48 protein-coding genes (2 of these 48 running past the window's edge) are annotated in these 56,141 nt (G+C 73.3%); 19 read left to right on the top strand and 29 right to left on the bottom strand.

The window, feature by feature from the left end:
* On the top strand, window positions 1-739 hold the end of the coding sequence (locus ACIQI7_RS13950; RefSeq protein ID WP_401108802.1) for an MFS transporter. Its footprint begins 779 nt before the window's first position; only the last 739 of its 1,518 coding nucleotides appear in the window; the start codon falls outside the window, past its left edge; its stop codon occupies window positions 737-739.
* 69 nt (window positions 740-808) lie between these two features.
* Here the strand turns inward: ACIQI7_RS13950 and ACIQI7_RS13945 are convergent, their stop codons facing one another.
* The 5 genes from ACIQI7_RS13945 to ACIQI7_RS13925 form a co-directional block, all read right to left on the bottom strand.
* A complete protein-coding gene (locus ACIQI7_RS13945) occupies window positions 809-1,006 on the bottom strand; it encodes a ferredoxin (RefSeq protein WP_401108799.1) in 198 nt (65 codons plus the stop codon).
* A gap of 11 nt (window positions 1,007-1,017) precedes the next feature.
* On the bottom strand, window positions 1,018-2,232 hold the full coding sequence (locus tag ACIQI7_RS13940; RefSeq protein ID WP_401108796.1) for a cytochrome P450: 1,215 nt from the start codon (window positions 2,230-2,232) through the stop codon (window positions 1,018-1,020).
* Between the two features lie 30 nt (window positions 2,233-2,262).
* Window positions 2,263-3,426: an acyltransferase family protein gene (locus ACIQI7_RS13935; protein WP_401108793.1), complete on the bottom strand. Its 1,164-nt coding sequence runs from the start codon at window positions 3,424-3,426 to the stop codon at window positions 2,263-2,265.
* Window positions 3,427-3,731: 305 nt separating this feature from the next.
* Window positions 3,732-4,376: a dihydrofolate reductase family protein gene (locus ACIQI7_RS13930; protein ID WP_401108790.1), complete on the bottom strand. Its 645-nt coding sequence runs from the start codon at window positions 4,374-4,376 to the stop codon at window positions 3,732-3,734.
* A 145-nt stretch (window positions 4,377-4,521) separates the two neighbouring features.
* Window positions 4,522-6,114: an MFS transporter gene (locus tag ACIQI7_RS13925; protein WP_401108787.1), complete on the bottom strand. Its 1,593-nt coding sequence runs from the start codon at window positions 6,112-6,114 to the stop codon at window positions 4,522-4,524.
* Window positions 6,115-6,325: 211 nt separating this feature from the next.
* Between ACIQI7_RS13925 and ACIQI7_RS13920 the strand changes: the two genes are divergently transcribed.
* Complete coding sequence (locus tag ACIQI7_RS13920; RefSeq protein ID WP_401108784.1) at window positions 6,326-6,688, top strand: YciI family protein; 363 nt, start codon at window positions 6,326-6,328, stop codon at window positions 6,686-6,688.
* A 4-nt stretch (window positions 6,689-6,692) separates the two neighbouring features.
* Window positions 6,693-7,943, top strand: coding sequence for an RNA polymerase sigma factor (locus tag ACIQI7_RS13915; RefSeq protein WP_401108781.1), 1,251 nt, complete (start codon window positions 6,693-6,695; stop codon window positions 7,941-7,943).
* A 6-nt stretch (window positions 7,944-7,949) separates the two neighbouring features.
* On the opposite strand, the gene ACIQI7_RS13910 is transcribed toward ACIQI7_RS13915, so the two are convergent.
* The 11 genes from ACIQI7_RS13910 to ACIQI7_RS13860 form a co-directional block, all read right to left on the bottom strand.
* Window positions 7,950-9,281: an alkaline phosphatase family protein gene (locus ACIQI7_RS13910; RefSeq protein WP_401108877.1), complete on the bottom strand. Its 1,332-nt coding sequence runs from the start codon at window positions 9,279-9,281 to the stop codon at window positions 7,950-7,952.
* Between the two features lie 53 nt (window positions 9,282-9,334).
* Window positions 9,335-10,453, bottom strand: a complete 1,119-nt coding sequence (gene eboE / locus ACIQI7_RS13905) for a metabolite traffic protein EboE (protein ID WP_401108778.1) — start codon at window positions 10,451-10,453, stop codon at window positions 9,335-9,337.
* On the bottom strand, window positions 10,450-11,310 hold the full coding sequence (locus ACIQI7_RS13900) for a TatD family hydrolase (RefSeq protein WP_401108775.1): 861 nt from the start codon (window positions 11,308-11,310) through the stop codon (window positions 10,450-10,452). The genes eboE and ACIQI7_RS13900 overlap by 4 nt, the downstream gene beginning before the upstream one ends.
* Window positions 11,307-12,014, bottom strand: a complete 708-nt coding sequence (locus ACIQI7_RS13895; RefSeq protein WP_401108772.1) for an EboA domain-containing protein — start codon at window positions 12,012-12,014, stop codon at window positions 11,307-11,309. The genes ACIQI7_RS13900 and ACIQI7_RS13895 overlap by 4 nt, the downstream gene beginning before the upstream one ends.
* Window positions 12,011-12,910 (bottom strand): sugar phosphate isomerase/epimerase family protein, encoded by a 900-nt coding sequence (locus ACIQI7_RS13890; RefSeq protein WP_401108769.1) that lies wholly within the window; start codon window positions 12,908-12,910, stop codon window positions 12,011-12,013. Before ACIQI7_RS13890 ends, ACIQI7_RS13895 begins: the two co-directional genes overlap by 4 nt.
* Window positions 12,907-13,818, bottom strand: a complete 912-nt coding sequence (locus ACIQI7_RS13885) for an SCO3242 family prenyltransferase (protein WP_401108766.1) — start codon at window positions 13,816-13,818, stop codon at window positions 12,907-12,909. The genes ACIQI7_RS13890 and ACIQI7_RS13885 overlap by 4 nt, the downstream gene beginning before the upstream one ends.
* On the bottom strand, window positions 13,815-14,981 hold the full coding sequence (locus ACIQI7_RS13880) for an inositol-3-phosphate synthase (RefSeq protein ID WP_401108764.1): 1,167 nt from the start codon (window positions 14,979-14,981) through the stop codon (window positions 13,815-13,817). The genes ACIQI7_RS13885 and ACIQI7_RS13880 overlap by 4 nt, the downstream gene beginning before the upstream one ends.
* A gap of 93 nt (window positions 14,982-15,074) precedes the next feature.
* Window positions 15,075-16,358 carry a PQQ-dependent sugar dehydrogenase gene (locus tag ACIQI7_RS13875; RefSeq protein WP_401108761.1) on the bottom strand — a complete coding sequence of 428 codons (1,284 nt, stop codon included), beginning with the start codon at window positions 16,356-16,358 and terminating at the stop codon, window positions 15,075-15,077.
* A gap of 736 nt (window positions 16,359-17,094) precedes the next feature.
* Complete coding sequence (locus ACIQI7_RS13870) at window positions 17,095-18,684, bottom strand: PQQ-binding-like beta-propeller repeat protein (protein ID WP_401108758.1); 1,590 nt, start codon at window positions 18,682-18,684, stop codon at window positions 17,095-17,097.
* An 82-nt stretch (window positions 18,685-18,766) separates the two neighbouring features.
* Window positions 18,767-19,924 (bottom strand): epoxide hydrolase family protein, encoded by a 1,158-nt coding sequence (locus ACIQI7_RS13865; protein ID WP_401108755.1) that lies wholly within the window; start codon window positions 19,922-19,924, stop codon window positions 18,767-18,769.
* Window positions 19,925-20,004: 80 nt separating this feature from the next.
* Complete coding sequence (locus tag ACIQI7_RS13860; protein ID WP_401108752.1) at window positions 20,005-20,418, bottom strand: SgcJ/EcaC family oxidoreductase; 414 nt, start codon at window positions 20,416-20,418, stop codon at window positions 20,005-20,007.
* 262 nt (window positions 20,419-20,680) lie between these two features.
* On the opposite strand from ACIQI7_RS13860, the gene ACIQI7_RS13855 reads away from it, so the two are divergent.
* From ACIQI7_RS13855 to ACIQI7_RS13840, 4 genes are all read left to right on the top strand, one after another.
* The gene (locus ACIQI7_RS13855) at window positions 20,681-21,859 is read left to right on the top strand and encodes an acyl-CoA dehydrogenase family protein (RefSeq protein WP_387747416.1); all 1,179 of its coding nucleotides are present in this window, start codon (window positions 20,681-20,683) and stop codon (window positions 21,857-21,859) included.
* A 115-nt stretch (window positions 21,860-21,974) separates the two neighbouring features.
* Window positions 21,975-23,207, top strand: coding sequence for a cytochrome P450 (locus ACIQI7_RS13850; protein WP_401108749.1), 1,233 nt, complete (start codon window positions 21,975-21,977; stop codon window positions 23,205-23,207).
* Between the two features lie 21 nt (window positions 23,208-23,228).
* Window positions 23,229-24,248, top strand: a complete 1,020-nt coding sequence (locus tag ACIQI7_RS13845; protein WP_387747420.1) for an alcohol dehydrogenase catalytic domain-containing protein — start codon at window positions 23,229-23,231, stop codon at window positions 24,246-24,248.
* Window positions 24,249-24,365: 117 nt separating this feature from the next.
* Window positions 24,366-25,760, top strand: a complete 1,395-nt coding sequence (locus ACIQI7_RS13840; RefSeq protein WP_401108745.1) for a multicopper oxidase family protein — start codon at window positions 24,366-24,368, stop codon at window positions 25,758-25,760.
* A 184-nt stretch (window positions 25,761-25,944) separates the two neighbouring features.
* Here ACIQI7_RS13840 and ACIQI7_RS13835 read toward each other — a convergent pair whose 3' ends face one another.
* The 10 genes from ACIQI7_RS13835 to ACIQI7_RS13790 all read right to left on the bottom strand — a co-directional run bounded on the left by ACIQI7_RS13835 (window position 25,945) and on the right by ACIQI7_RS13790 (window position 36,538).
* A complete protein-coding gene (locus ACIQI7_RS13835; RefSeq protein ID WP_401108743.1) occupies window positions 25,945-26,307 on the bottom strand; it encodes a YciI family protein in 363 nt (120 codons plus the stop codon).
* Between the two features lie 238 nt (window positions 26,308-26,545).
* Entirely contained in the window at window positions 26,546-27,262 is a 717-nt protein-coding gene (locus ACIQI7_RS13830) for a DUF2306 domain-containing protein (RefSeq protein WP_401108740.1), read from the bottom strand.
* Window positions 27,263-27,296: 34 nt separating this feature from the next.
* Window positions 27,297-28,070, bottom strand: coding sequence for an SDR family oxidoreductase (locus ACIQI7_RS13825; protein WP_387747428.1), 774 nt, complete (start codon window positions 28,068-28,070; stop codon window positions 27,297-27,299).
* Window positions 28,063-29,616: an FAD-binding oxidoreductase gene (locus ACIQI7_RS13820; RefSeq protein WP_401108737.1), complete on the bottom strand. Its 1,554-nt coding sequence runs from the start codon at window positions 29,614-29,616 to the stop codon at window positions 28,063-28,065. The genes ACIQI7_RS13825 and ACIQI7_RS13820 overlap by 8 nt, the downstream gene beginning before the upstream one ends.
* A gap of 152 nt (window positions 29,617-29,768) precedes the next feature.
* The gene (locus ACIQI7_RS13815; protein ID WP_401108735.1) at window positions 29,769-30,917 is read right to left on the bottom strand and encodes an LLM class flavin-dependent oxidoreductase; all 1,149 of its coding nucleotides are present in this window, start codon (window positions 30,915-30,917) and stop codon (window positions 29,769-29,771) included.
* Between the two features lie 107 nt (window positions 30,918-31,024).
* Window positions 31,025-31,867, bottom strand: coding sequence for a hypothetical protein (locus ACIQI7_RS13810; RefSeq protein WP_387747434.1), 843 nt, complete (start codon window positions 31,865-31,867; stop codon window positions 31,025-31,027).
* A complete protein-coding gene (gene hppD, locus ACIQI7_RS13805; protein ID WP_401108732.1) occupies window positions 31,857-32,939 on the bottom strand; it encodes a 4-hydroxyphenylpyruvate dioxygenase in 1,083 nt (360 codons plus the stop codon). Before hppD ends, ACIQI7_RS13810 begins: the two co-directional genes overlap by 11 nt.
* A 13-nt stretch (window positions 32,940-32,952) precedes the next feature.
* Window positions 32,953-33,174, bottom strand: coding sequence for an MbtH family protein (locus ACIQI7_RS13800; protein WP_401108730.1), 222 nt, complete (start codon window positions 33,172-33,174; stop codon window positions 32,953-32,955).
* Complete coding sequence (locus ACIQI7_RS13795; protein WP_401108727.1) at window positions 33,171-34,925, bottom strand: amino acid adenylation domain-containing protein; 1,755 nt, start codon at window positions 34,923-34,925, stop codon at window positions 33,171-33,173. The genes ACIQI7_RS13800 and ACIQI7_RS13795 overlap by 4 nt, the downstream gene beginning before the upstream one ends.
* Before the next feature lie 38 nt (window positions 34,926-34,963).
* Window positions 34,964-36,538, bottom strand: a complete 1,575-nt coding sequence (locus ACIQI7_RS13790) for a 4-hydroxyphenylacetate 3-hydroxylase family protein (RefSeq protein ID WP_387747442.1) — start codon at window positions 36,536-36,538, stop codon at window positions 34,964-34,966.
* A 203-nt stretch (window positions 36,539-36,741) separates the two neighbouring features.
* On the opposite strand from ACIQI7_RS13790, the gene ACIQI7_RS13785 reads away from it, so the two are divergent.
* Window positions 36,742-38,079, top strand: a complete 1,338-nt coding sequence (locus tag ACIQI7_RS13785; protein WP_387747444.1) for an extracellular solute-binding protein — start codon at window positions 36,742-36,744, stop codon at window positions 38,077-38,079.
* Between the two features lie 60 nt (window positions 38,080-38,139).
* Here the strand turns inward: ACIQI7_RS13785 and ACIQI7_RS13780 are convergent, their stop codons facing one another.
* The gene (locus tag ACIQI7_RS13780) at window positions 38,140-39,528 is read right to left on the bottom strand and encodes a condensation domain-containing protein (protein WP_401108723.1); all 1,389 of its coding nucleotides are present in this window, start codon (window positions 39,526-39,528) and stop codon (window positions 38,140-38,142) included.
* Window positions 39,529-39,709: 181 nt separating this feature from the next.
* Between ACIQI7_RS13780 and ACIQI7_RS13775 the strand changes: the two genes are divergently transcribed.
* The 4 genes from ACIQI7_RS13775 to ACIQI7_RS13760 all read left to right on the top strand — a co-directional run bounded on the left by ACIQI7_RS13775 (window position 39,710) and on the right by ACIQI7_RS13760 (window position 45,782).
* On the top strand, window positions 39,710-40,951 hold the full coding sequence (locus ACIQI7_RS13775; RefSeq protein ID WP_401108720.1) for an acyl-CoA dehydrogenase family protein: 1,242 nt from the start codon (window positions 39,710-39,712) through the stop codon (window positions 40,949-40,951).
* A gap of 120 nt (window positions 40,952-41,071) precedes the next feature.
* Window positions 41,072-42,448, top strand: coding sequence for an FAD-binding oxidoreductase (locus ACIQI7_RS13770; RefSeq protein WP_401108717.1), 1,377 nt, complete (start codon window positions 41,072-41,074; stop codon window positions 42,446-42,448).
* A gap of 401 nt (window positions 42,449-42,849) precedes the next feature.
* A complete protein-coding gene (locus tag ACIQI7_RS13765) occupies window positions 42,850-44,778 on the top strand; it encodes a CRTAC1 family protein (RefSeq protein WP_401108874.1) in 1,929 nt (642 codons plus the stop codon).
* Window positions 44,775-45,782: an enediyne biosynthesis protein gene (locus tag ACIQI7_RS13760; RefSeq protein WP_401108714.1), complete on the top strand. Its 1,008-nt coding sequence runs from the start codon at window positions 44,775-44,777 to the stop codon at window positions 45,780-45,782. Before ACIQI7_RS13765 ends, ACIQI7_RS13760 begins: the two co-directional genes overlap by 4 nt.
* A gap of 120 nt (window positions 45,783-45,902) precedes the next feature.
* Here the strand turns inward: ACIQI7_RS13760 and ACIQI7_RS13755 are convergent, their stop codons facing one another.
* Window positions 45,903-46,628, bottom strand: coding sequence for a maleylpyruvate isomerase family mycothiol-dependent enzyme (locus ACIQI7_RS13755; RefSeq protein ID WP_401108711.1), 726 nt, complete (start codon window positions 46,626-46,628; stop codon window positions 45,903-45,905).
* Window positions 46,629-46,876: 248 nt separating this feature from the next.
* Between ACIQI7_RS13755 and ACIQI7_RS13750 the strand changes: the two genes are divergently transcribed.
* The 3 genes from ACIQI7_RS13750 (at window position 46,877) to ACIQI7_RS13740 (ending at window position 50,316) form a co-directional block, all read left to right on the top strand.
* Window positions 46,877-47,890: a DUF1702 family protein gene (locus ACIQI7_RS13750; RefSeq protein WP_401108708.1), complete on the top strand. Its 1,014-nt coding sequence runs from the start codon at window positions 46,877-46,879 to the stop codon at window positions 47,888-47,890.
* A 90-nt stretch (window positions 47,891-47,980) separates the two neighbouring features.
* Complete coding sequence (locus tag ACIQI7_RS13745) at window positions 47,981-48,955, top strand: DUF1702 family protein (RefSeq protein WP_401108706.1); 975 nt, start codon at window positions 47,981-47,983, stop codon at window positions 48,953-48,955.
* Between the two features lie 2 nt (window positions 48,956-48,957).
* Window positions 48,958-50,316: a cytochrome P450 gene (locus ACIQI7_RS13740; protein WP_401108703.1), complete on the top strand. Its 1,359-nt coding sequence runs from the start codon at window positions 48,958-48,960 to the stop codon at window positions 50,314-50,316.
* A 108-nt stretch (window positions 50,317-50,424) separates the two neighbouring features.
* On the opposite strand, the gene ACIQI7_RS13735 is transcribed toward ACIQI7_RS13740, so the two are convergent.
* The gene (locus ACIQI7_RS13735) at window positions 50,425-51,204 is read right to left on the bottom strand and encodes a helix-turn-helix transcriptional regulator (protein ID WP_401108700.1); all 780 of its coding nucleotides are present in this window, start codon (window positions 51,202-51,204) and stop codon (window positions 50,425-50,427) included.
* 447 nt (window positions 51,205-51,651) lie between these two features.
* Here ACIQI7_RS13735 and ACIQI7_RS13730 point away from each other — a divergent pair, with 447 nt between their 5' ends.
* From ACIQI7_RS13730 to ACIQI7_RS13715, 4 genes are all read left to right on the top strand, one after another.
* Window positions 51,652-52,182, top strand: a complete 531-nt coding sequence (locus ACIQI7_RS13730; protein ID WP_401108697.1) for a DUF5987 family protein — start codon at window positions 51,652-51,654, stop codon at window positions 52,180-52,182.
* Window positions 52,179-53,834 carry a GMC family oxidoreductase N-terminal domain-containing protein gene (locus ACIQI7_RS13725; RefSeq protein ID WP_401108694.1) on the top strand — a complete coding sequence of 552 codons (1,656 nt, stop codon included), beginning with the start codon at window positions 52,179-52,181 and terminating at the stop codon, window positions 53,832-53,834. Before ACIQI7_RS13730 ends, ACIQI7_RS13725 begins: the two co-directional genes overlap by 4 nt.
* A gap of 39 nt (window positions 53,835-53,873) precedes the next feature.
* Window positions 53,874-54,935, top strand: a complete 1,062-nt coding sequence (locus ACIQI7_RS13720; protein WP_401108692.1) for a carboxymuconolactone decarboxylase family protein — start codon at window positions 53,874-53,876, stop codon at window positions 54,933-54,935.
* A gap of 275 nt (window positions 54,936-55,210) precedes the next feature.
* Window positions 55,211-56,141, top strand: the beginning of a protein-coding gene (locus ACIQI7_RS13715; RefSeq protein WP_401108689.1) for an SDR family NAD(P)-dependent oxidoreductase. It continues 4,970 nt past the right edge of the window; the window shows 931 of its 5,901 coding nt (coding positions 1-931); the start codon lies at window positions 55,211-55,213; its stop codon lies beyond the right edge, outside the window.

Genomic DNA, 56,141 nt, shown 5'->3' with positions numbered 1-56,141 from the left:
CGACCCGCTGCTCGACCTGCGGCTCTTCGCGAACAGCTCGTTCACCGTCATGCTGACCGCGCTGGCGCTGGCCGGGATGGTCCTGGCGGGCACCGCCCTGAACGTCACCCAGCTGCTGCAGACGGTGCTCGGCTACACCCCGCTCGCCTCGGCCCTGTGGTTCGTCCCGATGGGCCTGTGCATGGCGGTGGGCACGATGTCCACGCCGGCCCTGATCCGTTCGATCCAGCCGCGGACCGCGATCATCGGCGGCATGTTCCTCTCCGCGATCGGCGCCGCGGTGCTGATCCTGGTGAACGGCGACCGCGGCCCCTGGCCGATCGTGCTCGGTACCGCCGTCATCGGCCTGGGCGCAGGCCCGATGTTCGCGCTGGGCATCGGCCTGGTGGTCGGCTCGGTGCCGCCGGAGCGCGCCGGTTCGGCCGCCTCGATGGCGGAGACCGCGAACTACCTCGGTGGCGCGCTCGGCCTGGCCGTGCTCGGCACGATCGGCTCCGCGGTCTACACCAGCGAGATGAGCGGCGTCGGCTCCGAGCAGGCCCGGGAGACCGTGGCCGGCGCCGCCGCCGAGGCCACGAAGCTCGGGGCGGACGCCTCCGCGGCGCTGCTGAAGACGGCGCACGCGGCCTTCGTGAGCGGCCTGAACGCCGTCGCAGCGGTGTCCTCCGCGGTCTTCGTCGTGCTGGCGGTGCTGGCGGGGATCTACTTCCAGCGGGCCGCCCGCAACAGCGGCCAGTGAGCTGACCGGCCGACCCGACGAGGCCGGCGCGGGACCCGGGGGTCCCGCGCCGGCCTCGGCCGTTGCGCCCTACTCCTCGATCAGGGAGAGGGTGCGGGTCGGGCACTCGTCGACCGCCGTCCGCGCGCCCGCCAGCTGGGCGCCCGTGACCCGTTCGGTCAGCACCACCACCGTCCCGTCCTGGTCGCTCTGGTCGAACAGGTCGGGCGCCGCGAGGTAGCACCGGCCCGCGCCGATGCAGCGGTCCTCGTCCGTACGGATCCGCATGGCTTCCTCCCTCACCAGGTGACCGGCAGCGCGTGCAGGCCGTAGTTGACGTGCTCCTCCTTGAACCGCAGCGACTCCACCGGCTCGGCCAGCCGCAGCTCGGGGATGCGCTCGAACAGGGTGCTCAGGACGACCTCCAGTTCGGTCCGCGCCAGGTGCTGGCCGATGCACTGGTGCGCGCCGAAGCCGAAGGCCAGGCTGCGGTCGACGCGGTCGAGGTCGAAGGCGTCCGGGTCCTGGAACCGCCGCGGGTCCCGGTCGGCCGCCACCGTCAGACCGAGCACGCCCTCGCCGGCGGCTATCCGGACCCCGCCGATCTCGACGTCCTCCAGGGCCACCCGGGAGTTGGCGATCTCCGCGATGGTGAAGTACCGCACCAGCTCGTCGATCGCCGCCGGCCAGCGCGACGGGTCGGTGGCCAGCGACTTGCGCAGCAACGGGCGGTCCAGCAGCAGCATGGCGCCCAGCCCGATGACGTTCGCGATGGTCTCGTGGCCCGCCATCAGCAGCATGAAGGCCATGCCGACGAGGTCGCGGTGGTCGGGGACGCCCGGCTCGCCCCGCCGCGCCGCCAGCCGGCCGATCAGGTCGTCGGTCGGCGTTCGCTCCTTCTCGGTGACCATCCCGTCCATGTAGCCCATGAGTTCGGCCATCGCCGCCGTGCCGGCCTCGGGCGTGGTGGCGTTCATCACCGTGAAGGAGATCCGCAGGAAGAACTCGCGGTCGGCGAACGGGACACCGAGCAGCTCGCAGATCACGAGCAGCGGGACCGGGTTGGCGAAGGCGTCGATCAGGTCGACGGGACGTGGGCCGGCCAGCAGCCGCTCGACGTACTCGTCGGTGATCTCCTGGATCCGGGGCCGCAACCGGTTGACGCTGCGGGGGGTGAAGTCCGCGGCCACCGCGCGCCGGGCCAGGGTGTGTTCGGGCGGGTCCATCCCGACCAGGGAGGTGGAGAACTCGGGCGGGGGGACTTGGTGGTCCATCATCAGCGGGTATCCCGGGCGGCGCAGGTCGGAGCTGAACCGGTTGTCGCCCAGCATCGCCTTGACGTCCTCGTAGCGGGCCGCCGCCCAGGCGAGCCTGCCGCTGGGCAGTCGGACCTTGCCGAGGGTCGGCCGGTCGAGGAGCTCCTGGTAGCCGGCCGGCAGGGTGTACGGGCAGGTCCGGCGCATCGGGTAGTCCGGGTGCTCGGCGTGGTCGGTCGGGTGGGCCGCTTCGGCCATGGCTGTCTCCGATCGTGGGGTGATCGTCGGTCAGGTCTGTGGCTGGGGTTCCGGGTTCGGTCGCCGGGGCGCGCGCTGGGCCGCAGGCCGGCTCCACCGGCGGATGGCCGGCATCTCGACGGTGACGTGCAGGACCCAGGAGACCGCGACGCACAGGACGTAGAGGGCGACGACGAACGCGACGGCGGCGGGAGTGTCGAACGCCGTGGGGGTGTATGAGTGGGCGTAGCCCACCAGTTCGCCCGCGAACGCCGCGTGCACCGCGAACATCACGGTGAGGTGGGTGATGTAGATGGCGAAGGAGAGGTCCCCGAGCCACACCATGAAGGGCGCGCTCAGGGCGGTGCGCCGGCCCGCCACGTCCTGGGCGGCGAGGGCGCCGATCAGCAGCGCGGCCGGTACGGGGTAGAGCGCCGCGATCCCGAAGGGGACGGGCAGGTGGTACAGCAGGAGGAAGACGGCGAGGTTGAGCAGGGCGGCCGGCAGGATCCGGATCCTCGGCCAGCTGCCGGAGGCGACGATCCGGGCGAGGAACATGCCGATGAGGAAGTCGATGCACCGGACGGGCGGGAAGAAGTACAGCGCCCACAGCTGGGGCCAGGACCCCGCGGGGTAGAACTGGCTCGGCGGGAACCCCGAGAGCAGCGGGTAGCTGATCGCCGGGATCAGGACGGCGGTCGCGCCGAGACCGATGATCCAGGACCACAGCGCCCGGGTGCCGAGCCGCCGGACGAACCGGATCAGCAGCGGGAACATCGCGTAGCAGAGCATCTCCACCGCGAGCGTCCACGTCGCGCCGTTGAACTGGTACATGATCAGGTCCTGGGAGGGCCACCAGTTCTGCACCAGGAAGAGGTTGGCGACGGCCGGCCCCCACCTGATCGTCTCGCCCGCGGCGGCGAACTGGGTCAGAGCGAGGACGGCGAGCAGGACGTGGGACGGGCCGATGCGCATCACCCTGCGCCGCCAGAAGCCGGTCGCGCTCTGGCCGGGCTTGGCCGACCAGGTGAGGACGAACCCGCTGATGACGAGGAAGAACGACACCGCGAGGAACGCGAGCCGCCCGTCGCCCGTGAGGGTGTTGAAGACGGAGAGGGCGTTCGGGTCCTTGAAGGCGCCGAGGACGAGTGCGTGGCTCGCGAAGACGAAGACGACGCCGACGGCCCGCAGGCCCTCCAGTGACGGCAGCTTCATCGTTCTCGCCGGTAGTGGTGAGTTCACGGGTAACCCCTTTCTCCGAGGCGGAACGCCGGAGCGGCACCATCCGGATGTCGGTGGGCGCGCGGCGCTACTCGCGTGTTAGTCGTAACCGGGGGGCCGGATTCGACAACGTGATTTCTTCCAACGTGCTGCCCGTGGATCTCCGGTCGGCGGCTCGGCCCGGGCCCGGACACGACGGTGGCCGGGGCGAAGGCCCCGGCCACGGCCGCACGGTGACGGTGCGTCACGCGTGGTGTCGAGTTGTCATGCGGAGGGTGCGCGGTCGTGCGCGCCGGCCGTCACCGCCGCCAGAACAGCAGGTGGGTGACGCCGCTGGGGCTGGGCACGGTGTCCAGGTGGTAGCGGTCGAGCAGCTCGGTGTGGCTCTCCCAGAGCCGCTCCCCCCGGCCGAGGTCGACCGGCGCGACGGCGAAGTGCATGGTGTCGACCAGGTCGGCGTCGATGAACTCGCGGACGGTGGCGACCCCGCCGCTGATCCGCACGTTCCGGCCCTCGGCGACCTCCTTCGCGTGCTTCAGCGCCTCGGCCGGCGTCGCGTTGAGGAAGTGGAAGGTGGTGTCGGACAGCGTGAAGGACGGGCGCTCGTAGTGGGTGAGCACGAAGACCGGCGCGTGGAACGGCGGGTTCGGCCCCCACCAGCCCTTCCACTCGTGGTTCTCCCACGGGCCGCGCTGGGGGCCGAACTTGTTGCGTCCCATGATCACCGCGCCCGGCGGGCGGGCGTGGTCGCGGGTCAGGTAGTCGTCCAGACCGCGGGTGCCGCCGGGGTCCGTGCGGTTCACCCAGCTCGCGGTGGCACCCGCCCAGGAGAAGAAGGGGGAGGGGTCCGCGTGGCCGAAGGGCCGCTCCAGGGACTGTCCCTCGCCGGCCCCGAACCCGTCGCGCGACAGGTTGAAGCACTGCACCGACACCAGCTGCGACATGCGTTCCGCACCTTTCCTCGTGGGGCGATCCGGGCGTCCGTACGACCGGGCGCCCGCGCCCCCAAACGACCGGAGCGGAGGCGGGGGCACGGTGCGGTACGCCGTACGGGTGATCGCCGCGTCGGGCGGGCGGTGCGGAGGGCGGTCAGCCGGCCGCGGGGGCGGTGCCGGAGTCCGCCGGGTGCCCGTCGGCGGCGGCACCCGGCGGCCGGCCGGTGGGCGGCAGATGGCGCAGCAGCGCCGTCACCAGGGCGGCGGTGGCGAGCAGCAGGACGCCGGCGACGGTGACCACGGTGTGGAGCTCGTCGGCGAAGGCGGCCCGGGCGGGGGTCAGGACGGCGTCGGCGAGTTGGCCGGAGAGCGAACGGGCGGCCTCCTGGGCGCCGTTGAGGGAGTCCCGGGCGGCCCGGACGGTGTCGGCGGGCAGGCCGTCCGGCAGGTGGAGCGCGCCGCGGTAGACGGCGGCGCCGACGCTGCCGAGGGCCGCGATGCCGAGGGCGAAGCCGAGTTGGCCGCTGGTCTCGTTGAGCGCGGCCGCCGAGCCGGCCTTCTCCACCGGGGCGGAGCCCATCACCAGGCCCATGCCGAGGGTGACCATCGGGCCGGAGCCGAGGAAGACCACGGCGAAGCCGGTGATCAGCACCGCGGGGCTGGAGCCGGGCTCCGCCCTGGTGATCACCAGCATGCCGAGCGTGCAGAGGACCAGGCCGCCGCCGATGAGGTACGCCGGGCGGAAGCGCTGGCCGAGCCGGGGGGACAGGGTGAAGGAGACCGTGTTGGCGGCGATCGCCGGCAGCATCCACAGGCCCGCGTGGAACGGGTCGCGCCCGTACAGCAGTTGGAGGGTCTGGGTGACGAAGAACATCACCGCGCCGGTGAGCATGGTGCCCAGGAACAGGCTGAGCAGCGCCGCGGTGAAGGCGCGGTGGCCGAACAGGCCCAGGTCCAGCAGCGGGTGCGGCAGGTGGCGCTGACGGTGGACGAAGAGGATGCCGAACCCGATGCCGGCCAGCACGGCCGCGATCGGCATCGGCTGCCAGCCGTCCTTGGCGATCTCCTTGAGGCCCCAGATGGCGGGGAGGACGGCGGCCAGCGACTCCAGCACGCTGACCAGGTCCGGGCGCCCGGCGTCGGGGTCGCGGAACTCGGGCAGCAGGACCGGGCCGAGCACGAGCAGCAGCACCATCGCGGGGACGCCGAGCAGGAAGGCCGAGCCCCACCAGAAGTGGTCGAGCATGGTGCCGCCGATGATCGGTCCGGCGACGGCGCCGACCGAGAAGCAGGCGCCCCAGATGCCGAAGGCGGCGCCGCGCTGCCGGGCGTCCTGGAACATGGTGGTGATCAGCGAGAGGGTGCTCGGCGCGAGGGTGGCGCCGGCGACGCCGAGCAGGGCGCGCGCCGCGATCAGCATGCCGGGGCTGACGGCGTAGGCGGAGGCGACGGAGGCGACACCGAACGCCGCGGCGCCGATCAGCAGCAGCCGGCGCCGGCCGATGCGGTCGCCGAGCGACCCCATGGTGACGAGCAGGCCGGCGAGCAGGAACGAGTAGATGTCGGTGATCCACAACTGCTGCACGCCGTCGGCACCGAGGGCGTCCGCCACGCTGGGCAGGGCCAGCAGCATGACGAAGACGTCGATCGAGACCAGCAGGGCGGGCAGGGCGAGGACGGCCAGCCCGATCCACTCCCGCCGTCCGGCCCGGGGCGCGGGCGCGCTGGGGGGTGTGGTGTCGCTCATCGCGGGGTCCTTCCGGATTCTCGGGGCACGTGGCACCCGCGGGTGCCGTCACACCCGGTACGTCGGACCAGGCGACACGGTCTCGACGTCCGCACCGGAAACCCGGGCGGAGCGCCGTGGTCCCGGCTTGGATGTCGAGGGCGCCCCTCCGGCGGCGACGTCTCAGGTGCATGGCACCAGTCCGCCGTACGAGGGACCAAGGAATGATGAGATGAAGTACATGCTGTTGATCCACATGAACCCGGTAGTCTGGGACGGCTTGTCCGAGAGAGAGCGCAACGAGGTCTTCGCCGGACACGCCACGTTCCAGCAGAAGATCCTCGACTCCGGTGAGATGGTGGTGACCCAAGCCCTCGCCGACCCGTCCGGCAGTGCCACGGTCCGCGTCCGCGCCGGCCGGCCCGCGGTCTCCGACGGTCCCTACCTGGCCGGCAAGGAGTTCCTGGCCGGGTACTACCTGGTCGAGTGCGCGTCCAGGGAACGCGCGATCGAATTGGCGGGTCTGATCCCCGACGCCCGGTACACGGGCATCGAGGTCCGCCAGGTCGTCTTCGAAGCCGATACGGAGAGCTGAGCCGATGAACCGTGACGTCCGGGTCGAGGACCTGCTCCGATCGCTCGCACCGCAGGTCCTCGGCGCGGTCGTCCGCCGCTACGGGCACTTCGACGCCTGCGAGGACGCCGTCCAGGACGCCCTGCTGGCCGCCGCCGTCCAGTGGCCCGAACAGGGCGTGCCCGGCAACCCGCGGGCCTGGCTGATCACCGTGGCCGCCCGCCGGGTGATCGACGGGCTGCGCAGCGAGCAGGCCCGCCAGCGCCGCGAGGCCACCGCCGCCGCGCTCACCCCGACCGACGAGACGGTGACGCCCGGCCCGGGCGAGGAGCCGAAGGCGGCCGCGCAGGACGACATGCTCACCCTGCTGTTCCTCTGCTGCCACCCCTCGCTCACCCCCGGCTCGCAGGTCGCGCTGACCCTCCGGGCCGTCGGGGGTCTGACCACCGTGCAGATCGCGCACGCCTTCCTGGTCCCCGAGGCGACCATGGCCCAGCGGATCAGCCGGGCCAAGCAGCGGATCAAGTCCACCGGGTCGTCGTTCCGGATGCCTCCGCAGAGCGAGCGCAAGGAGCGGCTGGGGGTCGTGCTCCAGGTGCTCTACCTGATCTTCAACGAGGGCTACACCACCACCAGCGGCCCCGACCTCCTGCAGCCCGAGCTCGCGCGCGAGGCCATCCGCCTCACCCGTGAGCTGCACCGGCTGCTGCCCGAGGAGGGCGAGGTGGCGGGCCTGCTGGCGCTGATGCTGCTGACCGACGCCCGCCGGCCGGCCCGCACCCGGCCGGACGGCAGCCTCGTCCCGCTCGCCGAGCAGGACCGCTCGGCCTGGGACCAGTCCGCGCTGAAGGAGGGGCTGGCGCTGATAGCCGAGACCCTCCCGCGGATGGTGGCCGGGCCGTACCAGGTGCAGGCCGCGATCGCGGCCGTGCACGGCGAGGCCGCGCACGCCGAGGACACCGACTGGACGCAGATCATGGCGCTGTACGAGGTGCTGGAGGAGATGTCCCCCGGCCCGATGGTGACCCTCAACCACGCCGTGGCCCGGGGGATGGCCCTCGGTCCGGCGGCCGGGCTCGAACTGCTCGCCACCCTGGAGGCCGACGGCCGGCTCGCCGACCACCACCGGCTCGCCGCGGTCCGCGCCCACCTGCTGGAGATGAACGGCGACCGGGAGGCGGCCCGGAACAGCTTCCGGGAGGCCGCCCGGCGCACCGGCAGCATCCCCGAGCGGCGCTACCTGGAGACCAGGGCCGAGGCGCTCAACGACCGGTGACGGCCGTCAGCGGGTGAGCCCCTGGAGCCCCAGCAGCAGTTCCGGGACGTCGGTGGCGCCGATCGCCCCGGCCGCGTCGAGGACGGGCCGCCAGTCCGGGTCCGAGCAGATCAGCACGGGGCCGTCGGCGGGCGAGTCCGGGAGGCGGCCGTGCGAACCGCGGACCCAGGCCGGATCCAGCGGCACCACGTTCATGGTGTGGCGCAGGCCGAGCTTCTTGCGGGCCAGGCCGACCGCGGCCCGGGCCCTGGCCAGCGGGTCGGCCGGGTCGAAGAACAGCTCGGCCGGGTCGTAGCCGGGCTTGCGGTGGATCTCGACGGACCGCGCGAAGTCGGGGGCCCGCGCGTCGTCCAGCCAGTAGTAGTAGGTGAACCAGGAGTCGGGGGCCGCCACCGCCACCAGCTCCCCGGAGCGCGGGTGGTCGAGGCCGTGGCGGGCCTGGTCCGCGCGGTCCAGCACCTCGGCCACGCCCGGGAGGCGGAGCAGCTGGTCGCGCACCTTGGGCAGGTCCGCCTCGTCGGGCACGTAGACGTGGGCGATCTGGTGGTCGGCGACGGCGAAGGCCCGCGAGGCCCAGGGGTCCAGGTACTCCATCCCGGCCTGGGTGTACACCTCCAGCAGGCCCTCCCGGCGCAGTTCGCGGTTGATGTCCACCGGGCGGCGGACCGGGGTGATGCCGTACTCGCTGAGCGCGACCACGCTCGCGCCGGCCCGCTCCGCCTGCTCCAGCAGCGGCGCCAGCTCGGCGTCCACCTCCCGGGCCGCCGCCACGGCCTGCGGGGAGTCGGGCCCGAAGCGCTGCAGGTCGTAGTCCAGGTGCGGGACGTAGACCAGCAGCAGGTCGGGCCGCTCGGTGCGCAGGATCCGGCGGGCCGCCGAGACGATCCAGCGGCTGGAGGCGATCCCGGCGGTCGGGCCCCAGTACTGGAAGAGCGGGAAGGGCCCCAGCTCGGCGGTGAGTTCGTCGCGCAGCCCGGCCGGCCGGGTGTAGCAGTCGGGCGACTTGCGGCCGTCGGCGTGGTAGACCGGGCGCGGGGTGACCAGCAGGTCGGTGGTGGCGCCCATGGCGTACCACCAGCAGACGTTGGCGACCCGGTAGCCGGGGTGCCGGGAGCGCGCGGTCTCCCACACCTTCGGCGTCCGGACCAGCCGGTTGTGCTGGCGCCAGAGGTGGATCTCGCCGAGGTCCCGGAAGTACCAGCCGTTGCCGACGATCCCGTGCTCGGCGGGCAGCCGGCCGGTGAGCAGCGTGGACTGCACGCTGCAGGTGACGGCGGGCAGCACCGTGCGCAGCGGGGCGGACCCGCCGCGCCCGGCGAGCCGGGTGAGGTTCGGCATGTACGGCAGCAGGCGTTGGGTCAGGCCGACCACGTCCAGCAGGACCACGGGTTTCAACCGTCCACCCTTTCGCTGATCAGTTCGCGTTCGGCCCAGAGGAGTTCGGCGGCCGTGCCGGCGGGGACGTCGACGGGGGCCCCGGCCGGCCGGCCGGGCAGCACCGGCCAGGTGTACGTCTCGACCTCGACCACCGTCCGTTCCCGGACGGCCGCCACCGCCCGGCGGAGCACGTCGGTGGTGGCGCGCAGCGGCGCGGGCGGCGGGGCGTGCAGCGGCACGTGGAAGTGCACCCGCCAGGGGCCGCGGCCGGGCAGCCGGTCCAGTGCCTCCGGCAGGTCGTCGGCGGTGAGCACCCGGCCGGAGCGGTCCGACTCCCGCACCTGGTGGAGGTAGCGCGGTTCGGCGTAGTCGGCGAGCAGCCGGCGGGCCGCCGGGTCGCGCGGGTCGTCCACGTGCAGGGCGGCCGACGCCTGGATCCTGACCACCCGGACGCCGGCCCGTTCGGCGTCGGCCACCGTCCGCTCCGGGTCGGCGAAGGAGACCGCCAGGTGGCAGGTGTCGAGGCAGAGGCCGACGACGTCGAGGTCCGCCCGGGTGGCGAGCCAGCGCACGGCGTCCGCGACGTCGTCCAGCACGCAGCCGGGTTCCGGCTCGACGGCGAGCCGGATCGGCCGGCCGGCCCGGTCCGAGACGGCGCGGAACGCCGCCGCGGTGCGCCGCAGCGCCTCCTCGGCGGTCCGGTCCGCGGCGGGGGACCAGGGCCGCCGCCAGGCCAGCGGCAGGGTGGAGACGCTGCCGCCGTCGGCGTCCTCGGGCAGCAGGCCGGCCAGCACGGTCGCGCAGTCGGCGGTGTAGCGGGCCCGGGCGGGCTCGGTCCAGTCCGGCCGGTACACCGCGTGCTTGACCACCCGCCGGTGGAAGCCGCCGTACGGGAAGGCGTTCATGGCGAGCACCGACAGGCTCCGGGCGTCCAGTTCGGAGCGCAGCCGGCGGAGCAGGGCGGGGTCGGCGGCGAGTTCGGCCGCGGCGTCGGCGGCCAGCCACAGTCCGAGCCCGAGCCGGTCGAAGCCGGTCCGCTCGCGGATCGGGCCGGCGCAGGTGTCGAGCTGGCGGAGGATTCCCGGCAGGTCCTCGGCCGGATGGACGTTGGTCGAGTAGCAGAGCCGGTTCACGAGCCCCCCCGGAGCACCGAGTTGCCCGCGAAGGAGGCGGTGCCGGTGTCGGCCCGGAGCTCCTCGTCGAGGATCAGCCGCCCGCTCCGGCCGTAGAACTCGACCGGGTTGCGCCACAGCACGGTGTCCACGTCCGCCGCGGTGAAGCCGGCCGCCAGCATCGCCCGGCCCACCAGGTGGGTCTTGAGCGGGTCCGAATTACCCCAGTCCGCCGCCGAGTTGACGAGGATCCGGGCGGTGCCGTACTCCTTCAGGACGGCGACCATCCGCTGCTCGTCCATCTTGGTGTCCGGGTAGATGGAGAAGCCCATCCAGCAGCCGGAGTCGGCGACGGTGGCCACGGTGACCTCGTTGAGGTGGTCCACCAGGACGGCGTCCGGGTCGATGCCGGACTCCCGGACCACGTCCAGGGTGCGGCGGGTGCCGGCGTGCTTGTCCCGGTGCGGGGTGTGGACCAGGGCCGGCAGCCCGTGGTCGACGGCCAGCTCCAGCTGGCGGGCGAACGCCTCGTCCTCGGCCCTGGTCATCGAGTCGTAGCCGATCTCGCCGACCGCGACCACGCCGTCCTTGCCGAGGTAGCGGGGCAGGACGTCCAGCACCTCGACGCAGCGCGGGTCGTTGGCCTCCTTGGGGTTCAGGGCGATCGCGCAGTTGTGGTTGATCCCGAACCGGGACGCCCGGAACCGCTCCCAGCCGAGCAGGCCGTCGAAGTAGTCGGTGAAGGAGCCCGGGTTGGTGCGGGGCTGGCCGAGCCAGAAGGCCGGCTCGACGACGGCGCGGACCCCGGCCGCCCGCATCGCCCGGTAGTCGTCGGTGGTGCGCGAGCTCATGTGGACGTGCGGGTCGAAGATCCTCATGACCGGGCCTCCTCCGGGCGCGGGGGCACGAGTGCCAGCAGGACGGTCATGCCGAGCAGCGCCCGCAGGTCGGGGTCGATCTCCCGGCCGGCCGCCCGCCGTTCCTCGGCCAGGTCGCGGGCCATCCGCAGCAGCTCGGAGTCGGTGCGGGCGACCAGCTCCGCCACGGCCGCCAGCGGGACCCCGGTGAACAGGCACTTCAGCACGCCGTGGCGCCACTGGTCCTGGGGCAGGTGCCGGGCCGCGAAGGGGCCCATCGCCGCCGCGACCAGCCGCGGGTCGTTGGTGCGCAGGCCGTCGGCGACCAGCTCCAGGCCGAGCCGTCGCACGCTGTCCGGCAGTTCCGGCAGCGCGCGCAGCACCCCGCGCCGCTCGGCGTCGTCGCCGTGCCGGTAGAGCTTCTCGACCTCGGCCGCCAGGACCGCCCCGGGCAGGGCCCCGGCCAGCGCCGCGAGCAGCCGGCCCCGGGCCAGGTCGTCGACCGTGCCGTGCACCAGCCCCTGCGGGTCGGCGTCCGGCCGGACCGGGTCGCGCCCGACCATCCGGCCGGCCTGCGGGAACTCCTGGTGGACGGTGCCGGGCCACTCGCGGACCCGGCGCTCGGCGCGGGTCGGCCAGTCGTCCTCCGGGTCCGCCGGCGGCACCGGCCAACTCCCGCCGTAGACGCTGGTTTCGAGCCAGCGGTGGTGCTCTGGGTCGGTCATGACTGGCGGTCTCCGATCGTGGACGACGCCGGTGCACCCGTGTGCGCCGGCGGAACGGAAACGGTCTCCTGGGCCCGGCGTATCGCCGCCAGGGCCGTCCGTGCGGTCTGCGGCGCGGCATGGCTGTGCCGGGGCAGCTCGACCGCCGCGACGCCGGTGTAGCCGATCCCGTCGAGGGCGGCCAGCGTCGCGGCCAGGTCGAGCCGCCCCTGTCCGAACTCCAGGTGCTCGTGGACGCCCGGGAGCATGTCGTCCAGTTGGACGTTGACCAGCAGCCCGGCCGCGCGCCGGACGCACCGCGCGGCGTCCACCGGCTCCACGGCCACGCAGTGCCCGACGTCGAGGGTGATGCCGAGGGCCTCGGGCTCGCCGAGTTCGCGGCGCAGGTCGAGCGCCTGGTCGAGGTGCTGGACGACCATGCCGGGCTCGGGCTCCAGGCCGAGCCGAACGGCCCGGCGCCCCGCCTCGGCCAGGACCGGGGCGAGGTGCTCGACCAGCCGCGCGCGGTTGGTCCGGCGGTCCGCCCCGGGCTCGCTCACCCCGGACCAGAAGGACACGCAGTCGGCGCCGAGCGACTCGGCGATCCGGACGGCGCGCTGCAGGAAGTCGATCCTCGGCCGGGCGTCCTCGGACACCAGCGTGGGGTGGTGCTTGCGGTAGGGGTCCAGCAGGTAGCGCGCGCCGGTCTCGACCACGCAGCGCAGCTTCGACGAGGAGAGCAGCGCCGCGAGCCGGTCGGTCTCCCGGGCCAGGTCCGGGCCGAACGGGTCGAGGTGGTGGTGGTCGAGGGTGAGGGCGACCGACGTGTAGCCCAGGTCGGCGATGACCCGGATCGCGTCGTCCAGCCGGTGGTTGGCGAAACCGTTGGTGCCGTACCCGATGGCGATCGCGCTCACGTCGGGCTCCTGCGGGCGGACAGCCGCCGGGCCAGTGGCAGGGCGGCCAGCACCAGGGCGGCGGCCGGCAGCGAGCCCCGCCGTGCGGCCAGTCCGGCCTGCAGCGGCAGCATGCCGTGGATCCCGGCCACCGTCGCGGTCCGGACCGCTGCCGCGGTGCGGCCCGGCTCCGCCGCCGTGCGGTCCGGCTCCGCCGGGGTGGGGCGGGCCGGGGCGGTGGCGAGCTGGGCGGTGCCGGTGGTGGCCGCGTACCCCAGCGCGCAGAGCGCCGCGGCCGTGCGGTGCCGGGCCGAGGCGGCCCGGCCGGCGCCGGTCAGCAGGGTGGTGGCCGCGGTGGCGGCCAGGGCCAGCCGGGTGTCGGCCGGGCGGCCGCCGTGCACCTCGCCGCGGGACAGCGCGGTGACGCCCAGGGTGTGGGTGGCCAGCGCCAGCGCCGGGACGCCGGCCGCCCGCCAGTGCCCGGATCCGGCGCCGAGCAGGACGTCCAGGCCGCGGCAGGCCGCCATGCCCAGCGGAGCGGCCGGGGTCGGCTTCAGCACCGTGTCGTAGGCCCACACCGCCGCGGTGAGCGGGACGGCGATCCGCAGCGCGTCGGCGCCGCCGGCGAGGCCGGCCAGGGCCAGCCCGGTGGCGCCGAGCCCGGCGGCCGCCGCGAGCGCGGGCCCGGGCGCGATCCGGCCGGACGGGATGGGGCGCTCGGGGCGCTCCAGCGCGTCGACGTCGCGGTCCGCCCAGTCGTTCAGCGCCATCCCCGACCAGTACAGGGCGACGGAGGCGAGCGGCAGGGCCAGCCGTCGGCCGCGCAGCGGCCGGCCGGCCGCCACCGCGCCGGCCACGGTGTCCCCGAGGACGGTCAGCGCGGCCGGTGCCCGGACCAGGTCGAGCCACGGGCGCAGGGCGACCCTCATCGGGCCACCGCGATCCGCCGGGTCCAGGACACCAGGTCCTGTTCCTGCCGGGCGAGCCGGTGCTCGTCGCTGCCGAGCGGGTCCTTGAAGAAGAAGGCCAGCGCGCCGAGCGGCCCGGAGATCCCGGCCGCGTGCGCACCGGCGACCAGCCGGGCGAGGTCGAGGACCAGCGGCGCGGCCAGCGTCGAGTCGTAGCCGTCCCAGGTCAGTTGGAGGCTCATCGGGGTGCCGAGGAAGCCCTCGAAGGAGACGTGGTCCCAGGCGACCTTGCGCTCGCCGAGGTCGGGCACGTGGTCGATGTGCAGCGGTGCGGTGACGTCCCCGCCGAGCAGCGCGGCCAGACCGCGGGCCTTGGACTCCAGCTTGCCCCGCGCCCGGCCGGCCACGCCCAGGTTGGCGCCGTCCCCGCCGCCGAGCAGGTTGGTCCCCGACCAGGACCGCACCCGCAGCCCACGGGCCGTGAACATCGGCGCCAGCACGCTGCGCAGCAGGGTCTCGCCGGTCTTGCCGTCGCAGCCCGCGTACGGCAGGCCGTGCCGGTCGGCCAGCTCGGTGACCGCCGGGATGCGCAGGCCGGGCGACGGGGTGAAGTCGACGTAGGGGCAGCCGGCCGAGAACGCGGCGTACGCGGAGAGGGCGGCCGGGCCGAGCACCCGCCGCCCCGGCCGGGCGAGGGCGTCGTCGAGGGCGGCCAGGTCGGCGTGCTCGGGCCGGGGCGGGAGCGGGGGCTCGGTGGAGGAGACGTTGACGACCACGACCCGCTCCAGGCCGTGGGAGCGCCGGAAGTCCGCGAGGTCGGCGGCGAGCCGGGCCGCCGCCTCGGCCTGGGTGGCCGGGGTGTCGTCGGCCGGGTCGTGGCCGCGGCGGATCTCCCGGTCGGCGGCCGCGAGTTCCCCGGCGACCGCCGACGGGAGCCAGGCGGGCAGCACCCCCGCGGCGGCGAGCTCCTCGGCCCGCTTGCCCAGCGGGGTGGGGACGACGTCGTGGCCGCCGGTGACCAGTTCGGACCAGCCGGGGAAGACGCCCGGGTCGAGGTCGAGCCGTTCGCTGACGCTGCCGGTCGCCGGGGCGAGCCCGGCCCGCAGCGCGGCGAGCCCGCAGACCGCGGTGGTGGCCACCGACCCCCGGCCGCCGACCAGCCATAGTCCGGTCCTGCCTGCCATGGTTCAACTCCCTTTCGGTGAGGCGGAGACGACGCGTCCAAGGCGTGTCCGACAATTCGCGTCGCGCATCCGGCGGGAAGTGCCGGACACGCCTTACGACTGGTCCCAGCCCGCCCAGCGCCAGAGCCGGCCGGTGCCCGGCCGGGACTCGACGCCGTGGTCGGTCATCTCGAACTCGCCGAAGTCCAGGATCAGCAGCGCGTCGTCGCCCGGGGCGAAGCCGACGTCGATCGGCCGGTGCAGCCCGGGACCGGACGGCAGCCCCCGGGTGGACCAGTCGGACGGGTCGACCAGCAGCAGGTCGCGCCCCAGCTGGGGGCCGCCCGGCGGCAGGGTCATCGGCGCCTCGTCCCCGAACAGGGTGACCACCAGCCGTCCGGCCAGCGGTGAACTCGGCGGCGCCACGGCGAACTTGGTCGCCGCGACGTGCGACTCGAAGTCGAGCACCGGCCGCTCGGGCGGCGGGAGCTCGTCGTGGTTGGCGAGCAGGAAGGTCGGCTGCGGGCCGCGGGTGGGCTTGAACGCCGGGTCCGTCACCGGGATGCCGCCGATGAAGTCCGGCCACCCGTACCAGGCGCCCTCGCGCACCTCGAACAGCAGGTCGGGGGCGTTGCCGATCGGGCGGCTGCCGCGGTCGTCCGCGCCCTGGTCGACCGCCAGCAGCCGGCCGTCGGGCAGGAAGCCCAGGCCGAAGGCGTTGCGCATCCCCCAGGCCACCAGCTCCAGGTTGCCGCCGTCGAGGTCGCAGCGCAGCACGGCCGCGCTGCACGGCAGTCCGGCCGGTATCCGCTGCCCGGCCCGGGTCGGGGTGCCGAACGGGACGAACGCGCCGGTGGTGGTCCGCGCCCCGGCCCGGCCGGCCAGCGGGTCGTCCGTGGTCACGTTGACGCCGGTGAGCTCGATGTCCAGGCCGGGGACGTCGTACGAGTGCGGAAGCCGTCCCAGCCAGCCGAGTTCGTAGGCGTCCAGACCGATGATCCCCAGGTTGGACATCGCGCCCTGGGCGAAGTACAGCTTCCCGTCCGGGCCGGCCACGGCCATGTCGACGTGGTAGTTGCCGGGCCCCGGCAGACCGTCGACGATGACGGTCCGCCGCCCGTCCGGGCCGAGCCGGGTGATCCGGCCGGCCCCGCCCTCCGAGACGTAGAGGTCGCCCTCGTGCCAGAGCAGTCCGGTCACCGGGGCGGCCAGGCCGTCGGCGAGGAGTGTGCGTGACGAGGTGCCGGTTCCCGGCTCCAGACGCCAGATCCGGCCCCCGGGGGCGGCGCCCCCGAAGGGCAGCCCGGACTCGGCCAGGTACGTCCGGCCCTCGTCGTCGAACGCCAGGCTGGTCGGGAAGTCGAGCCCATCGGCCAGTACGGTGAGTGATTGCACCATGGCTCCTCCACGGTCGTGCCCACAGAAGATCCGCCGCCCCGGTACGGTCGGCGACGGACGATGTGTAGCAGCGTCCACGAAGCATGGTCAAGAACCGCCCGAGCGCCCGCCGATGGCCGTGCGGCGATCGGCACGGCTGGGGAATGCGCAGGTCAGGCGGTGTGTGAAGGCCATGGAGGGCGGCTCGGAGCGGGGCCGAGGGGTCTGCTGGGCACCGCACGACGCGAGAAGGCCCGGGCGCTGCCGCCCGTCGGTGACGGGCCGTCCGCGGGTGCCGTCCACGCGTGGGCCGGAGTCCGGACCGGCCGCTCTCCAGTCACTCCCGGTAGTTCCCGGCGGGCTCCCTTCCCGGCTGTCGGCCGAGGCCGACGGTCGCCGGGGAGGGCGTCCACTCCGTCCCCGGCGACCGTGACCGCTGTCGAGGCAGGGGCCCCGACCGTGCCGGGGTCCAGGCCCGGCACTTGGTAGACGGAGCCGGTGGCCGCGGATCGACATCCGACGGGAGAATTCTCGGGAGAACCTCCGTCGCGCCGGCGCCCGGCGGTACCCACGCCGCCCCCGGCGGACCGCGCGCCGCCCCGGCGGACCGGGGACCGGGAATCGGGCCGGAGCTCTGGACGCGGGCCGGAACGCACGCACGACGGCCACCGGCGCGGCGTGGGTCGCCGGGCCGGTGGCCGTCGGTGGTCGGACTCGGTGGAGCGGTGCGCGTAAGGGGGTCAGGGCGAACGGAGGATCAGAGCGAGTAGGCGATCAGCTCGAACGACGGGTTGGTCGTGAACGCCGGGGCGCCCGCACCGACCAGGAGCAGGTTGCCGCTCACCGCCGGGAAGGAGATGATGCCGGCCGGTGTCCTGGCCGTCCACAGGGTCGCTCCGGTGGCGGTGTCGAACCCGTAGACCTGGCCGTCGAAGGTGGAGGTGAACACCACGTCGTTGGCCACGGTGGCGGCGCCCAGCGCCATCTGCGGCAGGTCCCGCTGCCAGAGCACCTTGCCGGTCGCCACGTCGGCGGCGGTGAGGCCTCCGCGGCCGATGGTGTAGTCCGGCAGCGCCAGCCCGCCGGTGGCGTCGAGCTTGGCGGGGTTGTCGACCCAGGGCACGAAGAGCCGCCCGCGGGAGAGCGCCATCGGCGTCTCCACCCCGCCGATGATGCCCGGCAGGACGGTGGTCGGGGTGTTCGGCAGCGGGCCCTCGTCGTTCAGGTGGGCGCCGACCGGCAGGGTCCACAGCGGCGTGCCGTCGTCGGCCCGGTAGGCGAAGACCTTGCCCATCTTGCCCGCCGTCACCACGATCTCGGTGGGCACGCCGCGGATCTTGACCTTGGTCACGATCGGGGGTTCCTGGAGGTCGTAGTCGCGCAGGTCGTGCGGCGCGGTCGCCTGGTACCAGAGCAGCTTGCCGGTCCTGGCGTCGAGGGCCAGCAGGCAGTTGGTGTAGAGGTTGGGGCCCGGCCGGCTGCTGCCGTTGGGGTACTCGGGGGTGCCGGGCAGCGGGGCGGGGTTGGCGATGGAGAGGAAGAGCCGTCCGTGCTCGTCCAGGGCCGGCGCGTACCACGTCCCGCCGCCGCTGTTGATCTCCGGGTGGCCCCAGAGGTCGCCGTCCTTGACCGTGTTGAAGCTCCACCGCGGGTTCCCGGTGGCGGTGTCCAGCGCGTAGATGGTCCCCATCGCCCCCGGCACGTACCGGCCGAAGGTGTTGGGGACGGTGCTGACCACGACGGTGTCCTCGTACACCTGGGGGGCGACGTCGATGCCGCCCGCGCCGGAGGCGATCAGCTCCCGCTCCCAGAGCGTCCGGCCGGTCCTCGGGTCGAGGGCGAACACACCGGTGAAGGTGGTGCCGTAGAGCACCCCGCGCGCGTAGGCCACGCCGTTCGGCCCGATCGAGGGGCTGTTGAACACGCGCTTCCAGCGGACCTTCCCGGTCTCCTTGTCCACCGCGTAGACGTCGGAGTTGAGGGTGATCAGGTAGACCGTGTCGCCCACCACGACCGGGTTGGAGGCCATGATGCCGGCGAAGGTGGGGTCCCCCTCCAGCGGCAGCCGCCACTTGACCTTGAGGTCCTTGACGTTGTGCGAGTTGATCGGGGTCCGGGTGACGTTGCGGGTGTTGGTCAGATCGCCGTTGGACAGGGCCCAGTCCCGTGGGTTGACCCGGCGGTCGTGGCCGTCCGCGGCGGACTCGGGCCCCGCGGCCGCCAGGTCCGGGGCGGCCATGCCGGGCACGATCGCCAGCGCGGCGGCCGCCAGTGCCGTGGCCGCCAGCCAGCCGGGCCGACGGCGACCGCGCCGTCCGGCGCCGCGGCTCTTCAGGATGAAGGACAACTCAACTCCTTTTCCGCCCGGGGCCGTTGCCGACCCCGGGCCTGGTCGAAGGGGACCGGATCAGGGTGACCCGGAACGGCGCTCAGCGCACCCGGCGCGCGAACGCCCGGACGTCGCCGACGAACAGCCCGGGCTCCTCCAGCGCCGCGAAGTGCCCGCCGCGCTCGAACTCGGACCAGTGGGCGAGGGTCGGGAGGATCCGCTCGGCCCACCGGCGGATCGGCCGGACGGCGTCCTCCGGGAAGACGGCCACCCCGACCGGCGCGGCGAGCTGCCACGGGCCGGCCCAGGTGCCGACGAACTCGGAGTCCAGCCGGTTGGACTCGTAGTAGAGCTGGGCGCTGGAGCCCGCGGATGCGGTGAACCAGTAGATCGCGGCGTTGGTCAGCAGCCGGTCGCGGGCCACGGCGTCCTCCGGAGCCGTGTCGGCGGCCGTCCACTCCTTGAACTTCTCGACGATCCAGGCGAGTTGGCCGACCGGCGAGTCGGTCAGAGCGTAGCTGATCGTCTGCGGGCGGGTGGACTGGATCTTCCGCCAGCCGGCCCCGTCCTGCTCGAAGTGCGCGGCGAACTCCAGCCGGGCCCGGTCCGCCTCGTCCAGGTCCGCGAACTCGGCCGGGTCCTGCGGCGGGAAGGTGGCGAGCATGTTGAGGTGGACGCCCGCGACGTGCGCCGGATCGGCCAGGCCGAGCTGGAGCGAGATCGGCATGCCCCAGTCGCCGCCCTGGACGAGGTACCGGTCGTAGTCGAGCAGGCGCATCAGCTCGGCCCAGGCCCGGCCGACCCGGGCGGTGTCCCAGCCCGTCTCCCGGGGGCGGCCGGAGAAGCCGTAACCGGGCAGCGAGGGGATGACCAGGTGGAACGCGTCGGCGGGGTCGCCGCCGTGGGCCCGCGGATCGGTCAACGGGCCGATCACGTCGAGGAACTCCGCCACCGAGCCGGGCCAGCCGTGGGTGATGATCAACGGCATGGCGTCCGGCTCCGGCGAGCGCACGTGCAGGAAGTGGATGTCCACCCCGTCGATCTCGGTCAGGAACTGCGGGAACGCGTTGAGCTGCTCCTCGGCCTTGCGCCAGTCGAAGCCGGTGCGCCAGTACTCGGCCAGGTCCTTCAGGTAGTCCAGCGGCACACCGCGCTGCCAGCCCACGCCCGGCAGTTCACCCGGCCAGCGGGTCGCCGCGAGCCGGCGGTCCAGGTCGTCGAGGGCTTCCTGCGGGACGTCGATACGGAAGGGGCGCATGTCAAAGTCCTCTCGGTGGGACGGTCGGGTCTCCCGGACGGTCGGGTCTCCGGGGCGGGCGGGCGGCGGCGGGCCGGGTCTCAGGCGGCGATCGGGGTGTTCTGGTACGAGGCGATCCGCCAGTCGCCGCCCTGGCGGGCCAGCACCCAGGTCGCCCGGATCGCGCGCTCGGCCGTCACCTCGGTGTCCCCGGGGGCCAGCACGCCGCCCCGGGTGACCACCACGGCCACGTCCTCGGCCAGCGGGCGGACCGACACCGGCTCGCCGGTGACCCGGGTGCCCTTGAACGGGCCGGCGAAGGCCTGGGTCATGAAGGCGCGGATCGCCTGACGGCCCGTCAGGAACACGTCGCCGGGCAGGATCAGGGTGGCGTCCTCGGTGAAGACCTCGGCGAAGCCGTCGGCGTCGTGCTGGGCCCAGGCGGCCACGATGCGCTCCGGGACGGCGCGCAGCGCGGCGGCGTCGGAGGTGTTGGACGGGGGAGTGGCGGACATGGCTCTCTCCTTCTCCTGGTCGCGGCCGCGATCACGGCGGCCGGGTGACGGCCAGCCTCACAGCAGCCCGTGGAGGGTGACAACTCCCCGATTGCGATGCCCGGTCGGCCGACACCCGGCCTGGCCGCCGCTCCGGGTGCGCCGCAATCCGGGAGATGCGGGCACCCCGCCCGGCTGCCAGCCTCGACAGGGCCGATCAACGACCGCGGCCCCCGGACGGCCGACCGTTCCGAGCGGGGCCGCCCACTCCGGAGGAGTCCAGATGACAGCCAAGGAATCCCCGTCCAGGGAAGAACTGGTGAGCCGTGCCGCCGAGTTGGTGCCGCTGCTGCAGAAGAACGCGTTGTGGCACGAGGAGCACCGCCGGCTGTCCGACGAGACGCTGGCCGCGCTCCGGGACTCCGGGCTGCTGCGGATGCGGGTCCCGGTCCGCTACGGCGGCTACGAGTCCGACATGCGCACCGCGGTGGACGTGATCGCCGAGCTGGCCCGCGGCGACGGCTCCACGGCCTGGGTCGCGGCGGTCTACGCGATCAGCTCCTGGATGGCCGGCCTGTTCCCGGACGAGGTGCAGGACGAGGTCTTCGCCGACCCGGACGTCCGGGTGAGCGGCATCCTCAGCCCGACCGCGGTCGCCGTACCGGTCGAGGGCGGCGTGCTGCTGAACGGCAAGTGGACCTTCAACTCCGGTGCGCTGCACAGCGCCTGGAACACCAACGCGGCCGTGCTGATGACCCCGGAAGGCCCGCAGCCGATCATGGTGGCGGTCCCGCTCGCGGAGCTGGAGATCGTCGACGACTGGCACACCACCGGCCTGCGCGGCTCCGGCAGCGTCACCACCGTCGCCACCGACCTGTTCGTCCCCGAGCCGCGGGTGCTGCCGATGGTCCCGGTGCTCCAGGGCCGGCACCGCTCCCTGGCGAACGCCGAGGCGCCCATCTACCGCGCCCCGTTCATGCCCACCGCCTGCGCCACGGTGGCCGCGCCCGCCCTCGGGCTGGCCAAGGCCGCCCGGGAGGCGTTCTTCGAGCGGCTCCCCGGCCGGAAGATCAGCTACACCGAGTACGCCAACCAGGCCGAGGCCCCGGTGACCCACATCCAGGTGGCCGACGCCATCACCAGGATCGACGAGGTGGAGTTCCACGCCCACCGCGCCGCCACCCTGCTCGACACCAAGGGCCCCACCGGCGAGGAGTGGACCCTGGAGGAGCGGGCCCGGATCCGGCTCGACCTCGGCGCGGTCTGCGCGCGCACCAAGGAGGCGGTGGACATCCTCAACACCGCCAGCGGCGGCTCCTCGATCTACACCACGGTGCCGATCCAGCGCATCGAGCGGGACGTCCAGACCCTCAACCTGCACGGCATCCTGCACCCCAACACCAACCTCGAACTGTACGGGCGGGTCGCCTGCGGCCTCGGGCCCAACACCCTCTACCTGTAGGCGTCGCCCCGCAGACGCGAGTTCGAAGACAGACCCGAGGGACAGGGCCGCCCGCCGGCGGCCCTGTCCCCGGCGTGCCCCTCCCACCGTTCCCACCGACTGCCGGAGGCTCACCATGGCAACCCCCGAACCCGTCGTCATCGACCCCGCCGGACACGACATCCACGGCGAGGCCGCCCGGATCCGGGCGAACGGCCCGGTCGCCCGCATCGAACTGCCCGGCGGCGTGCTCGCCTGGTCGATCACCGACCACGAGCTCGCCCGACAGGCCATGACCGACCACCGGCTGTCCAAGGACCCGCGGCAGCACTGGACGGCGTTCGCCGAGGGCCGGATCGGCGAGGACTTCCCGCTGATCGGCTGGGTGCTGATGGACAACCTCACCACCCGGTACGGCGCCGACCACACCCGGCTGCGCAAGCTGACCGCCGGGGCCTTCACCCCGCGCCGGGTCGAGGCCATGCGCGCCGAGGTCGAGAAGGCCGTCGAGGAACTGCTGGACGAGCTGGACCGCTGCGCACCCGGCGAGGTGGTGGACCTGAAGGCCCGCTTCGCCCGCCCGATGCCCGCCCGGGTGATCTGCGACCTGTTCGGCGTGCCGGCCGAGGACCGGGCGCAGATGCTGCGCGGCGGCGAGGCGAACATCGACACCACCCTCACCCCGGAGGAGTCGGCGGCCAACGTCGAGCAGTGGCACCGGGAGATGACGGAGTTCGTCGAGTCCAAGCGCCGCACCCCCGGGGACGACCTGACCAGCGACCTGGTCCAGGCCCAGGAGGAGGACGGCTCCCGGCTGAACGACTCCGAACTCGTCGGCACCCTGCACCTGCTGCTCGCCACCGGCACCGAGCCGGTGATGAACCTGCTCGCCAACGCGACCCGGGCCCTGCTCACCCACCCCGAGCAGCTGGCGCTGCTCCGCGGCGGTGCGGTGAGCTGGGCGGACGTGATCGAGGAGACCCTGCGGGTCGAGGCGCCGGTCGCCCACCTGCCGTTCCGCTTCGCGGTGGAGGACATCGAACTCGGCGGCGTCGTCATCCCCAAGGGCGAACCGGTCCTGATCAACTTCGCGGCGGTGGGCCGCGACCGCGCCGTGCACGGCGACAGCGCGGCCGCCTTCGACGCGACCCGGCCGGACAAGGAGCACCTCTCCTTCGGCCACGGCGTCTACCGCTGCATCGGCATGCCGCTGGCCCGGATGGAGGCCGAGGTCGCCCTCGCCGCGCTGTTCGACCGCTTCCCCGACCTCGAACTCGCCGTCCCCGCCGGGGAACTGGAGCCGCAGGTCACCTTCATCATGAACGGCGTGCAGACCCTCCCGGTCCGCCTCACGCCGCGAACCCGCTGACACGAAAGGGAGGCCGGCCTGATGTGGGCTGCCGTCGTACCCGAGGCCAAGGCGCGCTGGGAACTGCGCGAGGTCCCCACCCCCAAGGCAGGTCCGGGCCAGGTGCTGATCCGGGTCCACGCCTGCGGGCTCTGCCACAACGACCTCTGGGTCAGCCAGGGCGTCTTCCCCTTCCCGCCGCTCGACCCGGTGGTGGTCGGCCACGAGGCCGCCGGTGAGGTCGTCGAGGTCGGCCCGGGAGTGACCACCCGCCGGGTCGGCGACCGGGTCGGCACCACCTGGGTGCAGGCGACCTGCGGCCGGTGCGACTACTGCCGGCTCAACCTCCCGCTCACCGGGCAGTCCGGGATGAACTGCCCGGAGTCGGTGATGAGCGGCCTCACCGTCCAGGGCGGCCACGCGGAGTACGTCGCGGTGGCGGCCGGGAGCACGGTGCTGCTGCCGGACGCCCTCTCGTACGAGGCCGCCGCGCCGGTGCTGTGCGCGGGGTACACCGCGTGGAGCGCGCTGCGCGCCGCCAACCCCGAGCCGCACGAGCGGGTCGCGGTCCTCGGGATCGGCGGACTCGGCCACCTCGCCGTGCAGTTCGCCCACGCCGCCGGGTTCGAGACGGTGGCTGTCACCCGCTCGCCGGACAAGCACGGGCTGGCCCGCACGCTCGGGGCCGACCACGTGGTCGCCGACGGCGAGCAGCTGCGGGCGGCGGGCGGCGCCGACGTCGTCCTGGTGACCGGCACCTCCTACCGGGCCGCCACCGACTCCCTCCAGGGGCTGCGGCCGAACGGCCGGATCGTGCTCGCCACGATCGACCCGGTCGACTCCTTCACGATCCCGCCCACCAGCCCGTTCTGGGCGCAGCGCCAGCAGGTGATCGGCGCCACCCACAACGGCCTGGACCAGCTCACCGAGGCGCTGGACCTGGTCGCGTCCGGCGCCGTCACGCCGATGATCGAGACCTTCCCGAAGGAGCGGGTCGCCGAGGCCGTCGAGCGGGCCGACCGGGGCGAGGCGCGCTTCCGCGCGGTCGTGACCTACGCCTGACGCGCCGTCACGGCCCCGATGTGAACGCATGCGTACCGATGTGGGGAGGACACCCTGTACAGGCGAAGATTTCTGGGCCTCGCGGGCATCGCGGCGGCCACCGGTGTCGGGCTGCCGGTGAGCGCGCTGGCCGGCGGGAAGCCGCTGCCGCCCGGACCGGCCGCCGCCGGGGGACCGGCCAAGGGGCCGTTCGCCGTGCGGATGCCCGTCCCGCCGACCCTGCGGCCGGTGGCGCGGACCGACGACACCGACGTCTACCGGCTCGACGTCCTGGCCGCCGACCTGGAGCTGCTCCCGGGCGTCCGGACCAGCTGCCTGACCTACGGCGGGAGCTTCGTCGGCCCGACGATCCGGGCCCGGGAGGGCCGCCGGGTCCTGGTCACCTACCGCAACCGGCTGCCCGAGGCCGTCAACGTGCACCTGCACGGCGGCCACGTCCCGGCCGACAGCGACGGGCACCCGATGCAGCTCATCGACCCGGGCGGCGAGCGCCGCTACGAGTACCCGAACCGCCAGCCCGGCGCCACGCTCTGGTACCACGACCACAGCCACCACAGCGAGGCCGAGCACGTCTACCGCGGCATGCACGGCTTCTACCTGATCGAGGGCGAGGACGAGCGCCGGTACGACCTGCCCGGCGGCGAGTACGACGTCCCGATCGCGATCCGCGACGCCGAGTTCGACGCCGAGGGCCGGCTGGTGCACGGCGACCCGGCGAAGCGGAACGTGATCCTGGTCAACGGCCGCTCCAAGCCGTACTTCCCGGTGGCCGCCCGCAAGTACCGGCTGCGCCTGCTGAACAGCTCGACGCTGCGGTTCCTGAAGCTGAACTTCGGCTCCCTGCCGGTCCTCCAGATCGGTTCGGACGGCGGTCTGCTGCCCGCGCCCGTCGACCGGACCGGGACGGACTTCCCGCTCGCCGCCGGTGAGCGGGTGGAGCTGGTCGTGGACTTCTCCGGGCTGTCCGTCGGCAGCCGGGCCGCACTCACCAACCAGGGCCAGTTCACCGGCGACGACCGGACCGAGCCGGTGCTGCAGTTCAGGGTGGACCGCAGGGGGCACGACCGCAGCCGGGTGCCCGCCGTCCTGCGCCCGCTGCCGGAGCTGCCGCCGGCCACGGTCCACCGCGAGCTGACGCTCTCCTTCGACCTGGACGGCACGCCGGTCGGCCTGGTCAACGGGCTCGCCTTCGACCCGGACCGGGTCGACCAGCGGATCCGGCGCGGTGCCACCGAGATCTGGACGGTCACCAACGGCGACAGCGCCACCAAGTACGGCCCGATCCAGCACTCGTTCCACCTGCACCTCGCCCAGTTCCGGGTGCTGGACCGGGACGGCCGGCCGCCGCTGCCCGGTGACGCCGGCCTGAAGGACACCGTGCCGCTTCCGCCCGGCACCTCCGTCCGGGTCCAGGCGACCTTCACCGACTACCTCGGCCGCTACATGTACCACTGCCACATGCTGGAGCACTCCTCGGCGGGGATGATGGGCCAGATGGAGATCGTCGACTGATCCGCGGACGCCGGGGGGGGGGGGGGGGGGGGCCCCCCCCCCCCCCCCCCCCCCCCCCCCCCCCCCCCCCCCCCCCCGGCGTCCGCGCACCGGCCCGGGGCCCGGCTCCGACCCCCGTCCGCGCACCGGCCCGGGGCCCGGCTCCGACCCCCGTCCGCGGGGGCGGCAGCCGGGCCCCGGGCCGTCACATCTCCAGCCCCTGCTCGAACATCACCTGACGGACCTCGACCCCCGTGTGCCGGGCGTCCGGGATCAGCGCGGCCAGCTCGATCGCGCGCTCCCTGGTCTCGACGTCGACCAGGTAGAAGCCGCAGACGAACTCCTTGGTGTCCAGGTACGGCCCGTCGCTGTGCACCGGGCCGTCGTCGCGGACCCGGACGGTCGTACTCTGCTCCGGCACCGCCAGCGCCTGCGTGGTGACCAGTTCGCCGGACTCCTTGATGAGCTTCATGAAGTCGCCGTGGCCGGCGTACACCGCCTGCTGCTCGTCCACGGACAGGCCGTCCCACAGCACCGGGTCCATGTGCATCACGAGCAGGTACTTCATGATTCTCACTCCTTGGGCCGTGGCCCCCGGGCGTCTCCGGAGGGTCCTCACTGGAGACGTCGGAGCCGACGGGCCGTTCTCGACGTTTTCCGGCCCGCCGGTCTGTTGTGCCCCGCGGAGACTCCGGCCGTCGGGGCCCGCCGCAACGGGACGGGCGCGGGCGCGGTGCAGGGGGGCGCGGGCACGAGAACGCGCGGCCGGCCGTGAGGGTTCACGGCCGGCCGCGCGGGGACCGGTGTCAGCGCACCAGCTGGGCGGCCCGGGGGCCGGTCCGCTCCAGCCACCAGTGGGCGACCAGCAGGTTGACCACCCAGCCCGCCCAGTTGGCGACCTCCAGCAGCGTCGGGAGGTCGAGCTTGAAGCCCGGGACGTACCCCATCAGCTCGACCACCACCCGGCCCCAGCTGGTGCCGAGGGCCATCGCGAAGCTGTAGACCATCCAGCGCCGGTGGTCGACGTACCGGCGCTGCAGGGCGGCCCGCAGCCCGAGCACGGTGGTGAGCAGCCAGAGCCCGCCCATCATGGCCAGGCCGATCTGGCCGCTCGGGGCGGTGGAGTACGGCAGCAGCACCAGCGCCAGCAGCCCGCCGGGCAGGGCCCCGGCGAAGACGTACACCCGGCCGCTCACCCGGTGCACCGCCGGGTAGTGGCGGCGGATCCACGGCAGGACCTGGAGGAACACCGTCACCATCGAGATGTTGCCGAAGACGACGTGCCCCACCAGGACGGCGTAGTGCGCCGGGAAGTCCGCGTCCAGCGGGATCCGCGCCTGCCCCGGCCCGCCGGTCAGGTAGCGGGGGAAGGCGTACACCAGATTGAAGACCACCAGGACGGCCAGGGCCGCCACCCATGGGCTCTGCCACCAGCTCGGTGCGGCCGCGGCCGCACCGCCGCCGGGTCTCGCGCGTTCCCGCCCGGCGGCCAGCGCCCCGGACGGCTCCGTGTTCTGTGTCACCGCTGATCCTCGTCTTCCGTTGGGTCCGGGCGGTTCAGTGGTGGTACTCGCCGGCGTTGACGTCCAGGCAGTGGCCGGTGACGGCGCGGGAGAGCGGGGACATCAGGAACAGCACGGCGTCGGCGACCTCGTCCGGCTCGGGGAGCCGGCCGAGGTCGAGGGTGGCCGCGACCTCGTCGTAGATGTCCTGGACGGTGACGCCGCGCTGCGCCGCCCACTGGCCGAAGCCCTCGCGCAGCGCGTCCGCCCAGATGTAGCCGGGGGCGACGGTGTTCACCCGGACGCCCTGCGGGCCGAGTTCGGTGGCCAGGCTCTGGGCCAGCGACAGCAGGGCGGCCTTGCTCATCTTGTAGGCGCCGAACAGCCGCTTGGAGTGCCGGATCACCGCGGAGTTGATCATCACGACCGAGCCCCGGTTCTCGGCCAGGGCGGGGGAGAACAGCCGGGTGAGCCGCAGCGCGGCGTAGACGTTGGTCTCGAACCCGGCCCGGACGTCCGACAGTTCGACCTCGCCGAGGTCGACCAGCGGCGGCACCGCGAAGGCGTTGTTCACCAGGGCGTCGATCCGGCCGAAGGTCTCCGTCGCGGCCTTGACCAGGGCGGCCGCCGACTCGTCGTCGGTGATGTCGGTCGGTACCGCCAGCGCCCGGCGGCCGGTCCGCTCGACCTCCGCGGCGATCTCCGCGATCCGGGAGCCGGTCCGGGCGGCGAGCACCACGTCCGCGCCCGCGTGCGCGGCGCGCAGGGCTATCGAGCGTCCCAGGCCGGGGCCGACCCCCGAGACCACGACGACCTTGTCCTCAAGCATCCTGATCCTCCAGCAAGTCCGGGTGTGCGTCGGTTGGTTCGATCGACAGTGCGTGGCGGAACACGTTCCGGGGGTCGTACGCCCGCTTGACCCGCTGCAGGCGCGGGTAGTTGGCGCCGTAGTAGAGCGTCGACCACGGCACCCCCGAGGTGTTCCACGCGGGGTCGGCCAGGTCGCTGTCGGGGTAGCCGATGTAGGTGCCGTCGGTGAAGGCGTCGGAGACGGGGACCCCGCCGGTCCCGGCGTGGACCTCGCGGTAGAACTCCCGGATCCAGGAGACGCAGGCCTCGTCCTGGTCCGCGGACTGCCAGACGCCGCCTCCGTAGAGGACCTTCAGGACGGAGTCCCGCTGGACGGCGGCGGTGGCGCCGGGGGCGACGGTGTTGACCTTCCCGCCGAAGCCGGCGACCACCAGGCACGACATCGGGTTGATGTGCTCCGGATCGGTCAGGTAGCGCCAGATCACCCCGAGTTGGCGGTCGGTGAAGCCCTTGCGCAGGTAGGCGGCCTTGTCCTTGTAGCGCCCCTTGGGGTCGTTCGGGAAGCTGTACGAGGGCAGCCAGGAGCTCAGCCACGGCACGACCTCGGTGAGGTGCACCGAGGGCTCCACCCCGACCCCCGCGCTGACCGAGTCGAAGTGCTCGGCCAGCACCTTCTCGGCGTCGGGCCCGTCGTGGTCGATCACCACGACCATCCCGAACGCCCCGGAGTCCCGGTGGGTGACGATCAGGTTGCTCCACAGGCCGGCCGCCGGCGCGTCGGCGTCGTCGTGGTCCTCGTACCAGGTGCAGTAGTTGCGCAGCAGGGTGGTGAGGGAGCGCTCGGTCATCCGGGCCCAGGGCCACATCACCGTCCGCTTCCACACCCGGGCCGGAGCCCTGGGCAGCAGCAGGGCCGGGTCCGCGGCGTCGGCCCCGGGGGTGCGCAGCCAGTACCTGGTCACCACGCCGAAGTTGCCGCCGCCCCCGCCGGTGTGGGCCCACCAGAGGTCGTGGTGCGGGTCCTCGGGGTCGGCGGTCGCCACCACCGCGCGAGCCCTGCCGGACTCGTCGACGACCACCACCTCGACGGCGTACAGGTGGTCGACCACCAGGCCGTCGCGGCGCGAGAGGTGCCCGTAGCCGCCGGCCGGGAAGTGGCCGCCGACGCCGACCTCCAGGCAGGTGCCGGCCGGGATCGTCACGCCCCAGCGCTTGAAGAGGGTCCGGTAGACGTCGCCCAGCAGGGCGCCGGAGCCGACCTCGATCGCGCGCCGGGCGGGATCGTAGGAGACGCCGTTCAGTTGGGACACGTCCAGCAGCACCTGGATGTCGGGGGAGGCGGTGAAGTCCTCGAAGCAGTGCCCGCCGCTGCGGACCGCGATCCGCCTGCCCGCCGCCACCGCCTCGTCGACGGCCGCCACCACCTCCTCGGTGCCGGTCACCACGTGCACCTGGTCGGGTCGTCCGACGAAGCGGTGGTTGTAGCCCTGGACGAGGTTCTCGTACCGAGGGTCCCCGGGCCTGACCACCGTCGGCCCGGTCGGATCAACGGTCCTGTCGCTCATGCTCGTTCGTCCTTCCACGTGCGCGGCCGGCCCAGGTCGCCCCGGGTGCCGGCCGTCGGGTCCCGGGGTCCTCCCGCACGGCCGGGGGAACCCGCCCCGTCCCGATCCCTCGCCGTCGGGACGGGGCGCGTTCCCCCGGGCCGGACGGCCGGCTAGCCGGCGTCGGGGGCGAACAGCTCGGGGGCCACGTCCTCGGCCATCGCCCGGGCCGACTGCCAGCCGACCTCGTGGGCGGTGCCGACGCCGCCGCAGAACAGCACGAACCGCCGGAAGCCCGCGGACACCAGCGCGTCCAGCTTGGCCCGCACCGTCTCGGGCGAGCCGACCAGGGCGAACGGGTTGCGGAGGTAGGACTCCGCGGGAGCCTCGAACACGCCCTGCACGCCGGTGTCGCCCTCCTTCGCGAGCTCCGACAGCGGGCTGTCGGCGGGCGAGGCGCCGGCCATCCGCGCCAGCACCCCGCCGGCCGTCTCGATGTGCGAGACGAAGCCGGCGCGGACGATCTCGGCGGCCTCGCGGTCGGTGTCGGCGACCACGGTGAAGCAGCTCGCCGCGGTGTTCGCCATGGACAGCTCGTGTCCGTGCTCCTTGCCGACCTCGAAGTAGCGGTGCAGGCGGGTGACCATCTCGTCCACGCTGATCTTGGACATGCCGCCGGCCGACGGGTCGAGGTTCAGCCCGGTGAACACGTTCCAGCCGCGGCGGGCCGCCATGGCGAGGGAGCCGTCCGTCTCGGCGGCCACCCACAGCGGCACGCGCGGCTGCACCGGCCGGGGCCACACGGTGACCTTCGCGACCTCGGTGTCCTGGAGGAAGGCGGTGTACGTGGCGGTCAGGTCGTCCTTCGCCACCGGGTGGTCGATCCGGTTGACGGCGCCGTCGACGAGGTCGGCGCTGTGCTCGAAGGCGGCCCGGTCGCCGCGCCGGCCGAGGCCGATCTCCAGGCGGCCGTTGGAGAGCACGTCGATCATGTTGAACTGCTCGGCGAGGTGCAGCGGGTGGTGCAGCAGGGCCAGGTTCACGCCCGTGACCAGCCGGGCCCGGGTGGTCCGCGCGGCGAGCGCGGCCAGCAGGATGTTCGGGTGCGGGGAGATCGACGACGGGCCGAAGTGCTCCGGCACGCTCAGGCCGGCGTAGCCGAGGCGCTCGGCCTCGACGCAGTGGTCGAGGTAGGTCTCGTAGAGGCGGGCGCCGAGGACCGGATCCCACTCCTCCGGCGAGCGCGAGCCCGTGGGCGCGTAGGTGAGGTTGTCCCAGTAGACGAACTTGACGCTGTTCGGGTCCTCGGAGAGTGTGCTCATGCCGGTGGTTCCCCTCTGTTCGCAAGGCTCGCAGTGGATGTGAATCAATCTATCCAGGCAGGCGGGGGCCGCCATCTTCCAGATTGCCCGCGCGGTCCGGCCCCGGTTCAGCCGGTGCCGCGGGCCTCCAGCGACCGGGCCAGCGCGACCGCGTCCTCGCGCACCCGGCCGCCGAGGCGCGGGCGTTGACCGGTGTCGGAGTACTGCCTGGGCCGGCTGCCGCTGGTGCGGCGCAGCACGGTCATGCTGTTCTGCCGCAGCTTCCGGCTCTCCAGCAGGTTCAGCATCTCGAACTCGCCGGGGGCCATCCGCTGGGTGTCGGCGATGTACTCCAGGATCGCCTCGCCCTCGGGGTAGGTCATCAGGTAGTGCATGACCACGATCCCGCCGTCCGGGTCGATCAACTCCCAGAAGTTCTCGAAGAAGTAGAGGCAGTCCCAGGCGTCCACCCAGGCGAAGTCGATCGGCCGGAACTCCTCGGGGAGGCGGCCGACGGCCCCGCGCATGTCGGAGTTGACGACGGTGACCCGCTCGGCGAGGCCGAGTTCGCCCAGCACCTCCGTCACCAGCGGGGCCGAGGAGCCGGAGTCCGAGAGGTCGTCGATCGCCACGAACCGCGGCCGGTACGGCTCGCGGTAGCCGGCCGGCAGCAGCAGCGCGGGCTCGCTGTCGATCCACGCCTCGTCCAACTCCCGGCCGTCCGCGAGGTACGGCCCGGTCTTGCGGACCAGCGCGGCCGCCTCGGCCTCGGCCAGCTCCTCGGCCTCGGCCAGGGCCTTCGCCAGGAACGGCGTGGTGTACCCCATGCCGACCTCCAGCACCCGGCGGGGCCGGGCCAGGTGGATCAGGTGGGAGAGCAGCGGCGCCACTACCTCGGTCCCCATGCCGGGCACCCGCAGCCGCTCCACCGCGGTGCGGAACCGGTCGTCGAAGATTCCGTCACGCGTCATCGCCGGTGCCCCTGCCCTGCTGGTGCTCGATGGCCTGGTAGAGCGCCTTGATGTTGCCGCTGCCGAAGGAGCGGGCCCCCATCCGCTCGATGACCTCCAGGAAGAGGGTGTTGCGGGGGTGCACGGACTTGGCGAAGATCTGGAACAGCTGGCCGTCGTGGTCCTGGTCGATCAGCAGGTTCAGCCGCTCCAGCTCCGCCACCGAGTGCCGCAGCGGGGTGAGGCGGTCCGGCAGCAGCCGGTAGTACGCCTGCGGGGTGCCCAGGAACTCCACGCCCCGGCGGGCGATCGCGTCGACCGAGCGCACGATGTCGTCCGTGGTGAAGGCGATGTGCTGCACCCCCGGGCCGCCGTGGTCCTTCAGGAACTCGTCCAGGTGGCCGCTGACCCGGGCCTGGTCCGGTTCGATCAGGGTGAAGGTGACGGTGCCGTTCTGCACCACCTTGGTGATCATCACCTGCCCGTTGACCTCGATCCGCTCCGTGAAGATCAGCTCGAAGTCGAGGACCTCGCGGTAGAAGGCGACCGTCGCGTCGATCTGCCCGGGCTCGACGCAGATCGCGAAGTGGTCGACCTCCCGCAGGCCGAGGTCCGGCGCGGCCGGGTCGGTGTCGACGGGCGTCAGCCCGGGCAGCGTCCGCTCGTCCGCCCGGTCCGACCGCTGGACGAAGGTGTGGGCGATGTCGCCGACGCCCATGATGGTCGCGGTGACCAGCCCGCCGTCGGCGACCGGCCCGGCGACGGGCCGGGCACCGCGCCGCACGGCCGCCGCGAAGGCGGCCCGGGCGTCCGGGACGCGCAGCGCGATGTCGGCCACCCCGTCCCCGTGCTTCTCCACGTACGCCGCCGCCGGGTGGTCGCCCGGCAGCGGCTGGCTGAGCAGCACCCGGATGCCGTTGCGGCCGACCGCCACCGAGCGGAGGTCCGACGCCTGCGGGGCGGAGCCCGCGTACACTTCCAGGCCGTACCCGCGGACCAGCCACTCGGTGGTGACCGCCAGGTCGGCGACGTAGCAGGTGATGTGGTCGACGAGCATGCCGCAGAAGGTCTCCTGATCCGCGTCGAGGCTCATGTCAGACTCCTCGTCAGTCGTCGGGCTGCCCGGCGGGGCGCCCGGTGAGGCTCTTCGGCCTCAGGTCGGTCCAGTGCTCGTTCACGTACGCGAGGGCGGCGGCCCGTCCGGACGGCCCGTGCACGGGCGTCCAGCCCGCCGGCACCGCCACGGCGGCCGGCCAGAGCGAGTGCCGGCCCTGCGCGTCGACCAGGACCGTGAACTCGCCGTCGTCGGCGTCGAAGGGGCTGGTCATCCCCGTTCCCCCTCCGCCCGGTCCAGCAGGGCTTCCAGGGCGGCCACCGAGGGCACGTCGAAGAAGTCGGTGACGGTGAGGCGGACGTCCAGCGCCGCGCGGATCCGGCTGACCAGCCGCATCGCGTCCAGGGACTGGCCGCCGACCTCGAAGAAGCTGTCGTCGACGCCGATCTCGGGCACCCCGAGCACCTCGGCGAACAGCGCGCACAGCTGCCGCTGCCGCTCGGTCGCCGGCGCCCGGCGGGCGGCCTCGGCCACCGGCTCGGGCAGCGCCCGCCGGTCCAGCTTGCCGTTGGGCGTCAGCGGGAGGGCCGGCACGCTCACGAAGGCCGTCGGCACCATGTAGGCCGGCAGCTGTTCCACCGCGTGCGCCCGCAGCGAGCCGGCCTCGACCGCGTCGGACTCGGGGACGTAGTAGGCGACCAGGCGCTTGTCCCCGGACTCCGACTCCCGTGCCACCACGGCGACGTGGGCCAATCCGGGGTGGCGCGCCAGCGCCGCCTCCACCTCGGCGGGCTCCACCCGGAAGCCCATCACCTTGAGCTGGTCGTTGGCCCGGCCGAGGTACTCCAGCCGGCCGTCCCGGTCGACCCGGACGAGGTCCCCGGTGCGGTACATCCGCTCGCCCGGCGCGTCGAAGGGGTTGGCGACGAAGCGCTCGGCCGTCAGGTCGGGCCGGTTGAAGTAGCCGCGGGCCAGGCCGCGTCCGGCGATGTGGAGCTCTCCCACCCCGCCGACCGGCACCGGCCGCAGCTCGGCGTCCAGGACGTGCAGCCGCACGTCGTCCATCGGCCGGCCGACGCCCACCGGGCCGTCCGCCCGGAAGGGGGCGGTCATCGGCGAGCTGGTGCTGAACAGCGTCGCCTCGGTCGCGCCGTACATCGCGCGCACCACCAGGCCGGGGTTGTGCTCCAGCACCCGCTGGACGGCCGAGGGGGCGATGACGTCGCCGCCGGTGAGCACCTCGCGCACCCCGGCCAGGCAGCCCGGGTCCTCCTCGGCCAGCACCCGGAACAGGCCCGCCGTCAGGTGGATGCCGGTGATCCGCTCCTCGGCGATCAGCCCGCGCAGGGCGTGCACGTCGAGGTCGCCGGGCGGCGCCACCACGATCCGCCCGCCGTGCAGCAGCGGCACCCAGAGCTCGTACGTGGAGACGTTGAAGGCGTACGGCGCCACCATCAGCACCCGCTCGTGCCGGCCGTCCGCCCAGATCGAGTCCAGGGCCAGGCCGAGCGCGTCCCGGTGGGCGATCGCGACGCCCTTGGGCTCCCCGGTGGAGCCCGAGGTGTGGATCACGTAGGCGAGCCCGTCCGGGCCGACGGGGACGGCCGGGTCCGTCGCCGGGTGGTCGGCGAGGCCCTTCTCGCCGTCGACGACGACCACCTCGGGGACCTCCGGCAGGCCCTGCCGGCGCATCGCCTCGTCGGTCAGCAGCACCGGCGCCGCGCAGTGCTCCACGATCCACTGCTTGCGCGGCAGCGGGTAGGCGCTGTGCAGCGGGAGGTAGCAGCCGCCGGCCTTGAGCACGGCCAGGATCGCCACCACCAGGTCCGCCGACCGTTCCATCAGCACCGCGACCGGCGACTCGGCCACCACGCCGAGTCCGCCCAGCCGGTGCGCCAACCGGTTCGCCCGTTCGTCCAACTCCCGGTACGTGAGCCGGACTCCGCCGGACGACACGGCGATCGCGTCCGGTGTCCTGAGCGCCTGTTCCGTGAAATGCCCCTGAAGGGAAGGGGAAGCCACCATGCCCTCCGATCCTGATCGATTGGTTGTCGGTGCCCGGATCAGCTGTCGAGCAGCCCGTGGACGGAGTCGCTCAGGTCGGCGAAGGAGGACAGATCGGGCACGGTCCACCCGTTCAGGTCGTACTCCGCCAGGCACTCGTCGACCAGGCCCTTGTAGGAGTCCAGCTGGCCGTTGGCGAGCTGGGCGAAGAGCAGCTCGATCCGGGTGTTCTCGTGGCTGCCGGCGTAGTTGCGCTCGTACAGCTCGTGGCGGCCGCCGAACTCGCTGCCGACGGCGTCCCAGAGCAGTTTCATCACCTTGACCCGCTCGACCGCGTCCACGCCGCCGGAGCCGCGCAGGAACCGGTCCAGGTACGGCCGGATCCCCGGGTTGTCGAAGTCCTTGGCGCTGGAGTTCACGTAGATCAGCCCGCTGGCCACGTCCTGGAGCACGATCTCCCTGATCCGCGGGTAGCCGGTCTGCATGAACCACCGGTAGGCCAGCCCGTACTGGGAGTTGGGCAGCACCGCGCCGTTGCGCCAGGCGACCGGGTTGCGGGCGGCCGCGTCGGACAGCCCCCAGAACAGGTTGCGCCAGGCCAGCACCTCGCCGAGCCGGCTCTGCACCCCGCGGAAGTCGCCGGTGCCGGTGATGTCCAGCGCCTTGGCCAGCAGCCCGGCGATGAACTCCAGCTTCACCGCGAGCCGGGTGCAGCCGTGGAAGGTGAACCGCTCGATGAAGCCCGACTGGCCGGTGAACATCCGGATCTTCTCCGGCTGCCCGTAGACGAAGACGTTCTCCCACGGGATGAGCACCTTGTCGAGCACCAGGATGGTGTCGTTCTCGTCCAGCCGGGACGACAGCGGGTGGTCGAACGGGCTGCCCATCGCCGCCGCCGTCGCGGTGTACGACGGGCGGCAGATCAGCTTCATCCCGGGCGCGTCCATCGGCACGGTGGCCACCAGGGCGAAGGTGCGGTCCTTGATCGGCAGGCCGTAGTGCGCGATGAAGTTGTAGTGCGTCAGCGCGGATCCGGTGGCGACCACCTTCGCGCCGGACACGACCAGCCCGGCGTCGGTCTCCCGCTCGGCGTGGATGAAGACGTCCTTCACCTGGTCCGGCGGCAGGCTCCGGTCGACCGGCGGGTGCACGATCGCGTGGTTCCAGTACAGCACCTTCTCCTGCGACTCCGCGTACCAGCGCCGGGCGTTGTCCGCGAACGGCTCGTAGAAGTCCGCGTTCGCGCCCAGGGTGCCGAGGAAGGACGCCTTGTAGTCGGGGCTGCGGCCCATCCAGCCGTAGCTCATCCGCGCCCAGGCGGCGATCGCCTGCTGGTCGCCGACCAGGTCCTCCGCGCTGCGCGGGGTGGTGAAGAAGCGGTGGGTGTACCCCTCGCCGCCGCTGTCGACCGGCGCGGTCAGTACGGGCCGGTGCCGGGGATCGTGCAGGGCGTCGTAGAGCCGTGCGGTCATCCGGACCGGATTGTGGAACGCCGGGTGGGTCGTGACGTCCTTGACCCGGTCGCCGTAGAGATAGATCTCCCGGTCGTCGCGAAGGCTCTCGATGTACTCCGCCCCGGTCAGCGGGCGGGTCCCGCGCGCATCGCCGGCGGTGGTCTCCCGGGCTTCGGCCATCAGACGCCTCTCCTTGCTGCCAGTTCACCGGACGGATCGAGCGTGCCAGCCCGGATGCGGAGGCCGCTTCTCCCGGCGTGCGCGCTTGCGGTCACCCGGGTGGTCAGGCCCGCCGGACTCAGCACTTGCGGAGATGCCCCGGTCCGGCCGCCCCCGGAGCATGAGCATCTGAATCGCCCGGCCTGTGCAGGAAGGACTCCGGAATGAGCCAGCGAACCGACATCGACATCGTGGTGCCGCTCTATCCGTTCATGCCGTACTTTCTCGACCGGACAAGGGAGTTGGCGGAGAAGTTCACGGCCAACCACCCCGAGTACCGGATCAGGGTCACCGGCGCGGACTGGCTGTCGGTGCCCCAGGCGGTGCACGACGCCGTCGGCAAGGGGGAGGCGCCGACCATCGCGCAGTACTTCTACACCTCGACCCGGGACGCCCTCGACGCCCGACGGCCCGACGGGTCACCGCTGTTCACCTCCGTCGAGCGGGCGATCGCGGGCCGCACCGAGATCCTCGGCGAGCCGGTCGTGCTCGGCGACGTCGCGCCCGCCGCCCGGCACTACTACACCTACGACGGCGCGGTGGCGGCCATGCCGCCGCTCACCTCGACCACGCTGCTCTACGCCAACACCACCCTGCTGGAGCGGGCCGGGATCACCGAGGTCCCGCAGACCTGGGCCGGGATCGAGGCGGCCTGCCGGGCCGTCGCCGCGCTCCCGGACGGGCCGGCCCACGCGATCACCTGGCCCAACCACGGCTGGTGGTTCCAGCAGTCGGTGGCCCAGCAGGGCGCCCTGCTCGCCGACCAGGACAACGGCCGCTCCGGCCGCGCCGAGCGGCTGTACCTCGACTCGGACGCGATGCTGGCCTACGTCGAGTGGTGGCGGGGGCTGCACCGGGCGGGCCTGTACCGCTACCACCCGAGCCGGGTGAACACCGAGGTCGACTGGGACGGCAACTTCCGCGCGTTCGCCGACCAGGAGGTCGCCTTCACCCTCACCACCTCGGTCGAGGCGGCCCGGATGGCCCAGGCCGGCCGGGACGGCGGCTTCGAGGTGCGGGCCTGCCGGATGCCGTACAACGACCGGGTGCCGTACGCGGGCAACGTGATCGGCGGGGACGCGCTCTGGCTGGCCGCCGGCCTGGACCAGCGGACCCAGGACGGCGCCCTGGCCTTCATGCAGTACCTGAACACCCCGCGGACCGCCGCCGAGCGGCACCGGGAGACCGGGTTCATCCCGGTCACCGGCGGGGCGATCGACCTGCTGGAGCAGGAGGGCTGGTTCCGGCGCAACCCGCACTTCCGCACGGCGCTGGACCAGCTCGCCGCCAACTCCGGCTCGCCGGCCGCCCGGGGCGCGCTGCTCGGGGAGTTCGCCGGGATCCAGGACGTCCTGACCACCGCCATGCACGACGTCCTGGTCACCGACGTGGACCCGCGGGTCCGCTTCGCCCGGGCCAACGCGGAGGCCCAGCGGCTGCTGGACCACTACAACGACGCCTGCCGGGGCCTGCGCCCGCGCGGCCCGATCAGGGTCGGCTGAGAAACGAACGGGTCCGACGCCCCCCGCCGGGTCGGGGGGCGTCGGACCCGTTTCCCGCTCTCAGGAACGCCCGGGGCGGAGGTCCAGGGGCGCGTCCGGCGCGCCGACCAGCTCCCGCAGCACCTCGCGGAAGCGGTCCACCTGCTCCGCCACCGAACTCTCGTCGTACAGGTTGCTGTTGTACTGGATGCCGGCCACCACGTCGCCGGCCGGGTCGAGGTTGAGCGTCCACAGCGCGCCGTTGGGCACGTCCGAGCCCACCGGCTGCGAGGTGAGCCGGCGGCGCACCTCGGTGTACTCCAGGTCCCCGATCAGCTCCGCGTCCAGCAGGAACGGGAACGGGAACACCTGGAAGACGCACGCCGCCCGCCCGTCCTCCAGCGTCGGCAGCATCAACTCCGGTGCCTGGGCGAGGATCTGCCCGAACGGGATGTCGTGGGCGTACGCCTCCAGGCTGGTGGTGCGGATCCGGGAGACCACCTCGGCGAAGTCGCGGGACCCGGCCAGCTCGGTGCACAGCGGGAGGAAGTTGAAGAACGGCCCGACGGTGTGGTGGAAGCGGTCCTCGCCGCGGCCCGGCGAGAAGGTCGGCACCACCACACGGGTGGTCCCGGTGGACCGCGCGACCATCACCGCGAACGCGCCCAGCAGCACCATGAACGGCGTGCTGCGCAGCGCGCGGCCGATCTCCACCGCCCGGGCGGTCAACTCGGCGTCGACGGTGAAGCGGTGGACGGCGGTGGCCTCCGGCAGGCCGGAGGACTTCGGCCGGTCGGTGGGCACCGAGAGGATCCGGGCGCCGGCCAGCCGCTCCCGCCAGAACGCGCGCGACTCCTCCAGCGCCGGGTCCGCCGCGTACTCCCGCTGCCAGGCGGAGAACTCGCGGTACGGCAGGGCGTCGGGCAGTTCGGGCTGCCGGTGCCCGCGGCGCTCGGCGTAGCGGACGGCGAGGTCGCGGATGATCAGCCGGACCGACCAGCCGTCCGCCGCGGTGTGGTGCACGACCAGCGCCAGGACCGCGTCGTCCTCGTCGAAGCGGAGCAGGGTGGCCTTCAGCAGCGGGAGTTCGCGCGCGCTGATGGTCCCCGACTCGACCTCGGTGATCAGGTCCTCGACCGCCTGCTCGCGCGCCGCCGGATCCGCTCCGGGCAGCTCCCGCAGCTCCAGCCGGACCGGGGTGGGCGGGTGGACCTCCTGGTACCGCTCGCCCTCGCCCCGGACGATCGCGGTCCGCAGCGCCTCGTGCCGCACCACCACGTCGTCCAGGGCCAGTTGCAGCGTCGCGGCGTCGACCTTCCCGCGCAGCCGCCAGCCGTGCACGATGTGGAACCGCGGGCCGAACGGCCCCTCGTCGTCGCCGCGGTCGAAACCGCAGAGGAATTCCTGGTTGAACGAGAGCGGCGTCCTGCCCACCGGTGCGTCCGACTGCGGCTTTCCATCGAGGCTCATGGGAATTCCTCTCACTGGGTCCGGGGCGAATTCGCCCCGGAACCGTAGCAACCGCCCCGCCGCCGCGGTTCTTCGATCGTGCTGGCAATCAGGGAGATGCGGCCCGGCCGGTCCGCGCGCGACGCTGGCCGGGAAAGTCCCCAGGGAAAGCCCGCTCGAACCGCAGAGGAGCCGCGCGCACATGACGGTCGCCACGAATGCCGCAGGGTCCGGCTCGCCGCAGCCGCCCGAGCCCGGTCTGACACCCGAGGAGATCATCGCCAGGGCCGAGGCCATCGCGCCGCTCCTGGTGCCCCGGCAGGCCGAGACCGAACAGCGCACCTACTACGCCCAGGACACCCACGAGGCGTTCGCCCGGGCCGGTTTCTACCGGATCCTCGTCCCGAAACGGTACGGCGGCTACGAGTTCGGCATCGACACGTTCCTGCGGGTGGCGACGACGCTCGCCCGCGGCTGCCCGTCGACCGGCTGGATGTACTGCCTCGGCGCCACCCACGCCCTGCCCGCGGCCTCGCTGTTCGGCGAGCGCGCGCAGGCCGAGCTGTTCGCCGGCGGCGACTTCATCTGCCCGGCCACCATCGTCCCGAACGGCACGGCGGAGCGGGACGGGGACGGCGGCTGGCGGATCGACGGCACCTGGAACTACTGCTCCGGCTCGCCGTACGCGACCCACTTCATGGGACACGTGCCGATGCCCGGCGAGGACGGCGAACCGCCGGCGCCGATGCTCTTCGTCGCCCCGCGCGAGCAGTTCCGCCGGCTCGACGACTGGGGCGGCCAGCTGGGCCTCAAGGGCAGCGGCTCGCACAGCATCGTGATCGAGGACGGCCGGATCCCGGACCACCTGACCCTGCCGCGGACGCACATGAGCGAGGTCCTCGTCGACGGGGGCACGCCCGGCTACCGGCTGCACGGCAACCCGGAGTACGGCGGCGGCTCGCTCAGCTTCATGGTGCTGGAGGTCGCCTCGCTCGCCGTCGGCATGGCCCAGGGCGCGCTGGACGCCTACGGGGAGCTGATGGTCTCCCGCACGACGCTGTTCCCGCCCGTGGTCACCCGTGCCGAGGACCCGGACTACCAGTTCTGGTACGGCGAGGCGGCCGGCATGATCGCCACCGCCGAGGCGGCCGTGCGGCAGGCGGTCACCCAGTGGCAGGAGCTGTGCGCCCGGGGGCCGGGCGCCTTCACCCGGGAGCACGACCTGCGCCTGGCCACCATCTGCCGCGAGGTGATCCGGCTGTGCTGGCACGCCGTGGAGGGGCAGCTGTTCCCGACGGCGGGTTCCAGCTCGGTGCGGCAGGGCGAGCGGATCGAGCGGGTCTGGCGCGACCTGTCCACCCTGCACAGCCACTCCGGGATCGGCGTCTTCCTGTCCGCGGTGACCACCCGGGAGCTCGCCCGCGCCCGGTTCGGTGTCAAGTAGCGCGTCGAGCAGCCGTCGAGCAGTCCGTCACGTCACGCGTCCGGTAGTCCGTCAGGCGGCCCGTCGAGCAGTCCGCCGAACCCGTCCGCCGAGCAGCCCGTCGATCCGAGGAGTTCCGTCATGACCGAGACCGAGCACGCCGTCGCGCTGCCCGGCGAGCCCGGCTACGCCGCCGCGACCGCCGTGTTCAACCTGGCCGCCCCGGTCCGGCCCGCGGCGGCGGTGACGGTCCGCACCGTCGAGCAGGTCCGGGCGGCGCTGCGCCACGCCCGGCACGAGGGGCGGTGGGTCCGGGTGCACACCACCGGGCACGCCGCCTCCTCGGCCCGCCCGATGGACGACAGCCTGCTGATCCGCACCGAGCCCGACGGCCCGGTGGTGGTCGACCCGGTGGCCCGCACCGCCCGCGTCCCGGCCGGCGCGCGCTGGGGCGAGGTGGTCGAGGCCGCCGCCGTGCACGGGCTGGCCGCGCCGCACGGCACCTCGCCCACGGTCGGGGTGGTGGGCTTCCTGCTGCGCGGCGGGATCAGCTTCTACGGCCGCCGGGCCGGGCTCGCCGTGAACAGCGTCCGGGCGGTCGAACTCGTCACCCCGGACGGCGAGTTCCGCCGGGTCTCGGCGAGCGAGGACCCGGAGCTGTTCTGGGCGCTGCGCGGGGGCGGCGGCGGACTCGGCGTCGTCACCGCGATCGAGGTCGGGCTCTTCCCGGCGGCCCGGGTGGTCACCGGCGCGGCCTTCTGGCCGGCCTCGCACGGCCCCGAGCTGCTGACCCGCTGGCTGGACTGGACCGGGGACGCGCCCGAGGCCGTCACCACCGTGTTCCGGGTGATGAACCTGCCGGCCGTGCCCGGCATCCCGCCGGAGCTGACCGGCGGCCCGGTGGTGTGCCTGGCCGGAGTGGTGCTCAGCCCGACCGAGGACGGGCTGGCGACGGCCGAGCGCCGGGCCGCGGACCTGCTCGGCCGGTTCCGTGCGGTCGCCGGGCCGGTGCTGGACACCTGGTGCACCACCACCCCGTCGGCCGTGGTCGGCACCCACATGGACCCGACCGACCCGGTGCCGGTGCTCGGGGACCACCAGCTGCTCTCCGCACTGGGCGCGGACGGCGCCGAGACGTTCCTCAAGGTGCTCGGGGAGGGCTCGGGCTCGCCGCTGGTCAACGCCGAACTGCGGCAGCTGGGCGGCGCGCTCGCGGTGCCCGATCCGAACGGCGGGGCGCTGAGCCACCTCGACGCCGCCTTCGCCTTCACGGCGGGCGGCCTGGCGGTCGACCAGGCCTCGGCGGCGGCGGTGCGGGCGCACTGCGCCGAGGCCCGCTCCGCCCTGGCGCCCTGGGACACCGGCCGGACCGCGCCGACCCTGGTCGAGCGCCTGGAGCAGCCGCAGCGGCACCTGTCCGCGGCCGCCGTCGAGCGGGTGGACCGGGTGCGCCGCCGGGTGGACCCGTCGGGGTGGATGCGCCACGACGTGCCGCCGGGGGCCTCCGCCCGCTACTGACCTCCACCGCGGGCACCGACCGCCGGTGCCCCGTACGAACCCGCCGAAGCGCCCTCCGCGTACCTCCGGAGGGCGCTTCGGCGTGTCCGGCCGGCCGAACGGTGGGATTCCTCCGCCGGACAATTCTCGGTAAAAGCCGGGACGGGCCGGTGAGCAATGTGAGAGATGCCTCTGTGAGCGCGCGGAGTTCATGCTCGTGCAGTAGACCTGCGCGTGAAGTGGGATTCACCGTCGCATTTCGGGAACGCGGATTCCGGACCCCGGGCCTTTTCCAGCCCGCAGGAGTCGGCCGCGTCGGTGCACTCGATGCGAGAGCAGGGTCGTACGCGATCTGCTGAGAGGGGAATTCGGTGTCAAACCGTGAACGATTCCGCAGACTGGTACCGGGCCTGGTGGTGATCATGGTGGCCGCCTCGCTGTTCTTCGCGGCGAGGAGCTCGGTCGCGGTGGCCGGCGCGGAGGACGTCGCGAAGAAGTACGGCTTCAAGGAGATGCCCATCGCGATGCCGCCCGGCTACGACCAGCGGCCGATGAGGACCGTCCGGAACGTCAACCCGGCCTACCAGAAGATCCGTTCGTGGATCTCCTCGGTCGGGGCCAGCATCGCGATCAACGACCTCACCGGGCACGGCGTGGCCGACGGCATGTGCATCGTCGACACCAGGACCGACAGCGTCATCGTGACGTACACGCCGACCGCCCGGGAGGCCGACCGGTTCACGCCCTTCGTGCTGGACGGCAAGCCGCTGCCGATGGACGAGGCCATGGCGCCCACCGCCTGCACCCCCGGGGACTTCAACGCGGACGGCCGGATGGACCTCCTGGTGACGTACTGGGGCCGGACGCCGATCCTGTTCATGGCGAAGTCGGACGCCACGACCGTGTCCCCGAGCGCCTACGTGCCCAGGGAACTGATCCCCTCGGAGTCGCTGGACGGGAGGTACCACGGCCCGCGCTGGAACACCGACGCGGACTACGTCGGCGACCTCGACGGCAGCGGACACCCGTCGATCGTGATCGGCAACTACTTCCCCGACTCCGACGTGCTCGACCCGAACGGTCTGAACAACGTCGAGATGAACGACTCGCTGTCCAGCGCCAAGAACGCCGGCGGCGACCACGTCCTGCGCTGGCAGCAGAGCACCTCGGGCCCCGAGCCCACGGTGTCCTACGTGGAGGAGAAGGGCGCCATCCCCTACGACGCGTCGACCGGGTGGACGCTCGCCATCTCCGGCGCCGACCTGACCGGCGACGGGCTGCCCGAGCTCTACATCGCCAACGACTTCGGCCACGGGCACCTGCTGTACAACCGGTCGACGCCCGGGCACATCGAGCTCACCGAGGCCAAGGGCGAGCGCACCCCGACCACGCCCAAGTCCTTCGTGCTCGGCAACGGCTCCTTCAAGGGCATGGGCGTCGACTTCGGCGACCTCGGCCGCGACGGCAAGTTCGACATGATGGTCAGCAACATCGCCGTCGCCTGGGGCCTGGAGGAGAGCAACTTCGTCTGGATCAACAAGTCCAAGGACGAGGCCGACATGCGGGCCAAACTCGCCGCAGGCATCGCGCCGTTCAAGCAGGAGGCCCAGGAGCACGGGATGGCCTGGAGCGGCTGGGGCTGGGACGCCAAGATGGGCGACTTCCTCAACAGCGGCGAGCTCAACGTCCTCCAGGCGACCGGCTTCGTGAAGGGCAAGATCAACCGCTGGCCGTGGCTGCAGGAGATGGCCATGACCAACGACGACCTGCTCTCCAACCCGGCGATGTGGCCCAACGTCCAGCCGGGCGACGACATCGCCGGCGACGAGGCCATCGCCTTCTACGCCAAGACCCCCGGCGGCCCGTACGTCAACATCAGCTCCCAGCTGGGCATCGACGTGCCGACCCCGACCCGCGGCCTGGCCACCGGCGACACCACCGGCACCGGCAAGCTGGACTTCGCCGTCGCCCGCCAGTGGGGGCCGCCCGCCTTCTACGCCAACACCTCGCCGAACCTCGGCAACCAGCTGAACCTGCGGCTCTACCGGCCGACCGCCGAGGGCGGAGCGGGCCAGGGCCTGGTGAACACCGGGGCCCCGGCGTACGGCGCCACCGTGTGCGTCATGACCCCGGACGGCAACCAGATCTCCCAGCTCGACGGCGGCGGCGGCCACGGCGGCTACCGCAGCTTCGACGTGCGCTTCGGCCTCGGCTCCCACCAGGGCCCGGTCACCGTCAAGCTGACGTGGCGGGACGCCGCCGGCGGGCTGCACGAGAAGACCCAGGAGATCACCCCCGGCACCCACTCCCTGATGCTGACCAGTGACGTCCAGGAGGTCCCGAACCGATGAGCGCGACAGCGCAAGCCCAACCCGGCGGCGCCCCGGCGGCCGCGCCGGCCGCCCCCGCGAAGCCCAAGGACCCCCGCTACCTCGCCCTGCGGAACTTCGCGATCTCCATCAGCGTGTTCAACATCTTCGGCTACACCCTGCTCGGCTTCGAACAGCCCTGGCTGTGGCCGTTCATCGCGGTGTTCACCGCCTACGCCTGCGAGCTCGGCTTCGAGCTGATCAGCGCCTGGGCCCAGCGCCGCGCGCCGCGCTTCCGCGGCAACGGGGGCCGGGGGCTCTACGAGTTCCTGCTGCCGGCGCACATCACGGCGCTCGCGGTCAACATGCTGACGTACGGCAACAACCAACTGCTGCCGCTGTTCTTCGGGGTGGTCATCGGCGTCGGCGGCAAGCACGCCCTGCAGGCGCCGATCGCCGGCCGGATGCGGCACTACATGAACCCGTCCAACTTCGGGATCACCATGTCGCTGCTGTGCTTCGGCTCCTGGTTCAGCATCTCGCCGCCGTACCAGTTCACCGAGAACGCGAACACCTTCTTCCGCGTCATGATCCCGCTGATCATCGCCACCGCGGGCACGGTGATCAACGCGCTGCTCACCAAGCGGACCCCGCTGATCGTCGGCTGGCTCGGCGCGTTCGCCATCCAGGCGTTCATCCGGCACTGGATCTGGGACGTCGCGCTGTTCTCCGCGCTCGGCGCGATGACCGGCGTCGCCTTCGTGCTGTTCACCAACTACATGATCAGCGACCCGGGGACGACGCCGATGAAGGCCAAGGCGCAGTTCATGTTCGGCTCCTCGGTCGCCATGGTCTACGGGGTCCTGATGGTGTTCAACGTCGTCTACACCCTGTTCTACGCCACCACGATCGTCTGCGCCCTGCGCGGGATCGGCTGGTGGGTCGCCCACCTGCTCCAGCGGTCCCGGCAGGCGGCCGCCGCCGGCGCGGGCGCCGCGGACGGGACGGCCGCGCAGCCGCAGCAGATCGGCGCGGTCGCGGCCTGAACCACCGCGGGTGACACCGCTGGACCACCGCGGCCGGCACCGCGACGGCGCTGTGGCGCTGCCCGACCGGGCAGCGCCACAGCGCCGTTCGCCGTTCCGCCGGAGGGGCGGGCCGGCGGCCTACCGCTCGGCGAGCACCGCCTCGACGGGCTTCGCCGGCGGGTGGAACGGCCCCCAGGTGAACGCCGGCAGCCAGGGCCCGGGCGCGGCGCTCCAGGCCAGTTCGGCGATCTGGCCGAGCGACCGCCGGCCGGTGAGCGACCGCAGCAGGTCGTGCCGGTGCCCGCGCAGCACGGCGGCCGGCTCGCCGTCGCCGGCCAGCCACTCGGCGCCCGGCGTCTCGATCCGCAGCGCCGGAAGGCCCAGGGTGCGCACCGCGGCGGAGAAGCCCCGGACGACCAGGTCCAACGACGAGGGGTAGGAGGGGTGTTCCGGCACCACCGGCACCCCCAGCGCGCCCCGGATGTCGAGCTCGTGGGTGAACGCGTCCATCATCAGCATGGTGTGCCGCAGCTGCGGGGACTCGGTGACCACCCGCTCCACCGGGCCGTCCAGCCGCGCCCACTCGGCGAGCAGGCCGGCGAGGCCGTCGCCGGAGCCGTCGTGCGGGACCTCCCACAGGTTGCCGGGCGCGTCGGCGGCCACCGTCCGGCAGACCTCCAGCAGATGGCCGACCACGTCCAGGACGGTCCACCCCGGGCAGGCGGGCACCGGAACGCCGGCCACCCCGGGGCGCTCCACCAATCCGGTGATGTACTCCCGGGAACCGCGGTAGGCGAGGTGGTCGGGCGCCCGCTCCCAGAGCGACCCGGACGTGGCCTCGGCGTTGCGCTGGTACGTGCTCATACGGGCTCTCCTTCGGTTGGACGGCCGTGACGGGACGGACCGGCGACGCCGGAACTCCGGTCTCGCGCGGGCCGGTTCCATTGTGGTGCCAGGGCCCCGCGGGAAGGCCGACGGAGGCGGGCGGAGCACGTCCGAAGACGCCCGCGGGCCGGGCGGGTCCAGGAACGCAACCGCGGAGATGCGGACCGTGACGCGGCGTCAGGACCATGGGGGGACCTGGATTTCTGGACGTGAGCCTGGGAGGCATCGTGCCGACGACCTTCGGATCGCTGCGCCGGCTGGTACTGACACCGTCACTGGCCTCGGTGACCTTCGCCGGGCGGGGATTCCCGGTGACGCCGACGGAGGCCACCGAACGACTGGAGGCGGTGCCCCAGGCGGTGGTCTGCGGCTTCGAGTGGGGGATCGACGCCCGCAGCCAGTGGGAGGTCGAGCGCAGGCTCGGCCTGGTCGAGCCGGAACAGCGCGGATTCGCGTACGAGGGCGCCACGATGGCCTTCACCGTCCTGGACGCGACGGGCGGCGGCCACCGCACCCGCGACCTGCTGGCCGGGCCCGGGCAGCCGCACATCTTCCTGGCGTACATCGGCATCGGCTTCGCGATGGCGCGGCTGCCGAGGTCGCTGTGGCGCAAGGTGCTGCCGGACCTCACCGGGACGCCCTACCACCCGACGATGAGCTGGCTGGCCGTCGACGGCTACGGCTTCGACCTCGCCTACTTCCACACCCGGCGCTGGGTGGACGAGCAGCGCCGGCCGAAGCCGTACCCGTGGCAGGGCGCGCCCGGCTACTTCCAGCGGGCGGTCGACCAGGGCGTCGGACGGGCGCTGTGGTTCATCCACGGCGGATCGCCGGCCCATGTCGCGGCCGCGGTACGGAAGTTCGGCGCGGACCGGCAGGGCGACCTGTGGAGCGGCGTGGGACTGGCCGCGACCTTCGCCGGGGGCGGCACGGCCGAGGGCCTGGCCGGGCTGGCCGACACGGCGGGCCCGCACCGGGCGGAGCTCGCCCAGGGGTCGGTGTTCGCCGCCAAGGCGCGTGCGTACGCGGGCTTCGTCCCCGCGCACTCCGAGGCGGCCTCGACGAGCCTGACCGGCCTGTCGGTGGAGGCGGCCGCGAAGCTCGCCGACGACTGCGCGGTGGACGGCCCCACCCCGGACGCCGCCGGCGGGACGCCCCCGTACGAGCTGTGGCGGGCGAACGTGCGCGCGCACTTCCGGGACGGCGGGCCCGCGCCGCTCCCGGCGGCCCCGACGCGCTGAGCGCCCGCGTGCAGGGCCCGGGCCGGACGGGTGCGAACCATCCGCGGGGCGGATCGGCCGCCTCGCGGGAGAACCTGAGAGGAGTATGGCGTGGCCAGTGCATGGCGGACGCTCCGACGTCGAATTCTCACCCCGAGCACCTCTGAAACGCTATTGGAGACGCGTGGTTTCCACCGGAAGTCGCCGGCCGCCCAGGAAATCCTGGAGACGGTCGGCGCGCGCTTCCTGGAGGGCTACGCCCACGCCGTGGAGGCCCGGAACCCGGCGGAGGCGGAACACCCGCTGGAGGAGATCCCGGTCCGGTTCCGCGGCTTCGCCTACGAGGGCGCCGGAATGGGCTTCGCCATGCTCGACGGGCTGCGGCTGACCGGCCGCGACTCGGTGGCCCGCTTCCTCGCCGGCCGGGGCGCCGACCACGTCTACATGGTCTACGTCGGGATCGGCTGGGCGATGGCCCGGCTGCCGAGGTTCCGCTGGCCCGACATCGACGCGCTCGACCCGCTGCTGCGCTGGCTGGTGCTCGACGGGTACGGCTTCCACCAGGCGTACTTCCGCACCGACCGGTACGTCCACCAGCAGTACCGGGACCCGGCGTTCCCCTGGCCGGCGCACGACCACCCGTCGTACGCGGGCCGCGCCATCGACCAGGGCATCGGCCGGGCCCTGTGGTTCGTCGGCGGCACCGACGCGGACCTGGTCGCGACCATGATCGAGAAGTTCCCGGAGTCCCGGTGGTCCGACCTCTACGGCGGGGCCGGACTGGCGGCCACCTACGCCGGGGGCGTGGGCGAGGCCGAACTGTGCGCGTTCCGCGAGCGGGCCGGCGTCCACCGGGCGATGGTCGCCCAGGGCAGCGCGTTCGCCGCGGAGGCCCGGATCCGGGCCGGGCTGCTGGTGCCGCACACCGAGCTGGCCACCCGCGTCTTCTGCGGCATGTCGTCCGCCCAGGCGGCCGCGGTGACCCAGGAGGTGCGGCCGGCCGGGCCGGTGCCGGGCGCGGTGCCCGCGTACGAGGTGTGGCGCCAGGCCATCGCCGACCGCTTCCCCGCCGTCGGGGGGTGCTAGCCGTGGCCGCCGGCCACCGGGTGCCGCCGGGCCCGCCGCGCCGGGCCGCCCCCGTCCTGCTGCGCAGGCTGGTGGGGGACCGGCTCTCGATGATGCGCTCCGCCGCCGCGGAGTACGGCGACGCGGTCCGGATCTCCATGGGCCCCAAGACGCTGTACTTCTTCAACCACCCCGACCACGCCAAGCACGTGCTCGCGGACAACGCGGCCAACTACCACAAGGGGATCGGGCTGGCCCAGGCCCGGCGCGCCCTCGGCAACGGCCTGCTGACCAGCGAGGGCGAGCTCTGGCGCAAGCAGCGCCGGCAGATCCAGCCCGCCTTCCAGCACAAACGGATCGTCCAACAGGCCGACGCCGTCGCGGAGGAGGCGGCCAAGCTGGTCGGCCGGCTGCGGGCGCACGAGGGCGGCGGACCGGTCGACGTGGTCAAGGAGGTGACGGCGCTGACCCTCGGGGTGCTCGGCCGCACCCTGCTCGACGTCGACCTCAGCGCCTTCGAGGCGGTCGGGCACGACTTCGAGGCCGTGCAGGACCAGGCGATGTTCGACATGGTCACCATGGGCATGGTGCCCGGCTGGGTGCCGCTGTCCACCCAGCTGCGCTTCCGCAAGGCCCGGCAGGACCTGCAGAAGGTGGTCGACCGGCTGGTGGCGGAGCGGGTCTCCCGCGACGGCGGGGAGGTCGAGGGGGACGACGCGCTGTCCCGGCTGATCGTCGCCACCCGCCAGGAGCCCGACCGCGCGGTCGCCCGGCAGCGGATGCGCGACGAGCTGGTCACCCTGCTGCTGGCCGGCCACGAGACCACGGCGAGCACCCTCGGCTGGACCTTCTACCTGGCCGACCGGCACCCCGAGGTGATGGACCGGCTGCACGCCGAGGCCGTCGAGGTGCTCGGCGACCGGCTGCCCGAGTTCGACGACCTGCACCGCCTGCGGTACACCTCGATGGTGGTGGAGGAGGTCATGCGGCTCTACCCGCCGGTGTGGATCCTGCCCCGGCAGGCCCAGGCGGACGACGAGGTCGGCGGGTACCACGTCCCGGCCGGCGCCGACGTCCTGATCTGCCCGTACACCCTGCACCGCCACCCCCGGTTCTGGGACGCCCCGGAGCAGTTCGACCCGGAGCGGTTCGACCGGGACCGGGCCACTGAGCGGCCGCGCTACGCCTACATCCCGTTCGGGGCGGGGCCGCGCTTCTGCATCGGCAACCACCTCGGTCTGCTGGAGGCGACCTTCACGATCGCCATGGTCGCCCGCGACCTCCGGCTGGCCAAGGTGCCCGGGTACCGCGTGGTGGCCGAGCCGATGCTGTCGCTGCGGGTGCGCGGCGGCCTGCCGATGACCGTGCGGTCCGTCGGCTGAGGAAACCGCCCCGCCGGTCCCGGACGGCGGAGCCCGCACGGCAGAGCCCCCGCGACGTCCGTCGCGGGGGCTCCGTGCGGAGGCCGCCGTCGTGCCGGCCGCGCCGGATCAGGCGGTGTCGGTGATCAGGGCCCGTTCGGTGGCCAGCGCCACCGCCCGGGCATCCAGCAGGGCCAGCAGGACCGGCGGGTCGAGGACGCGGGCCGGGCGCAGGCGCAGTTCGATCGGCAGCAGCGGCACGTCCGGCCGCACCTCGACCGGTCCGACCGATCCCACCGAGACCTCGCGGTCACCCGTCAGCACCTCGTCGAACGCGGCCGGGACGGAGTGCGCCAGCAGGTACCAGGTGCCGGCCGGCACCTGGTCGAATAAGAAGACCCCGGGGCGGGGCAGGACGGTACACGCGGCCGGCCGCCCCTCCGGTACCCGGGTCGGGAACAGCCCGACGTAGACCCGGCCGAGGTCCCCGGCGATCGGGGCGCGGATCTCGCCGCGGAAGGTGGAGAGCTCCGTGCCGCGGGCCAGGCCGCGCGAGTCGACCTCGATCCGGGGAGTGAAACCCCCGAGCTGGCGGTAGGTGGTGGGGGGGACGCCGACGCTGCTGGCGAACCGCGAGCTGAACGTACCGACGCTGTTGTAGCCCACGCGGTGGCTGATCTCGGTCACCGTGAACGTCGTTTCGATGAGGAGGCGCTTGGCCGTTTCGAGGCGGATGGCGGAGAGGAACCGCCGCGGCGAGACCCCGGTCATCCGCTGGAATTCCCGGGAGAAGTGGAATTTGCTGTACATGGCCGCCTGCGCCATGTCGTCGATGGTCAGCAGCTCGCCGATGTTGTCGTGCATGGTCTCGATGGCCCGGGAAACGGCTTGCTCGATGGCAGATGTCATCTTTGGCTCCAGATTCTCCGCTGCACCTGCGGATGAACGGAAATTCCATCCTGGCGATGATCGGGAACGAAAGTCGCGGCCGCGGTGACCGACCGACCGTCAGTGCCAGGCAAGCGAAGGGAGGACCCCCTTCGGAAAGGCGAAGCTGACAATTGTCGCCGCCATAGCAAGTGACGACCGTAGCAGCAGGCGCATGACAGTCGCAATGGCTCGGTGGCACTTGCCGCTGGCATGCCTGACCGGTGAGAAGTCCCGGAATTCAGGTTTGAACGGCCGCCGGCGGCCCTCAGCAACACGGGAGATGCAGGCGAGGGCGAATTGCGCGCACGATGCCACAGTCGCGTATGCGAATCGGGACCGGCCGATGCGCGCCGGCCCGCTTTTCGACAAGAACCTGAGGAGATGCCGGTGGGCTCGCCTACCTCAGATCGACACGATTACCGGACCATGACGCTCGAAGCGTTCGCGGACACCATCGTCCCGGGCGAGAAGCGTTCCCCCGACGACCGGGCGGTGGCCGGGGCCTCGACCGGCGGCGGCGCCGTCCAGGCGGGCGCCATCGAGCTGCTGGAGACCCCCGCGACCGGACTCACGGACGCCCTGGACGACTACGAGCAGGCGCTGAACCGCCACGCGGGCACGTACGCGGACGAGCACGGCCTGCGGCTCGACGACTCGGTGCCGCCGTTCGTCGCCCTGCCGTTCGCGGACCGGACCAGCCTGGTGCAGGCACTGACCGGGAAGGACCACCAGGAACGCGAACTCTGGGTCCTGCTGGCGCTGTTCGCCAACATGGCCTTCGACACCGCCGCCCACATGCACACCACGGACGCGCTCGCGGCGGGCCACCCGGGCCTCACCGGGATGGGGTTCATGAAGCCGGACGAGGACGGCCTGTGGCGGTTCCCCGACTTCTCGTACGGCAAGCAGCTGGCCGATCCCCACCCGGACACCACGTCTTCAGGGAGTCCCGCATGACGAGCACCGAGAGCACCGACGTCCTGATCGTGGGCAGCGGCTTCGGCGGCGCGATCGCGGCGTACCACCTGGCGGCCGGCGGCGCGAAGGTCACCATCCTGGAGCGCGGCCCGTGGCTCAAGGCGGACGACTTCGACCACGACTTCATGCTCGGCTCCTCGTACACCCGGATCTTCGACTTCGTGGTGGGCGACGGCATGAGCCTGCTCGGCGGGAACTGCGTCGGCGGCGGCAGCGTGGTGTACTTCGCCGCGATGCCGCGCGCGCCCCGGTTCGTCTTCGAGCGCCGCGGCAGCATCGGCCGGCGCATGTGGCCGGCCGCCATCGACCGGGACGTCCTCGACCCCTGGTACGACCGGGTGGAGGAGGCGCTGCCCATCACCCGGCAGGACTGGAACGACGTCACGTACGCGGGCGGGCTGTTCGCCGCCGCCTGCGAGCACGCGGGACGCACCGCCAACCCCGTCCCGGCCGCCATCGACCGGGCCAAGTGCACCAACTGCAACTGGATGATGTCCGGTTGCCGCTTCGACGCCAAGCGGTCGCTGCTGCTGAACTACCTGCCCGCGGCCCTCGCGCACGGCGCCGAGATCCGGCCGCTGCACGAGGTGCAGCAGCTGTCCCGGACGGACGACGGCGGCTACCGGGTGCACTACTCGGTCGTCGACGACGAGGACTACCGGGTGCACGTCGGCAGCGGCACGATCGACGCGAAGATCATCGTGCTCGCCGCCGGCGCCGGCGCCACCCCGGTGATCCTCCAGCGCTCCGAGGCGACCCTGGGCACCATGCCGCACGCCGTGGGCCGCTACTTCTCCGGCAACGGGGAGCGCCTCAACACGGCCGTCGTCGACGAGGACCGGGCCCGCGACCTGCTGGGGCTCAAGCGCTCCGACGGCCGGGCGTTCCGGGCCAACCAGATCGGCAAGGGCCCGGTCGTGGCGAGCTGGGACAACCTCGACGGCTCGCTGCCGGAGCACCGCCGGTTCTCCCTGGAGCAGCTCTACTTCCCGCCGGGGTTCGGCACCATCCTGGCCCAGGTGCCCGACGCGAGCGGGCCCAGCTGGTTCGGTGTGGAGAAGAAGGAACTGGTCCGGCAGTGGCAGTCCTGGCTGACCGTCTTCACCATGATCGAGGACGACAACGAGGGCGTCTTCGGCCCGCCGCCGGCCACCGGCAACGCGCAGCGGATCTCCCAGCAGATGCTCGGGCGCGGGACGATCTCGTACCGGCCGACCGCCAACACCCTGCGCGCCTGGGAGGAGTCGGACGCGGTCGTGAAGGACATCCTGGAGCGCGACGGCCTGGCCCGCGTCATGCCGTGGACCAACGACCTGGTGGGCGCCTACACCGTGCACCCGCTGGCGTCCTGCCGGATCGGCGACGACCCGGGGACCTCGGCGCTCGACGACCGGCAGGAGCTGCGCGACCACCCGGGCATCTTCGTCACCGACGGCTCCGCCGTCCCGGGGGCGCTGACGGTCAACCCCGCGCTGACCATCTCCGCGCTCGCCGAGCGCGCGATCCCCGGCATCGTGGCCGCCGCCCAGGAGCGCGGCGTGAACGTCAGGTACGGCGCGCCCGCGCCGGACGGCGGCACCAGCGGACGGCGGGGCGTGCAGGTGCAGCTGCCCGGCCTGATGCGCCGGTAGCGGACACCCGGCGCCGGATCGAGCCATCGAGGAGGGCACATGACGACACCGTTCCTGCGGCCGGCCCTGCGGAGGTCCATGGCGGGGATCCACCGGGTCGCCCCGGTGCGGCCGGCCGACGCGGGGGAGGAGGTGGCCCGCGTCTTCGCCGAGGTCGAGCGGGAGTTCGGGATGCTCGCACCGCCGATCGGCCTGCACGCCGCCGCGCCGGAGGTGCTCGCCGCCTCCTGGGTGATGCTGCGGGAGACCCTGGTCGCCGGCGGGCGGGTCGACCGGGCGACCAAGGAGGCGGTGGCCGCGGCCGTCTCGGCAGCCAACGCCTGCCCGTACTGCGTGGAGGTGCACAGCACGACGCTGGGCGCGCTGCTGCCCGGGGCGGGCGCCCCGGGCACGGCCCGCGCGGCGGCGGAGGCGGCGGCCGACTGGTTCCGCGCGGACGGGGACCACGGGCGGACGCCGGGCGCCGGGCCGCCGTTCCCGGCGGAGGCGGCGCCCGAACTGGTCGGGGTGGCGGTCACCTTCCACTACCTCAACCGCATGGTCAACCTGTTCCTCGCGGACAGCCCGCTCCCGGCCGGCCTCCCGGCGGCCGCGCGGTCGGCGGCGCGGGCCGTCCTCGGCCGGCTGATGCGCCGCGGCGCGCGGGTCGCCCCGCCGGCCGGGACCTCGCTCGACCTGCTGGCGTCCGCGCCGCTGCCCGGGGACCTGCGCTGGGCGGCGGGCACCCCGAGCGTCGCCGGGGCGTTCGCCCGGGCGGCCGCCGTGATCGACGCGGCGGGCGCCCGATCCGTGCCGGACGGCGTCCGCGGCCTGGTCGTGGACCAGCTGGCCGGGTGGGACGGCCGGCCGCCGGGGCTCGGCCGCGGCTGGGTCGAGGAGGCGGTGTCGGCGCTGCCCGGGGACGAGCGTGCGGCGGGCCGGCTGGCCCTGCTGACCGCCAAGGCCTCGTACCAGGTCGACGACGGTACCGTCGCCGGGTTCCGGCGCGACCGGCCGGGCGATGCCGCGCTGATCGAGCTCACCTCCTGGGCCGCCCTGACGGCGGCCCGGGAGCTGGGCGCCCGGCTCGGCGACCGCGTCCCGGCGGCCGCCGGCCCCTGACCCCGCGTACGCCCGCACCACCGAGGCCCCCGCCCACCGGCGGGGGCCTCGGTGCGTTCCCGGCGCGGCCGGCCGGCGAATCACGGCGTTATCGAATAGCGCGGCCAGGAAATCACACCGTTATGGAAAAGCGGCATCACGCCGTTATGGAAAAGCACCGGCCCGGACCAGCCGGAAAGCAAACTCGGAGAAGACATCCGGACGGCCGCAGATGCACGCTTGACGACAGTGCAGAGAGTCGAGCCGGCGACAATATTCGCCGTCAATTCATCTCCATGGGTGGTGAATACGTGAGCAGTGAGCGGATCGCTATCGTGGGAATTGGCCTCCGTTACCCGGACGCCAATTCGGCGAGCGAACTGTGGGACAACGTACTGGGTGGTCGGCGGGCCTTCCGGCGGCTGCCGGACGAGCGGATGAACCAGGCGGACTACTGGTCGGAGGACCGGAGCGCGCCCGACCGGCACTACACGAAGAAGGCCGCCGTCCTCCGGGACTACGCGTTCGACCGCATCAAGTACAGCGTCGCCGGGAGCACCTACCGGGCGACCGACCTGACGCACTGGCTGGCCCTCGACGTGGCCGCCGAGGCGCTCGCCGACGCCGGATTCCCGGACGGTTCGGGACTTCCCCACCAGAGCACCGGCGTGGTGGTCGGGAACAGCCTCACCGGGGAATTCTCGCGGGCCAACATCATGCGGCTGCGGTGGCCGTACGTGCGCCGCACGGTGGCCGCCGCGCTGGCCGGCCAGGGCTGGTCCGAGGGCGACGTCGCCAAGTTCCTCCAGGAGCTGGAGCCGCAGTACAAGGCGCCGTTCCCGGCCATCGACGAGGACTCGCTGGCCGGCGGCCTCGCCAACACCATCGCCGGCCGGATCTGCAACCACTTCGACCTGCGCGGTGGCGGCTACACGGTCGACGGCGCCTGCTCCTCCTCCCTGCTGTCCGTCGTCACGGCGGCCAAGGCGCTCGCCGACGGCGAGCTGGACGTGGCCGTCGCCGGCGGCGTCGACCTCTCCATCGACCCGTTCGAGGTGATCGGCTTCGCCAAGACCGGCGCGCTGGCCACCGGCGAGATGAAGGTGTACGACCGGGACTCCAACGGCTTCTGGCCCGGCGAGGGTTCCGGCATGCTCGTGCTGATGCGCGAGCGGGACGCGGTGGCGCAGGGCCGGCGGATCTACGCGAGCATCAGCGGCTGGGGCG

Origin of the sequence: Kitasatospora sp. NPDC092039 (genome assembly GCF_044756065.1) — a bacterium.
In the GTDB taxonomy this organism is placed as follows: Bacteria; Actinomycetota; Actinomycetes; order Streptomycetales; family Streptomycetaceae; genus Kitasatospora.
This window is presented reverse-complemented; position numbering and strand designations above follow the sequence as displayed.

What these genes read in the sequence shown, in the direction of transcription:
- ACIQI7_RS13945 (WP_401108799.1), bottom strand. Translation starts at nt 1,006, where the DNA reads ATGCGGATCCGTACGGACGAGGACCGCTGCATCGGCGCGGGCCGGTGC.
- ACIQI7_RS13940 (WP_401108796.1), bottom strand. Translation starts at nt 2,232, where the DNA reads ATGGCCGAAGCGGCCCACCCGACCGACCACGCCGAGCACCCGGACTAC.
- ACIQI7_RS13935 (WP_401108793.1), bottom strand. Translation starts at nt 3,426, where the DNA reads ATGAAGCTGCCGTCACTGGAGGGCCTGCGGGCCGTCGGCGTCGTCTTC.
- ACIQI7_RS13930 (WP_401108790.1), bottom strand. Translation starts at nt 4,376, where the DNA reads ATGTCGCAGCTGGTGTCGGTGCAGTGCTTCAACCTGTCGCGCGACGGG.
- ACIQI7_RS13925 (WP_401108787.1), bottom strand. Translation starts at nt 6,114, where the DNA reads ATGAGCGACACCACACCCCCCAGCGCGCCCGCGCCCCGGGCCGGACGG.
- ACIQI7_RS13920 (WP_401108784.1), top strand. Translation starts at nt 6,326, where the DNA reads ATGAAGTACATGCTGTTGATCCACATGAACCCGGTAGTCTGGGACGGC.
- ACIQI7_RS13915 (WP_401108781.1), top strand. Translation starts at nt 6,693, where the DNA reads ATGAACCGTGACGTCCGGGTCGAGGACCTGCTCCGATCGCTCGCACCG.
- ACIQI7_RS13910 (WP_401108877.1), bottom strand. Translation starts at nt 9,281, where the DNA reads ATGCCGAACCTCACCCGGCTCGCCGGGCGCGGCGGGTCCGCCCCGCTG.
- ACIQI7_RS13900 (WP_401108775.1), bottom strand. Translation starts at nt 11,310, where the DNA reads ATGAGGATCTTCGACCCGCACGTCCACATGAGCTCGCGCACCACCGAC.
- ACIQI7_RS13895 (WP_401108772.1), bottom strand. Translation starts at nt 12,014, where the DNA reads ATGACCGACCCAGAGCACCACCGCTGGCTCGAAACCAGCGTCTACGGC.
- ACIQI7_RS13885 (WP_401108766.1), bottom strand. Translation starts at nt 13,818, where the DNA reads ATGAGGGTCGCCCTGCGCCCGTGGCTCGACCTGGTCCGGGCACCGGCC.
- ACIQI7_RS13880 (WP_401108764.1), bottom strand. Translation starts at nt 14,981, where the DNA reads ATGGCAGGCAGGACCGGACTATGGCTGGTCGGCGGCCGGGGGTCGGTG.
- ACIQI7_RS13875 (WP_401108761.1), bottom strand. Translation starts at nt 16,358, where the DNA reads ATGGTGCAATCACTCACCGTACTGGCCGATGGGCTCGACTTCCCGACC.
- ACIQI7_RS13865 (WP_401108755.1), bottom strand. Translation starts at nt 19,924, where the DNA reads ATGCGCCCCTTCCGTATCGACGTCCCGCAGGAAGCCCTCGACGACCTG.
- ACIQI7_RS13860 (WP_401108752.1), bottom strand. Translation starts at nt 20,418, where the DNA reads ATGTCCGCCACTCCCCCGTCCAACACCTCCGACGCCGCCGCGCTGCGC.
- ACIQI7_RS13855 (WP_387747416.1), top strand. Translation starts at nt 20,681, where the DNA reads ATGACAGCCAAGGAATCCCCGTCCAGGGAAGAACTGGTGAGCCGTGCC.
- ACIQI7_RS13850 (WP_401108749.1), top strand. Translation starts at nt 21,975, where the DNA reads ATGGCAACCCCCGAACCCGTCGTCATCGACCCCGCCGGACACGACATC.
- ACIQI7_RS13845 (WP_387747420.1), top strand. Translation starts at nt 23,229, where the DNA reads ATGTGGGCTGCCGTCGTACCCGAGGCCAAGGCGCGCTGGGAACTGCGC.
- ACIQI7_RS13835 (WP_401108743.1), bottom strand. Translation starts at nt 26,307, where the DNA reads ATGAAGTACCTGCTCGTGATGCACATGGACCCGGTGCTGTGGGACGGC.
- ACIQI7_RS13825 (WP_387747428.1), bottom strand. Translation starts at nt 28,070, where the DNA reads ATGCTTGAGGACAAGGTCGTCGTGGTCTCGGGGGTCGGCCCCGGCCTG.
- ACIQI7_RS13820 (WP_401108737.1), bottom strand. Translation starts at nt 29,616, where the DNA reads ATGAGCGACAGGACCGTTGATCCGACCGGGCCGACGGTGGTCAGGCCC.
- ACIQI7_RS13815 (WP_401108735.1), bottom strand. Translation starts at nt 30,917, where the DNA reads ATGAGCACACTCTCCGAGGACCCGAACAGCGTCAAGTTCGTCTACTGG.
- ACIQI7_RS13810 (WP_387747434.1), bottom strand. Translation starts at nt 31,867, where the DNA reads ATGACGCGTGACGGAATCTTCGACGACCGGTTCCGCACCGCGGTGGAG.
- hppD (WP_401108732.1), bottom strand. Translation starts at nt 32,939, where the DNA reads ATGAGCCTCGACGCGGATCAGGAGACCTTCTGCGGCATGCTCGTCGAC.
- ACIQI7_RS13800 (WP_401108730.1), bottom strand. Translation starts at nt 33,174, where the DNA reads ATGACCAGCCCCTTCGACGCCGACGACGGCGAGTTCACGGTCCTGGTC.
- ACIQI7_RS13795 (WP_401108727.1), bottom strand. Translation starts at nt 34,925, where the DNA reads ATGGTGGCTTCCCCTTCCCTTCAGGGGCATTTCACGGAACAGGCGCTC.
- ACIQI7_RS13790 (WP_387747442.1), bottom strand. Translation starts at nt 36,538, where the DNA reads ATGGCCGAAGCCCGGGAGACCACCGCCGGCGATGCGCGCGGGACCCGC.
- ACIQI7_RS13785 (WP_387747444.1), top strand. Translation starts at nt 36,742, where the DNA reads ATGAGCCAGCGAACCGACATCGACATCGTGGTGCCGCTCTATCCGTTC.
- ACIQI7_RS13780 (WP_401108723.1), bottom strand. Translation starts at nt 39,528, where the DNA reads ATGAGCCTCGATGGAAAGCCGCAGTCGGACGCACCGGTGGGCAGGACG.
- ACIQI7_RS13775 (WP_401108720.1), top strand. Translation starts at nt 39,710, where the DNA reads ATGACGGTCGCCACGAATGCCGCAGGGTCCGGCTCGCCGCAGCCGCCC.
- ACIQI7_RS13770 (WP_401108717.1), top strand. Translation starts at nt 41,072, where the DNA reads ATGACCGAGACCGAGCACGCCGTCGCGCTGCCCGGCGAGCCCGGCTAC.
- ACIQI7_RS13765 (WP_401108874.1), top strand. Translation starts at nt 42,850, where the DNA reads ATGGTGGCCGCCTCGCTGTTCTTCGCGGCGAGGAGCTCGGTCGCGGTG.
- ACIQI7_RS13760 (WP_401108714.1), top strand. Translation starts at nt 44,775, where the DNA reads ATGAGCGCGACAGCGCAAGCCCAACCCGGCGGCGCCCCGGCGGCCGCG.
- ACIQI7_RS13755 (WP_401108711.1), bottom strand. Translation starts at nt 46,628, where the DNA reads ATGAGCACGTACCAGCGCAACGCCGAGGCCACGTCCGGGTCGCTCTGG.
- ACIQI7_RS13735 (WP_401108700.1), bottom strand. Translation starts at nt 51,204, where the DNA reads ATGACATCTGCCATCGAGCAAGCCGTTTCCCGGGCCATCGAGACCATG.
- ACIQI7_RS13730 (WP_401108697.1), top strand. Translation starts at nt 51,652, where the DNA reads ATGACGCTCGAAGCGTTCGCGGACACCATCGTCCCGGGCGAGAAGCGT.
- ACIQI7_RS13725 (WP_401108694.1), top strand. Translation starts at nt 52,179, where the DNA reads ATGACGAGCACCGAGAGCACCGACGTCCTGATCGTGGGCAGCGGCTTC.
- ACIQI7_RS13720 (WP_401108692.1), top strand. Translation starts at nt 53,874, where the DNA reads ATGACGACACCGTTCCTGCGGCCGGCCCTGCGGAGGTCCATGGCGGGG.